We start from the raw sequence: 56,080 nt of genomic DNA, 5'->3' as shown, positions 1-56,080 counted from the left end.
CCTCTCGCCCGCCTCAGTGCGGCCGAAGCCGTCTTCAATGTCCTCCGTTCCGAAATCGAATCCGGCGGGCTCGGCGTCGGTACAAAGCTCAACTCCGAAGCCACGCTCGCCCAGCAGTACGGCGTCAGCCGCTCCGTGGTCCGTGAGGCGTTGCGCTCCTGCACCGCTCTGGGCCTCACTGTCACCAAGACCGGCCGCGGCACCTTCGTTGTCGCCAACCGCGTGGCCAAGGATCTGGTCCTCGGCCAGTACTCCGCGAGGGACCTCACCGAGGCGCGTCCCCACATCGAAGTTCCGGCAGCCGGCCTGGCCGCGGAACGCCGCTCAGCCGAGGAACTGGACACCATGCGAGACATCGTCGCGGCAATGTCCGCCGAGGACGACCCTGAAGTGTGGGTGGGCCTGGACTCCAGCTTCCACGCCTTGATCGCCCGGGCCAGCCGGAACAAGGTGTTCGAAAACGTCGTAGCGGACATCCGCGATGCCTTGGCCCACCAGTCCGAAACACTGAACATGGTGGCGGACCGCCAGCGCGCCTCCGACGAGGAGCACCGGTGCATTCTGGCCGCCATCGAAGCCGGCGACGCGGCGACGGCGCGCATCGCCATGAGCCAGCATCTCCATGCCGTTGGCCTGGCCCTCGACTCGATCCTCAATCCCTGATGGGCGCCTGACGCGCGCATCGCCAGCAGCAGCCGGACCAGCAACCTACCCCACCGCCAAAGGACGCAATGATTTCTCCCGCCCTCGAGCACCTCCCAACGGCACCGGCCCCGGCCAGGCTCCCGCAGCACGTCCCGCTCGCGGTCCAGTCCCGCGACGGCCTGGTGGAGAGCGTGCACTACGGCTCGGCCGTCGCCACCGCTGCGGACGGCCGGACCCTGCTGGCGGCCGGCGAGCCCCACGCCGCGTTCTACCCCCGCTCTTCCCTGAAACCATTGCAGGCCGTGGCCATGGTCCGGGCCGGCCTGGACCTGCCGGAAGACCTCCTGGCCCTTGCGGCCGCCAGCCACTCCGGAGCGGCCACTCACCGGAACGGCGCGCGGCGCATCCTGGAGCTGCACGGATTGACCCCGGCGGACCTGGAGAACAGCACCGACCTCCCCTACGGCACCCGCGAGCGCGAGCAGTGGCTTGGCGAGGGCGGCCAGCCCAGCCAGCTGGCCCAGAACTGCTCGGGTAAGCACGCCGCGATGACCGCCACCTGCGTCATCAACGGCTGGCCGGTCCGCGGTTACCTAGACCCGACGCACCCGTTGCAGCAACTCGTGGCCCGGACCGTGGCGGAATTGACCGGCGAGGAACCGCAGCGCACCAGCACTGATGGCTGCGGCACACCGCTGTTCGCCCTCACACTCCCCGGCATGGCCCGCGCCTTCGGCCGGCTGGCCGCGGCATCCGGCGGCAGCGCGGAAGCCGTCGTCGCGGGTGCCATGCGCCGCCATCCCGGGATGGTTGCGGGCGAGGACCGGGATGTCACCGCGCTGATGCGACTGGTCCCCGGCCTGCTGGCCAAGGACGGCTTCGAAGGCGTCCAGCTGGCGGGCCTCCCGGACGGCCGCGCCGTCGCCGTGAAAATCTCCGACGGCGGAGACCGCGCCCGGATGCCCGCCACCGTGCGGCTCCTGGCCGCGCTCGACGTCGACACCTCGCCCCTGTCGCGCCTCGCCGCGGCGCCTGTGCTGGGCGGCGGCCGGCCCGTCGGTCTGCTGCAGGCAACCGACTTCCTCACCGCACCAGCACCTGCCCAGGCATCCGACACCGCCACCGACGCCCACTAAGGACTTCCATGACCTCCCTCGACGCACGCGCGGACTTCCGCTCCGAACACGACCTCCTCGGCGACCGGGATGTTCCTGCCGACGCCTACTGGGGCGTCCACACCCTCCGGGCCGTGGAGAACTTCCCCATCACCGGCCAGCCGCTGTCTTCCAACATGTACCTGGTCCGCGGACTGGCCGCCGTGAAACTGGCCGCGGCCCGCACCAACCACGAGCTCGGGTTGCTCGACGCCGAGCGCGCCCGGGCCATCGAGGAAGCCTGCGCCGACGTGATGAACGGAAAGCTTAACGAGCAGTTCGTGGTGGACGTCATCCAGGGCGGCGCCGGAACGTCGTCGAACATGAACGCCAATGAGGTCATCGCCAACCGGGCCCTGGAGATCCTCGGGCACCCGTTGGGTGACTACGCGCGGCTGCACCCGAACGACCACGTCAACCTCAGCCAGTCCACCAATGACGTCTACCCCACCGCGGTCAAGCTCGGCACGATCTTCGCCGCCCGGGAACTGCTGGAGGCGCTCACCGAGCTTGAAGACGCCTTCGCGGCCAAAGCCCTCGAATTCCGCACCGTGGTGAAGATGGGCCGCACCCAGCTGCAGGACGCCGTCCCGATGACGCTCGGCCAGGAATTCGGCACCTACGCCGTCACGATCGCTGAAGACCGGTTGCGCCTGGCCGAGGCCGACCTGCTGATCCACGAGATCAACCTCGGCGCCACCGCGATCGGCACCGGCCTGAACGCACCGGCCGGATACGCCGAGGCCGCATGCCGACACCTTGCCGACATCACCGGCCTGCCGCTCGTCACCGCGGTGGACCTGATCGAGGCCACCCAGGACGTCGGTGCCTTCGTGCACCTCTCCGGTGTGCTGAAGCGGGTCGCCGTGAAACTGTCCAAGATCTGCAACGACCTCCGGCTGCTCTCCTCCGGCCCGCGCGCGGGCCTCGGCGAGATCAACCTCCCCGCCGTGCAGTCCGGCTCCTCAATCATGCCCGGCAAGATCAACCCGGTCATCCCGGAGGTAGTCAGCCAGGTGGCCTACGAGGTGATCGGCAATGACGTCACCATCACCATGGCCGCCGAGGCCGGCCAGCTCCAGCTCAACGCCTTCGAACCGATCATTGTCCACAGCCTCCACAAGAGCATCTCCCACCTGGAAGCCGCCTGCCGTACCCTCACGGCGCGCTGTGTCCGGGGTATCACCGCCAACACCGAACGGCTGCGCCTCACCGTGGAACAGTCAATCGGTCTGGTCACTGCCCTCAACCCGCACCTGGGGTACGCCACCGCAACGGCCATCGCCCAGGAAGCCCTCGCCACCGGCAAGGGGGTCGCGGAGCTGGTGCTCGAACACGGGCTGCTCACCGCCGAGCAGCTCACCGAACTCCTCAGCCCGCAGCGCCTGGCCAACCTGAGCAAGTAGACAAAGGATTACCATGACTCATCCCGAAGTGGCCCAACACCAAGCCCAACAGCAGGCCGTCACCGACCACACCGTGCCAGCGCACGCGCATGCCACCGAGGCCGCACTCCACGCCGAGGACCAGGGCTACCACAAGGGCCTCAAACCCCGGCAAGTCCAGATGATCGCGATCGGCGGCGCCATCGGCACCGGCCTGTTCATGGGCGCCGGCGGCCGGCTCGCCGCCGCCGGACCGGCCCTGATCATCAGCTACGCCCTCTGCGGCTTCTTCGCCTTCATGATCCTGCGGGCGCTCGGCGAACTCGTGATGCACAGGCCGTCGTCGGGCTCCTTCGTCTCCTACGCCCGCGAATTCTTCGGCGAGAAGGCCGCATTCGTCACTGGCTGGCTCTACTGGCTGAACTGGGCCATGACGGCGATCGTGGACATCACCGCCGTCGCGCTGTACATGAACTTCTTCAAGAAGTACTGGGCACCCATCGCGGATGTGCCCCAGTGGGCCTGGGCGCTGGCTGCCCTGATCCTGGTGCTGGGCCTGAACCTCATCAGCGTCAAGGTGTTCGGCGAGCTCGAATTCTGGTTCGCGCTGATCAAGGTGGTGGCGCTGGCGTCGTTCCTGATCGTGGGCGTCTACTTCGTCATTTTCGGCACGCCCGTGGCCGGCCACGAGGTCGGCTTCAGCCTGATCGCGGACAACGGTGGCATGTTCCCCAACGGCCTGCTGCCGGCGATCGTGGTGATGCAGGGCGTCGTGTTCGCGTATGCCTCCATCGAGCTGATCGGCACCGCCGCGGGCGAGACCGAAAACCCCGAGAAGATCATGCCACGAGCCATCAACACGGTGATCGTGCGCATCGCGGTGTTCTACGTCGGATCGCTCGTGCTGCTCTCCCTGCTCCTGCCCTACAGCTCCTACAAGGCCGGCGAAAGCCCGTTCGTCACGTTCTTCGGCTCCATCGGGGTGGACGGCGTGGACGCCATCATGAACCTCGTGGTCCTCACCGCGGCCCTGTCCTCGCTCAACGCCGGCCTGTACTCCACCGGCCGGATCATGCGTTCGATGTCCGTGTCAGGATCTGCACCGAAATTCGCCGCCCGGATGAACAAGTCCGGCGTCCCCTACGGCGGCATCGCCCTGACCGCCGGTGTGGCTGTCCTGGGCGTAATCCTGAACGCGGTGGTCCCGGCCGAGGCCTTCGAGATCGTCCTGAACGTCGCCTCGCTGGGCATCATCAGCACCTGGGCGATGATCGTCCTGTGCCAGATGCAGCTCGCTAGGCTTGCGGCCCGCGGCGAACTGCTCCGGCCCTCCTTCCGGATGCCCGGCGCACCCGTCACGGGCTGGATCACCCTGGCCTTCCTCCTCGCCGTACTGGTCCTCATGGCGTTCGACTCGCCGGTAGGAACGTGGACCATCGCGTCGCTCGTCATCATCATTCCGATCCTGATGCTCGGCTGGCGCCTCTGCCGGCACCGCATCCTGGAAATCGCCGCCGTCCGCGACGGCTTCACCGGCCCCTATCCGCTGGTGGCCAACCGGCCCGCAGGGAGGAACACAGCGAGCGCGGACGGCGATTCGGAGTAACACCCGCCCCTCCGCCGCCGCGTAACGGAACAGCACGTCACCGAACAGTCCGTAACGGAACTGTGCGTAACGGAAGGCCGCGCAGCGTCCCTGCCCGGATGGTTCGCATATGCTCAGCAGAGGCGCCTACACTGGCGCCGACCGGCTCAGCGACGAACCATCCGGGAGAGACTTCATGACCAATTGGCGGATCAGGGACTTCCACTCGGCCGATCTCGACGGCATCCTGCACCTCTGGGAGTCCCTCAAGGAATCCAGCGTGGAGCCCGTCTACGCGCTCTCCGAGGTCCTTGCCTCGTGCGAGAAGGATCATGCCGTCGTCGCGGTGCAGGGCGAGCAGGTGGTGGGCGCCGCCGTCGGACGTGCCGCGCACGACCAGGGCTGGATCGTCTTCCTGGCCACGTTGCCCGAGTTTCGGGGCCGCGGCATCGGCACGTCGCTGCTGGCCGCCGTCGAGAACCGGATGGCCCCGCACGGGCTGAACAAACTCTCCGCGCTGATGCCCGAATCCGAAACCCGGGTGGAGGCGTTCCTGGGCCGCGGCTTCGTGCTGAAGAAAAACCTGCGCTACTTCGAACGGAAAATCCCCGTGCAGCGCCAGGAACTGGAACCGCTCAGCCTGCTCGGCGGCCGCATCCTGGCCCGCGACCTGTGGGAGAACGTGGCCGGCATGCGCCGCGAAAAGGAACTGCTGGAACGCCGGCTGGTCCTGCCGCTCGCCGAGGCCGACCTCGCCGACGAATACGGCGTGGTGCCACCGCGCGCCGTCGTCCTCTTCGGCCCGCCCGGCACCGGCAAGACGACGTTTGCCAAGGCGATCGCGTCCCGGCTGGAGTGGCCGTTCGTGGAGGTCTTCCCCTCCCGGCTGGCCGCCGACCCGCAGGGCCTGGCCGGCGCGCTGCGGGAAACGTTCCTGGAGATCGCCGAACTCGAGCACGCCGTGGTCTTCATCGACGAGGTCGAGGAAATCGCCGCCCAGCGCTCGGGCGAACCGCCGTCTCCGCTGCAGGGCGTCACCAACGAGCTCCTCAAGATCATCCCCGCCTTCCGTGAACAGCCCGGCCGGCTCCTGGTTTGCGCCACCAACTTCATCCGCGCCCTGGACTCCGCGTTCCTGCGGCACGGCCGGTTCGACTACGTCATCCCGATCGGCCTGCCGGACCGGCAGGCCCGCGAGGCCATGTGGCAGCGGTTCATCCCCGCCGCTGTGGTGGACGACGTCGACGTCGAACTCCTGGTGGACCGCACCGAGGGCTTCTCCCCCGCGGACATCGAGTTTGCGGCCCGCAGCGCCTCCCAACGGGCGCTGGAAAAGGCCGTATACGACGACGGCGGCGCGGCGTCCGGGGGCGACGCCACCTCCCGCGCGGCAGTCCGCAAGGGCCCCTCCACACAGGACTACGTCGACGCCATCCGCGACACCCGGACGACGGTCAGCGACGAGGTGCACCAGGACTTCCTTGAGGACATCGACGCCCTCGGCCGGGTGTAGGCGAGCCAGTCTGGCCGAAGCAACGTGATCCTTTTTCTGACGGTCGTCAGCGGCGTGGCTTGGACCGCAGTGTACATCGATGCCATCCGGATCGGCTTCCGCGACCGCAGCTACGCCATTCCGGCGGCGGCGCTGGGGCTGAACTTCGCCTGGGAGGTCCTTTACGCTTCCCGCGCCGTCGCCACCGGGATCTCGGTCCAAGGGATCTTCAACATCGTGTGGGGGCTGGCCGACGTCGCCATCGTCTTCACGTTCCTGAGGTTTGGCCGGGCGGAGCTGCCGAGCTGGGTGACGCGCAGGCTCTTCATCGGCTGGGCGCTTCTGCTCGGCCTGACCTCTTTCGTGGTGCAGTGGCTCTTGGTGGTGGAATTCGGCTGGACGCAGGCTCCCCGGTACTCGGCATTCCTGCAGAACCTGCTGATGTCCGGGCTGTTCATCGCCATGTTCGCGGCGCGTGCCGGGCTCCGCGGACAGTCGCTGCTGATCGGCGTGGCCAAATGGATCGGCACTCTGGCCCCCACCATCGCGTTCGGCTGGCTGGGGAACTCGCCGCTGATCCTGGGGCTCGGCGGCCTCTGCAGCATCTTCGATCTGGCCTACCTTGCGCTGCTGTGGCGGGGCCGGGCCTTGTCCCCGCCCCAGGCCCGGCCCGCGCAGGGAGTCCCGACTGGTTACGCCTCCGGGGCGTTGTAGGAGAGGTTCCCGTGGTCGGCGTGCCCGGCCCCGGCGGTCATGGCGTCGAGTTCCTCGAGCAGCCACGGATTGATCCGCGCCAGGATTTTGCGGGTCTCCTCCACGGGAACCGCGGCGTAAAGCACCGGACGGGCCTCGTTGTAACGGGTAACAGGCGGCTTGTCCGGCCACTTCTCCGCCAGCGCCTGGACGCGCTCGGGCAGCGAGTTGTGCGCGTTGTCGGCGATCTTGACCAAAGTGGCGTCGTGGTCTTCCGCGATGTAGCGGATGCCTGCCTGGTAGTCGTCAGGGTTTTCGTGGAAGCGTTTCGTGACGCGCTCAATAATGTCGGCCGCCCGCTCCGACACTCCCATGTCCAGCAGCGCCTGCCGCGTCATCGGGGTGTCCTCGGCGATGTCGTGCAGGTACCCGGCGATCCGGATGTCGTCGTCGAAGTCCGCCAAGGCGTCCCCGACGGCGAGCACATGCTCCCGGTACGGCCGCTTGAGCTTGTCTTTCTGGCGGTTGTGCGCCACCTCCGCCAGGACCTTGGCTGTCTCGACGGTGAAGCGGTGCGGGGCGTCTGCGGACTCGGTCATGAATCCAGCCTACGCGCCGCGGCTGCCCCCGCCTGGCCACACCCATGGCACGCGCGGCAGCGCCGCAGGGTCAAAGTGGGCCAGAGCATTCTCCAACCGGCCGGCCGGAAGCCCGAGGGAAGCCAGGAGCGCGTCCCGCACGTCGTCATTTCCGATGCCTGCCAACGCCAGATCCGCGAGCGTGACCGCGCCATCCCGCTTGGCCAGCCGGACGCCGTCGGCGTTGACCACGAGCGGCACGTGGGCATATTCCGGAAGCGGCATATTCAGGAGCCTGGCGAGATAGGCCTGCCGCGGCGTTGAGGGCAGCAGGTCATCACCGCGGACCACCTGGTCAATCCCCTGCGCGGCGTCGTCCACCACCACGGCCAGGTTGTACGCGGTAACGCCGTCGTTGCGCCGGAGCACGAAATCGTCCACCACCCCCGCGTAGCTCCCATGCAGCAGATCCTGCACCGTGCCCTCCACCACGGCGGCCCGGAGGCGGATGGCCGCCGGCCGGACGGCCCGCTTAAGCTCGCGTTCGGCCTCGGAGAGGTTCCGGCACGTCCCCGGGTAGGCACCCTGCGGGGCGTGCGGCGCGGACGGTGCCTCCTGAATCTCGCGGCGGGTGCAAAAACACTCATACGTCAGGCCTGCCGCCGTCAGTCGAGCAATCGCCCCGGCGTACAAGTGCTCCCGGTCCGTCTGGCGCACGACGCCGCCGTCCCAGGTCACGCCGATCGCCGCAAGATCGCGGAGCTGCACCGCCTCGGCGCCGGCCCGGGCCCGGTCCAGATCCTCCACCCGCATCAGGAACGTCCGGCCGGTGGAGCGGGCAAAAAGCCACGCGAGGATTGCTGTCCGAAGATTGCCCACGTGCAGTTCGCCGGACGGACTGGGGGCGAAGCGGCCGGCTGGGGTCATGACACCAGCCTATGCCGAACAGCACAAGAGCCCCTCAGCTACCGATGACTTCGGTAATCCGACGTCGGTAGCTCAGGGGCTCTTGCCGTGTGGGTGCGGAATGACGATGCGTGAACAAGAGTCAACCGGCGGCGGGTTCCTTGCGGGAGCCTCGTCCGGGGTCCGGGTGGTGTGCCGGGGTGCCCGTAGCCTGCGGGGCTGCGGCGGTGGCCGCGCCCTTTGTTGCCACCATTTGAGCAGAAGCCCTACAGTTGGTGCAACAGACCGGCGTCGAAGTGGACAATCTGACCAACCAGAGCCGGAACAACGAGCAGGAAGTGGTCATTTTGCAGGAACTGGACGAGACCGACCGGAGGATCCTCGCCGGACTGGACGAGGACCCCCGCGTCCCGATCATGGTGCTGGCGCAGAAGCTCGGCCTGGCCCGCGGCACCGTGCAGTCCCGCCTGGAACGGATGTCGGCCTCGGGCGCGCTGCGACCTAACAGCAGCCGCGTCCTGCCGTCGGCGTTGGGCCGCGGCGTGGGGGCCGTGGTGAGCGCCGAACTGGACCAGAGCCACCTCAACGAGGCGATTGCGGCCCTGCGCACCATCCCGGAAGTGCTCGAATGCCACGCCCCGGCCGGCGACACCGATCTCCTGATCCGGGTGGTGGCCAAAAGCCCGGACGACCTCTACCGCGTATCCGAGGAAATCCGGCTCTGCCCCGGCATCGTCCGGACCTCAACGAGCATGTTCCTGCGCGAAGTCATCCCGTACCGGACCACGGGACTGCTGGAGGCCTGAGCCCCGCCGGCGGACCCCACCTATACCGGCGGCCCGGCGTTGGCCTTCAGGTTCTTCATGACCAGCGTGGACGTCAGGCGTTCGACGCCGGGCAGGGAGGTCAGCTCGCTGTCGTAGAAGCGCTGGTAGGACGGAAGGTCCTCCGCAATGACCTTGAGCAGATAGTCCGGCGACCCAAAGAGCCTCTGCGCCTCCACGATGTTGGCATTGTCCGCGACCCGCCGCTCGAAGACCTCCATCGTGGAGCGGTCCACCTGGCGCAGGGTCACGAACACGATCGCTTCGAACCCCAGCCCGACGGCGGCCGGGTCAATGTCGGCGCGGTAACCGCGGATGACCCCGCTGGCCTCCAAATCCCGCAGCCGCCGATGGCATGGCGCCACGGTCAGTCCGACTTTCCCGGCCAGGGCCGTGGCGGTCATTCGCCCGTCCGTTTTGAGGTGGCGCAGAATACTTCTGTCGATGCCGTCAATCACGCAATAATCTTACCCAAACACGGGCCGGACCTAGTAAATACGCGAACACTTCCGGGCGCGAATTATCTAGAGTTTTCCCTGTACCTACACGAGGTGCCGCACTTCTGGAGCCCGCCATGAACCCCCAGCTTTTCCTCGCCTTCCTGGTTGTCGCCGTCGCGCTGGCCTGCACCCCCGGCGTCGACTGGGCGTATTCAATCGCTGCCGGGCTGAGGCAGCGCAGCTTCGCCCCCGCCGTCGCCGGTTTGTGCGGCGGCTACGCCCTCCACACGGCACTTCTCGTGCTGGGCCTGGCGGCGTTGTTGGCCGGGATGCCCGGCGTGCTCGGCTGGCTGACGGCTGCGGGCGCCCTCTACCTGCTGTGGCTGGGCTTCAGCACCCTGCGGTCCTGGCGCGGCGCGAGCTTCGGCGATGGCACGGCAGCCGCGCCAGCGAGCCAATTCCGGATCTTTTTTCAGGGCATGGGCATCAGCGGAATCAATCCCAAGGGTTTGCTGTTCTTCGTGGCGCTGGTGCCGCAGTTCGTCAGCCCTGACGCCGCATTGCCGGTTCCGGTCCAGTCCGGACTGCTCGGGCTCACGTTCGTAGTGCTCGTGGCAGTCATCTACAGCTGCGTGGCACTGCTGGCCAGGAAACTGCTGCAGGCCCGGCCGGGTCTGGCCCGTCGGGTGACGTTGGCCAGCGGGATCATCATGGTGGTCCTGGGCGCCCTGCTGCTCGCCGAACAGATCGTGCCCGCCGTCAGCGCAGCCATGAAGCACGCCTGAGAGGGAAAAGCAGAAGCAGGCTACTTGCGCTGCATGTACCACTCGGTGAAGGACGACGCGCGGCCGTCCGCGGTCAGCTGGATGACCCACAGGTTGTCATAACTGCGGCTGTTGCCGCGGTACGTGGTGAGGCCCTGCACGAACGCCCGGCCCCCGTCGACGCCGAGAAGCTTCCACTCAAACGTCCAGTCATCCGGCTCATCGCGCCCGGCGATCCAGTGCTCCACAATGGCGTCCCGGCCCTCCCAGGGTTCGGGTTCCTGGGGGCTCGTGGCATAGACGGCGTCCTCGGTAAACAGCGCCCGGATGTCCTCGGGATCGTTCGTCGTCCACGCCGTGATGTAGTGCTGCATCCAGCGCTCCACCGCATCTCTCATGCCTTGTTTGTACCTCCCGTTACGGAGCCCCGCAAGGGTAGTTGCTACGCGTATTTGACCCCCGAACGGTGCCGGAGCCGGTCAGTTGTCCTCCGTGCCCCCGTATTCGCAGTCCCAGAGTTCGTGCATTTCCGCGTCCTTGCGGATGGCCTTCACCACGTCCACCTGTGCCGATTTCCGGCGCTGCCAGTCCCGGCCGCCGAGGCTTTTGCGGCCAGCGTCCAGGAGGAGCAGGGCCCGGTCCGTCAGCGCGTCGCTGCGCAGGGCGATGCTCGTCTTCCGGCGCCGCAGTACCTCCTGCAGGTCCGAGCGGGCCGCGCTGTAGGCCCCAATCCTGCGCAGGGACCGGGCCCGCACCAGCAAAAGCGCCGCTGCCAGATCGTCGGCATTCAGCAGCCCCTCCGTGTCAGCCACCACCTCCACGTCGTGCCCCAGTTCGGCAGCGAGGGAGCACCGGGCCAGTGCCAGCGGCAGCGAGGGCGGCAGGCCGGCCAGCGCCGCGAGCGCCGCTTCGGCCTGCCCGGTCTCGCGCAGGGAGTGGGAGAGCGCAAGGAAGACCGCTTCCTCGCTGAAGAGCACGGGAACCTCGATCCGCTCCGCCACCTCCACCCTGGTGACCACGCCGGCGAGGTACACGGCCGCGTAGCGGTTGGCGTCGGCGTCGTTCCGGAGACTGAGGCCGTGCTGCAGGAGCTCGGCGGCGCGCAGGTGGCCGCCGTGGGAGTACTCCAGCAGTCCGGCCATGAGATAGCAGACGCCTGCCCAGCCGGGATAGGTGCGGGCCAGCGTGATGAGCCGGTCCGGATCGGTGCTGCCGAAGACGGCGGAGTGCACGGCCTTCGTTATCCTGCCCGGCATCCGTCCGCCGCCCCGGCCAAGCCGCGGCACCCCGCCCTCGGCGGCCAGCGTTCCGGGGATCCGGCCGGCGACAAGCCCGTTCACGACGCCGCCGACGTCGACGGCCAGGCCGCGGACGGGCGTGCGGACTACGGCTTTGCGGAAGGGCGTCAGGTCACGGGTGTCGGTATACGGCCTGCGCTGCCGCGAAGACCCGCCGAATTGGCCGCTGCCGATGTGCCCGGCGGGTAACTGGCCGGCAGTTAATGGGCCGGCAGTTAATGGGCCAGGAAGGTGCTCAGTTGCGATATAGGAGGCGGAGTCTCCAGGTCCGACGCTCATGCCCTAATGGTAGTTCGGCCGGCAGCGCGCTGCTAGGCGGCCGAGGCAACCCAGAGGCCGATCACCCAGGTGCTGGCGGCGAGGCATGCGAGGCCGAACTCCACGATCATGCCCAGGCCCGTGGCCTTCAGAGCCGCCCAGCTCGAGGCCACCGCGGTACTGACCACCCGCGTGCGCTGCAGCTCGCTGAGCAGGAGCCCTGCCGCGAAGCCCACGAACAGGCCCACGACTGGGATGATGAACACGCCCACCACGCCGAAGACGATTCCCACCATCACGGAACGGCTCGGGATGCTGTGCTGCTTGAGTTTCCGTCCGGTCAGAACCGCGCTGGCCGCCATCCCGGCCAGGACGAATACCAGGCCGACCCCAAAGACAACCCAGCCCGTGGTTCCGGCGCCGCCCCACAGGGCCCAGGCGAGCAGGCTCAACCCAATCAGGATGCTGCCGGGCAGCACGGGGATGACCGTTCCGGCCACGCCGACCAGGATGGCTAGGCCGCAGAGCGCGGTGACGACAGTCTCGGGGTTCATGGCCCCAGTCTAGGCCGCGCCCGCCATCCGACCGGCACCGGGCTAACCTGCTGGCACCAAGCCGCCCCACCGGGGCCGTCAGCGCCGCGGAACGGGAACGGCGGCGCCCCCAAAGGAAGCGCCGCCGTCGTCGTCCGGCCTGTTGGCCGCCAACTGTGCTGAACTACTCGGCTCCGACCGCCGCCGCAACCGCTGCGGAGACTGCAGGGGCCACGCGGGGGTCAAGCGGGCTGGGCACGATGTAGTCGGCCGACAGATCGTCCTCCGCCAGCTCGGCGATGGCCTGAGCCGCGGCGAGCTTCATGGCCGGCGTGATTCGGCGGGCGCCGGCGTCGAGGGCTCCCCGGAAAATGCCGGGGAAGGCCAGGACGTTGTTGATCTGGTTCGGGAAGTCGCTGCGCCCGGTGGCCACCACGGCCGCGTACTTGCTCGCGACGTCCGGGAGGACTTCCGGGTCCGGGTTGGACAGGGCGAAGACGATCGAGCTGTGGTTCATGAGTTTGAGGTGTTCCTCGTCCAACCGGGAGGAGGAGACCCCCACGAACACGTCTGCGCCGAGCAACGCCTCGCCCGGGCCGCCGGTTACGCCCCGCGGGTTGCTGCGGGCGGCGAGTTCGGCTTTCTTGCTGGCCGGGTCGGCGGCGATGTCCGCGCGGTCCTTGCTGATCGCGCCCCGGGAGTCCAGGAGGACGACGTCGCTGATCCCTGCCGTCAGCAGGATTTCGGCGACGGCGATGCCGGCGGCCCCGGCGCCGGAGACCACTACGCGCAGGCTGTCGAGCGTCCGGCCGGTGACCTTGGCGGCATTGGTGAGGGCTGCGAGGACCACGACGGCGGTGCCGTGCTGGTCATCGTGCATGACCGGGCAGTCCAGCGCCTCGATGAGCTTTTCCTCGAGCTCGAAGCAGCGGGGCGCGGCGACGTCCTCAAGGTTGACGGCACCGAAGCTCGGGCGCAGCCGCACGAGCGTCTCGACGATTTCGTCAACGTCGGTGGTGTTGAGGACCAGCGGAATGGAGTCGAGCTCCCCGAAGGCCTTGAAGAGCGCGGACTTGCCCTCCATCACGGGCAGCGAGGCGCTGGCGCCGATGTTGCCCAGGCCCAGGACGGCCGTGCCGTCACTGACAACGACCACGAGGCGCTGGGCCCAGGTGAGCGTCTTGGCGAGCTCCGGGTCGGCGTGGATGGCCCGGCTCACCTGGGCGACGCCGGGCGTGTAGGCAATGGAGAGGTCGCGCTTGCTGGCGAGCGGGACGGTGCTGGAAATCGAAAGCTTGCCGCCCTGGTGGGATGCAAAGATTTCCTCGTCGCCGAGCGCGGCAACGGTCTCTGCCGCGGAAGCGGAATCGGCGGGAATGATCGTTTCAGTGGACACGTCGTTGTCTCCTGGGAATCACCGTGGGCGCACGGCTCGGGGAAGCCCGGACACAGGGGTGCCCGAGTTGGTCTGGCGGGGGCGTCGGTGGCAACCAGAGGTGGCGGTCGCCGGCGGAACCCCCGGAGTTGCTGGCGTCTGCCGTCTCCGGTCCAGTAATGCTAATCAAAGAATTCTGCCGTCTGCGCCAATTGAGAGCCGTCCCTAACGGCCCCGAAGGGTTTTCCCCACGAATCGTGGGCTAGATCACGCCTGCGGGGGCCAATTTTCAGGGAGCTGGTCTAGACCAGTTACGCAGCCTGCCGCGCGCGTTGCAGGAGCGAGCAGGCTTTCTTCAGGTCTTCTTCCGCTTCGAAGAGGGACAGTCGGCGGCAGCGGACGGCCTGGACCAGTCCGGTGACTGTGAGCAACAGGACCCGGGCGATGGCGGCATCGCCGCACGCGGCCGTCACGGCCTTCTCGGCTGTGGCGTCGATGTCCCGCAGCAGCCGCGTGGTGTCATTGTCCTTGACGTACACCGCGCGGTTGAGGCACTGCTCCACGGCAGGCTGCATGAGGCGCATATGGAAGATCTCCATCGTTACGCCCACCAAGTCTGGGGCCGCAACTTTCCCCGCTGCTTTTCCGGCCGTGGGCGAACTCCCCGCGAGCAGATCGTTCAATTGTTTGCGATATAGGGCCAGCACCAATTGGGTGGCCGAAGGAAAGTAGCGGTACAGAGTCCCCAGCGGAACATCCGCCTTGGCCGCCACCTCAGAAAGGACCACGGAGTCCAGGCCCTTGCGCGCAAACCCGGCGGCAACGTCCAGGATCCGCAAGTAGCGGAGCCGTTGCCGGGGCAGAGTGGGCGGAGGGGCCATCGGTGGAAGTTCTGAGTGAAAGTCAGGCATCAGCACCGTTCCGGGTGTCGTTTTTCTCGGCAGCCGGGAGGTATTCCCCACAGCGCTGCCGCGGCAATTGCCGTCCACTATACGCCACCGAACCGGGCGCACGGCTGGCCGGCAGGGGCTTCAGGACCTGCCGGGACGGGCGCGCCGACCTCAGTCCACGCCCTTGATCTTCACCACGAACACGGCGCCGAGAAGACCGATCACTGCTGCCGCCACGTACAAGCCGACATACCCGCCCCAGTGGGCCACGAAGGGAAACGCGATGAGCGGGGCGAGCACTTGCGGCAGCGAGTTGGCGATGTTGATGACGCCGAGGTCCTTGCCCCGGTTCAGCGCCGTCGGAAGCACTTCCGTGATGAGGGCGAAGTCCACCGCCAGATAGCAGCCGAAGCCGATGCCCAGCACCGACGCGCCAAGCAGCGCACCGGCCCAGGTCGGGGCGAACGCGAGGATCAGGGCGGCCGCGGCGATCACGGCGGACGAGAGGATGACCAGCGGTTTCCGCCGGCCCATGCGGTCGCTCAGTCGCCCGCCGATCACGCTGGTGATGATCACCATGACCGCGTACAGCCCGGTCAGGACCAAGACGCCAGCCGCGGGCTCGATCCCCTCGGTTTCACGGATCCGAACGGCGTCGTCGAGGAAGAACAGCAGGTAGAGGGTGACCATGTGGTTGCCGATGTTCACCAGCAGGCGCGTCAGCCAGGCCCACGCAAAATCCGGGTGGCGGACCGGGGAAATCCAGAAGCCACGCAAAAAGGCGGCCAGGCTGAACGGCGGCCTGGCCTGCGCCGGCAGCGGGACGTCGTCGTTCTTGAAGAAATAGAGCACGACGCCGGCGAGCAGTGCCGCCGCGCAGACGACATATCCCGCCGCGAAGTTTCCGGTGACGGCGGCGGCGATTACTGCTCCTGCCAGGATCCCGACCGTCTGCCCCATCGCGGCCAGGCCGCCCACCGTGCCGCGCTGCGGGACGGGCACCCGGTCCGGGATCGCGGCCGTGATGGCCGCATAGGCGCCGTTGCAGCCGGCCTGCACGAGGCACCAGAGCAACATCATGACGACGACATTTGGCGCACCTGCCAGTCCGATCAGCGCGGCGGCGCCCAGGACCGCACCGAAGATCACCCACGGCACCCGGCGGCCCCGGCGGGAGGTGGTGCGGTCGCTGACCGCGCCAAAGAGCGGGTTGGCGACGAGCGAGACGACTGCGCCCGCACCCGTCACCAGGGCGAGGATGGCTTCCTTGCCCGGCTCGCTGAACGCTGCCGCCTGCTGGCCAAGGAGTACCTGAAGCGGGCCGAAGAACGCCGCGTTGATGCCGACGTTGACCAGCACGACGCCGGCGGTCCAGACGGGCCGCACGCGGCGTTCGGGTTCCGCGAGCGCCGGCGCGGTGGTATCGGACATGCTCATGGCTCCCCCTGGAACTGATGACCGGCCATATGTAGGCATATGTGTCACTGCGGAGCCAGACTATCGCGGGGAGGGCTTTCTGGCGGGAAATGTGCGATTCTCGGGGATGAAACCCGCTATCATCCGCTTTGAGCAACCAGGAGAATCCGTGAACGCTTCCGCCGTCAATACCGCCGACCTCTACGACGAGCGCGGCGCGGAACTCGACTCCGTGTCCCTGCAGTTCCAGTCCCTGGGCGGCCGCACGCATTTCAGCGGGCCGGTCCGGACCATCCGGTGCTTCGAGGACAACGCCCTGGTCAAGTCCGTGCTGGCCACTCCCGGCAATGGCTCCGTTCTCGTGGTGGACGGAGCGGGCTCGCTCCGCACGGCCCTGATGGGGGACCTCATCGCGGCGAGCGCCGTGGCGAACGGCTGGGCCGGCGTCGTAATCAACGGCGCCATCCGGGACCGGGTGGCGATCTCCGAGCTGCCGCTTGGAGTGAAGGCGCTGGGCAGCAACCCGCGCAAGAGTGCCAAGGCCGGCGCCGGGGAAATCGACGTGCCGCTGGAGCTTGACGGCGTGGCCATCCGCCCCGGCGCCCTGATCTGGTGCGACCCGGACGGAATCCTGCTCGAGCGCTGAGGTCTTTCTTCTCCCGGTGGTAGCAGCGGGAACATTTGTGCCCGTAACATAGTTACTGAAAGCAACTATCCGCTTAATCCCCACACTTCCCTTGGAGCAGTCATGTCCAAAACCACCCCCGTGCGCGCCGCGGGAGAGGTCCTGACCCACCGTCAGACCGTCACCGTCATGGTTGGACTCATGCTCGGCATGTTCCTGTCGTCGCTGGACCAGACGATTGTGTCCACCTCGATCTACACGATCGCGAACGACCTCGACGGCCTGTCGCTGCAGGCCTGGGCCACCACCGCCTACCTCATCACGTCCACGGTGAGCACCCCGCTCTACGGCAAGCTCAGCGATATCTTCGGACGCCGCCCGCTGTACCTCATTGCCATCCTGATCTTCCTGGCCGGCTCGCTGTACGCCGGCTCAGTCCACTCGATGACCGAACTCGCCATTGCCCGGGGCATCCAGGGCATGGGCGCCGGCGGCCTCCTGGCCCTCGCCCTGACCATCATCGGCGACATCGTGGCGCTCAAGGACCGCGCCAAGTACCAGGGCTACTTCATGTCGGTCTTCGGCATCTCCTCGGTCCTGGGCCCGGTGATCGGCGGTGCCTTCGCAGGCACCGAAACCATTCTGGGGATCGACGGGTGGCGCTGGGTGTTCCTCATCAACATCCCGATCGGCCTCGCTGCCCTCACGGTGGTATTCATGTACCTCCACCTCCCCGCCAAGCACGTCAAGCAGAAGATCGACTACTGGGGTGCCGCCGCCATCACCTTGGCGATCGTCCCGCTCCTCCTCGTCGCCGAACAGGGCCGCAGCTGGGGCTGGAGCTCGGCCAACTCCTACCTCTGCTACGGACTGGGTGTTGCAGGCATCATCGCGTTCCTGCTGGCCGAAAAACGTGCCGGCGACTACGCGCTGATTCCGCTGCGGCTGTTCCAGAACACCACTTTCGGCCTGTCGTCGCTGCTGAACTTCATCATCGGCATCGGCATGTTCGGCGCCATCGCGATGCTTCCCATGTACCTGCAGCTGGTCAAGGGGCTGACCCCCACCGAGGCCGGCCTCATGATGATCACCTTCACGGTGGGCATCCTGACCGGTTCCATCACGGCCGGCCGGACCATCTCCTCCTCCGGCACCTACCGGATCTTCCCGATCCTGGGCACCGCGGTCCTGACCGCTGCCGCCGTAGTGATGGGCCTTTCCCTCGGCGTTGACACGCCGCTGTGGGTCCCGGGCGCCATCGCCGTGTTGTTCGGCCTTGGCCTGGGCTTCTGCATGCAGCCGCTGACGCTGGCCATGCAGGTCTCCGTTCCGTCGAAGGACATGGGCGTGGGAACATCCTCCGCCGCGTTCTTCCGCTCCATGGGCGGCGCGGTCGGGACGGCCGTGTTCATCTCCATGCTCTTCAGCCTCGCCGCGGACAAGATCGCCACCGGCATGAAGGACGCCGCGCAGAACGCGGACTATCTCAAGGTGCTCAAGGATCCGGCAGTGGCCGCCGACCCGGCCAACGCCAAGCTCTACGAGTTCTTCAAAAACGGCGCCAGCAACGACTCGCTGAATGACACCAGCTGGCTGCACACCGCCAACTCGACGCTGACCCGTCCCATCACCGAGGGCTTCGCGCAGTCGATCGACGCCGTCATGCTCACCGCCGCAGTGCTCACCGGCATCGCCTTCCTGATCACGTTCGCCCTGCCGAACAAGAAACTCACGGACCCGAAGACGGCCGCCAGGGAGGGTGCCGCGGCCGCCGCCCACTAGGTTCCGACGGCTTGATCACGTCACGGCAGGCAGTCTTTTGGACTGCCTGCCGTTGTCGTCTGCCGCAATGCCGGGCGCCGGGAAGAGGTCCGACGTCGAAAGCCTGCTCTGCGTGACACCTTCAGCTCCCGGCCAAGCAGGCACGGCCGACGACAGGCGCCAAGTGTATGTTTCGTCTCATTTTCCGGCGGTTGTGACAGGCGGCACTCCGGTCGGATGCAAGACTGGGTAGCTGCGGCGCAGGCCGTGGACCGCGAGTTGCCGAGGGAGCGCCATGACCATCACCCAGGACCAGACCACCGCCAAGATCCCCAAACGGGTCATTTGGCTGGCCGTTGCGGGCGCCGTCGGAGGCTTCCTCTTCGGCTTTGACTCGTCAGTGGTCAACGGCGCCGTCGACGCCATCAAAGAGGAGTTCGCGCTCAGCGAGGCCGTGACGGGCTTCGCCGTAGCCGTCGCCCTCCTGGGCTGCGCGCTGGGAGCCTACCTCGCAGGCAAGGTAGCCGACCGCTACGGCCGGATCCCGGCCATGAAGCTGGGCGCCGTGCTGTTCCTGGCCAGCGCCATCGGCACCGGCTTCTGCTTCGGCGTCTGGGACCTGATCTTCTGGCGGCTCATCGGAGGCCTGGGCATCGGCCTGGCCTCGGTCATCGCGCCCGCCTACATCTCGGAGATCTCCCCCCGCCACGTCCGCGGACGCCTGGCCTCGCTCCAGCAGCTCGCCATCACCACAGGCATCTTTGCCGCCCTGCTCTCGGATGCCGTCTTCGCCAACGCCGCCGGCGGCGCAGACCAGAGCCTGTGGCTCGGCATCGAGGCCTGGCGCTGGATGTTCCTGGCCGGAGCCGTCCCCGCCGTCGTCTACGGCTGGATCGCGTTCACCCTGCCGGAATCCCCGCGCTTCCTGGTCTTCAAGGGCAAGGACGACGACGCCCTGAAAGTCTTCAAGTCGATCGCCCCGGACGAGGACTCCGACCGCCACCTGCGCGAGATCAAGGCGGCCATCGAGGAGGACAGGCTCGCGGGCCAGAAGGGGTCCTTGCGCGGCAACGCCCTGGGCCTGAAGCCGGTGGTCTGGATCGGCATCATTCTCTCAGTGCTGCAGCAGTTTGTCGGCATCAACGTGATCTTCTACTACTCCACCACCCTGTGGAAGGCCGTGGGCTTCCAGGAAAAGGATTCGCTCACGATCTCCGTGGCCACCTCCGTCACGAACATCCTGGTGACGCTGGTGGCGATCGCACTCGTGGACCGGATCGGACGCCGCCCCATCCTGCTCACGGGTTCCATCGGCATGGCCCTCTCTCTGGGCACCATGGCCCTGGCCTTCGGCTCGGCCACCGGCTCCGGTGACGCCATCACACTGCCCGGCGCCTGGGGGCCCGCGGCGCTGGTCGCGGCCAACGTCTTCGTCATCAGCTTTGGCGCCTCCTGGGGCCCGCTGGTGTGGGTGCTGCTGGGCGAGATCTTCCCGTCCCGGATCCGGGCCCGGGCCCTGGGCCTGGCCGCGGCCGCTCAGTGGGTGGCCAACTTCGCCATCACCCTGAGCTTCCCTGTCATGGCCGCGGCCTCGCTGCCCCTGACGTACGCCATGTACGCGCTGTTTGCGGCGGCGTCGTTCTTCTTCGTGATGTTCAAGGTGCCCGAGACCAACGGCATGTCCCTTGAGCAGGCCGAGACGCTGTTCGTGCCCAAGGGTTCGGCCAAGGCCTGAGCCCGTCCCATCACCTGCACCGGCGACATGCAGGGGGATGACAGAAACGCCCATGTTCCGCGGAACATGGGCGTTTCTTTTTGACCCGGCTGCTAGACCACGTGCGGTTCGTGCGCCGCGAGGTAGCGGCGTCCGCCGAAGACCATGGCCATCGAGATCACCATGGCCAGTGCCCCGGCGTAGAACGGCACCTGCGGGCCGAAGTGCTCGCCCAGCTGCGCGGCGGCAAAGGGCGCAAGGGCGCCGCCCATCCAGCGCACAAAGTTATACCCCGCCGACGCCACCGGCCGCGGCGAGTCAGAAACGCCCATGGCCAGTTCCGTGTAGAGGGTGTTGTTGATGCCCAGGAGGGCTCCGGAAATAACGACGAGGGCGACGACGGCGGGCACCGAGCGTCCGGCGGCCAGGCCCAGTCCCACGAGGTCCAGCATCAGCAGGGCCAGGGTGCCGCTGAGGACCCTGACGGCACCGAAGCGGTTCTGCAGCACGGGGGCAACAAACACCGAGAAGACGGCGACGGCGACGCCCCAGCCGAAGAACACCCCGCCGATCCCGTAGGCGTCCATGCCCAGGATGAAGGGCGTGAAGGCGAGGACGGTGAAGAAGCCGTAGTTGTAGAACAGGCCGCTCGCCGCCGTCGTCCGCAGCCCCTTGTGGCCCAGCGCCAGCAGCGGATCCCGGAGCCGGACCTTCCGCTCGGGCAGCGGGGTCTTGGGCAGCAGGGCAATGAGCGCGATGAACGCGGAGGCCATCAGCACGGCGGTGCCGAAGAAGGGCGCGCGCCACTGCCAGCCGCCGAGCACTGCACCCAGGAGCGGCCCAAGGGAAATGCCCAGGCCCAGGGCGGCCTCGTACAGGATGATCGCGGTGCCGGCGCCGCCGCTTGCGACGCCGACAATCACGGCCAGCGCCGTGGCCACGAACAGGGCGTTGCCCAGCCCCCAGCCGGCCCGGAAGCCGATCAACTCAGCCACGCTGCCCGAGGTGCCGGACAGCGAGGCGAACACGACGATGACGGCCAGCCCGATCAGCAGCGTCCGTTTCCCTCCGATCCGGGACGAGATATAGCCGGTGATCAGCATCGCGACGGCGGTGACCAGGAAGTAGCTCGTAAAGAGCAGCGACACTTGGCTGGGCGTGGCGTCCAGGTTCTTGGCGATCGCGGGCAGGATGGGGTCCACCAGGCCGATGCCCATGAAGGCGAACACCGCGGCGAGAGCCGTGGCCCACACCGCCTTGGGCTGTTTGAGCAGTGAGGCTTTCTCGGCCTCGAGGGTAACTTCGGCGGCCGGCAGGGTGTCGGCGGACTGGCCGTGCATGGGGAGCACTCCTAAATGACGGGGATTTTTTAGAGGATGGGGATTTTTGGTTGAGGCTTAGGCCTGGAGCGTCGCGTTGATCTTGCCGATCACCGGCAGCGCGGCAGCGAGGGCGGCGCGGTCCTCGTCCGACAGGGACGAGAGGATGCCGGCCATGACGGCGTTGCGGCGTTCGTTGGCGGATTCGACGGCGGTGCGGCCCGCCCCGGTCAGGGTCACCCGGACGGCGCGGGAGTCGCTGGGGTCCGGTTCCCGGCGGGCGAGGCCGGCGCGCTCGAGCTTGATGATCTGTTCGGTGGCGCTGGGAACTTTAACGCCAAGGTTCCGGGCTATTTCCCCCACCCGCACGCCGCCGCCGTCGGAAGCGGGTCCGGCATCCATGAGCATCTTCAGGGTGCTGAGCTGGGCGGCGCTAAGTTCGCCGTCGGCATCCAGGCGGCGGACCAGGTAGATGCTGTGGCGGAGGGCCTCGCGGAAGTCCTGGGCGAGAACGAGGAGACGAGGATCGGCCGGCTCAATCGCATTCATAGTTAGGTAGCCTAACAGTTAGGTCGCCTAACGGTCAAGGACCATGCGTTGCCCTATCATTTATGGCGGCTAAACCCGGGGCAAAGGCGCCATAAGTGATAGCGCAACGGGGGGTGGGGGCGGGAACACGCCGACGCCGCAGCCCAGGTGAGCTGCGGCGTCGGCGTTTAGTGCTCGGCGTTTCGGCTAGGGCTAGACCACTGCCTTGGCTTCCTCGATAAGGGAGGAGACGGCGGCGAACAGCGGGTGGTCGGCGGGCAGGCCCGTGATCTTCTCCGTGGCCTCGTCCGGCGTGGATGCGGACAGGATTTTCGCGAGCTCCACGGCCTCGGCGTCGGCCGGGTCGTTGAAGCGCAAGGCCGCGGCGATTGCCCCCAGCAGCGCTTCCGGGACGATGCCGCGTTCGGCCAGCTCGGCGGCGGGGCCGATGAAGCGTTCGTTCCGGCTGAGTTTGCGCAGCGGGGCACGGCCCACCCGGTTGACGGTATCCGGCAGGTGCGGGTTGGCGAAGCGGCCCAGAATTTTCTGCACGTAGGCCTCCTGTTCCACCCTGTTGAAGCCGTGCTTGGCCACCAGGAGCTCCTTGGTCTCGTCCAGGACAGCGCGCACGTCGGCCGCGACGTCCTGATCGGCCATCGCCTCGGCGATCTTGCCGAGGCCGGCCTCGAAACCGAAGTAGGCTGCCGCCGCGTGTCCCGTGTTCACCGTGAACAGCTTGCGCTCGATGTACGGTGCGAGGTCGTCCACGAAGGTCGCTCCCGGGATCGCCGGCTCCTTCCCGGCGAACGGAGTGCGGTCGATCACCCACTCATGGAACGTCTCCACCGTGACATCCAGACCCTGCCCGGCCTCCTGGTTGGGCACGATCCGGTCCACCGCCGTGTTGGCGAACACGGCGGCAGCGTCCAGGGAGCCGGCGGCCGGATCCCACTGGGCAGCGACTTCGGCCTTCAGGATGTCGGTCGCGTTGATAGCGTTCTCGCACGCCATCACCTGCAGCGGTTCCAGCCCGGCGGCGCGGGCCGCGATCCCCCGGGCGACCAGCGGCGCCACGAACTTCAGGATGTGCGGCCCCACGGCGGTGGTGACGATGTCCGCCGTCGCAATCTCCGCGACGACGGCGGCTTCCTGGGTGCCGGAGTTCAGCGCCCGGAAGTTCTCGACCGTGAGGACGGCAGGGTTGTCCCCCACCTCGTGGACCTGGTAGCGGTCTGCGGCGGCCAGTTGGCTGATGAGGGCGTCCGCGACGTCCGCGAACACCACCTCATACCCCGCCCCGTGCAGCAGCAGGCCCACGAACCCGCGCCCGATGTTCCCGGCTCCGAAATGAACAGCCTTCACTAGGAATTGACCTTTCCGAACAGGGCCAGCACTTCGTCGACCGTCGTGGCCGCCTCCAGCTGCGCCACCTGGGCCTTGTTGGTGAAGACCTTGGCGATCGAGGCCAGGATCTGCAGGTGCTCGTTGTTGACGCCGGCCACGCCGACCACGAACTTCACTTCTTTGCCGTTCCAGTCGATGCCGTTCGGGTAGCGGATCACCGAGACCGCGGACTTCATGATGTGGTCCTTCGCGGCATTGGTGCCGTGCGGGATGGCAAGGTAGCTGCCCATGTAGGTGGAGACGGATTCCTCGCGCTCGTGCATGGCGTCCACGTAGCCGGAGTCGACGGCGCCGCGGGCCAGCAGGAGCTGCCCGGCCTCGTCGATCGCGGCGTCGCGGGTGGTCGCCGTGCCCGTGAGGACAACGCTGTCGGCCACGAGGATGTCCGCGGGGCCAGCCGCGGCTTCCGCGGGAGTCTCGGCGGCAGCAGGGGCAGCAGCAGTGGCACCGGCGGCGTCTTCCTCGTCCGTGTTGCTGGCCTTGACCAGCTCCACGATCTCGTCGTAGCGCGGGCTGTTCATGAAGTTGTCCACGGACACGTGCACGGCGCTGGCGGTGGCGGGTTTGGCCCGCTCGGTCAGGTCCTGGTGCGTGATCACGACGTCGTACGTGTCGCTGAGGTTCGCGATGGCCGAGTTGGTGACCTTGACCTCCGGGAACCCGGCGGCCTTGATCTTGTTGCGAAGCACGGAGGCGCCCATCGCACTAGAGCCCATGCCGGCGTCGCACGCAAAGACGATGTTCTTGATCGGAGTGGCGAGGACGGCGACGCCGCTGGCACCCACACCCTCACCGATCAGGGCGGCGGAAACCGAGCTCTTCTTGCCCTTCAGGGCCTCCATCCGGTGCGTGGCCTGGTCGAGGTCGTCTTCCGCGGGCGCCTTGCTGGCCTTCAGGATCACCGAGCCGATGAGGAAGGACACCGTGGTGGCGAACAGCACGGAGAGCGTCACGCCGACGTAGCTGTCGCGTGCTGTTGAGGCGTAGACCGCGATGATGCTGCCCGGGGCTGCGGGGGACCGGAGTCCGGCGCCGGTGACCACGAGCGTGAAGATGCCGGTCATGCCGCCACCGATTGCGGCGAAGATCATCATCGGCTTCATCAGGACGTACGGGAAGTAGATCTCATGGATGCCGCCGACGAACTGGATGACCGCCGCACCCGGCGCGGACGCCTTGGCCAGCCCCTTGCCGAAGAAGGAGTAGGCGAGCAGGATGCCGAAGCCGGGACCGGGGTTGGCTTCGAGCAGGAACAGGATGGACTTGCCTTGCTCGAGCGCCTGCTGCGTGCCCAGCGGGGTGAGGATGCCGTGGTTGACGGCGTTGTTCAGGAACAGGACCTTGGCGGGCTCGATGAAGATGCTGGTGAAGGGCAGCAGGCCGTTGAGGACGAGGAACTGGACCACGGCGCTGGCGCCGTCGCTGAAGGCCTTCACGATGGGGCCGACCACCAGCATGCCGACGACCGCCATGATGGCGGCCAGGATGCCGGCGGAGAAGTTGTCGATCAGCATTTCGAAGCCGGGCTTGACGCGGCCTTCCCAGATCTTGTCCGCCTTCATCATCAGCCACGCGGTGAGCGGGCCGAGGATCATGGCGCCGATGAACATGGGGATGTCCGTGCCGACGATCACGCCCATGGTGGCCACCGCACCCACGACGCCGCCGCGCACGCCGTAGACCATCCGGCCGCCGGTGTAGCCGATCAGGAGCGGGAGCAGGTATGTGATCATCGGACCGACCAGCTTGCCGAGCTCCTCGTTGGGGAAGAAGCCCGCCGGGATGAAGAGCGCCGTGATGAAGCCCCAGGCGATGAATGCGCCGATGTTGGGCATGATCATTCCGGACAGGAACGTCCCGAATTTCTGGACGTGTACCCGCACGCTGGTCTTTGGTTTCGCAACTGTCTCTGTTGCCATGTGAGTTCCTAACCGTCGTTCCCGCTGCCTTGCAGGATGGTTCGATAATTTCGCGAAAGCTAGCTGGTGGAGCTGTTGGAGATCCGGTGGAGCCATTCGAGGAAGAGCTTCAGCTCCGAACTGGAGAGCTGGTCGGAGTGGGACGCCTGGAGAGCCGCGTTCAGCGCGATAGCCGCCACAACCACGGAGGATTCCCCACTGTCAACGGATCCGTTGTTCCGGGCCTGTTCCGTGGAAACCGCAAAGACCATGGCGTCGCGGGTCATGGCGGAGAGCTCGAGATTGCGCTCGGGCGCCTTTTCCGCGATCAGCATCAGGGTCACACCCACGTTGGCCGCCAGGATGGACCTGGCCGCCTCCCTGGGCGGGACGTTGAGCTGGCCGGAGACTGCCGCCTTGTTCAGCATCTCCTCCATGAGTGCTTCGGCATCGGCGACGATCGCCGGCCGGCTCTCAGGGCGAATGTTGCCGAACATGACGAGGTACAGTTCCGGCTGCTTCAGCCCAAACTGCACGTGGTTGTCCCACATCCTCCGGATGTCCTCCAGCGGTTGGCCAGAGGGCGCAAAGTCGCGTTCGCCCGCGACATATTCGTCAAAACCTGCTGCGACGACGGCGTCGAACAGCCCTTCCTTGTCGCCGAAGTGGTGGTACAGGGTCGGTGCCGTAACACCGGCCAACTGCGTGATCTGGCGGGTCGACACTGCAGATCCGCCTGAGTTGGCCAGCAGCTCGGCGGCCGCGCGCAGCAGCCGGGCTTTAGGTGGTAGCTGGCCATCGATACTCATAACCGCTACCCTAGCACCTATAGCAACGCTATATGAACTACATCACATACAATTTTTTCAGGTGCCCGATCAGCCGCTGACGTAGTCAGCCGCAGGCAGGATAAGCAGGATCAACGGCGGCACCTGGTTTATCGGCTGAGCGGCCACTGGCCTACGACAGAGAATGAGGACCTTCAGTGCAGAACTTCCCAGGAGTAGGCGTAAGCCCAGGCCGCATCATCGGCACCGTCCGGCAGATGCCCAAACCGATCAGCGAACCGCCCGCCGGTGAGCAGCTGGCCGCCGGCGTCACGGCGGAGGAGGCGACGGCGGCGCTAAAGGCCGCGGCGAAGGCGGTGCACGACGAGCTCAAGGCCCGCTCCGAGACGGTCTCCGGCGACGGCAAGGCCGTCCTCGAGGCCACGGCCCTCATGGCCACCGACACCATGCTGCTCAAATCGGCCACCAAGCTGATTGGCCGCGGGACTTCCGGGCAGCGGGCCATCTGGGAAGCGGGCGCCTCCGTCTCGGAAATGCTGCACAACCTGGGCGGCTATATGGCCGAGCGCGCCACCGACGTCCTGGACGTCCGCTCCCGGATCGTGGCTGAACTGCGCGGGGTTCCCGCCCCGGGCATTCCCGTGTCCGCCACCCCGTTCATCCTCATCGCTGAGGATCTGGCCCCGGCCGACACCGCCACCTTGGATCCGGAAAAGATCCTGGCCCTGGTCACAGCCGGCGGCGGCCCGCAGTCCCACACCGCCATCATCGCCCGTTCCCTCGGCCTGCCCGCCGTTGTCGCCGCCGCCGGGGTCGATGAGCTTCCCGACGGCACCGAGGTGTACGTCGACGGCGCTGCCGGGCTCATCACCGCGGAGCCCGGGGAAGCTGAACGCGCCGCCGCAGCCCACTGGGCCGCCACCGCGTCGCTGCTGTCCGCCTTTGACGGGACGGGCACGACGGCGGACGGGCACCTCGTTCCGCTCCTGGCCAACGTCGGGGGCGCCAAGGATGCCGTGGCCGCGGCCGGCCTCAACGCCCAGGGTGTGGGCCTGTTCCGGACCGAGTTCTGCTTCCTGGAGCGGGACACCGAACCGACCGTGGAGGAACAGGCCGCAGCCTACAAGGGCGTCTTCGATGCCTTCCCGGGCAAGAAAGTGGTTCTGCGCACGCTCGATGCCGGCGCGGACAAGCCTCTGCCGTTCCTGACCGACGCTACCGAACCCAACCCGGCCCTGGGCGTCCGCGGCTACCGGACCGACTTCACCACGCCGGGCGTCCTGGAGCGCCAGCTGCAGGCGATCGCCCTGGCCGAGCAGGCGTCCGAGGCCGACGTCTGGGTGATGGCCCCGATGATTTCCACCGCGGAGGAGGCCGCCCGCTTTGCCTCGCTGTGCGCCGCGGCAGGCATTAAGACCCCCGGCGTGATGGTGGAGGTGCCGTCGGCCGCCCTGACAGCCGAGAGCATCCTGCGGGAGGTGGGCTTCGCGAGCCTGGGCACCAACGACCTCACCCAGTACGCCATGGCCGCCGACCGGCAGCTCGGCCCGCTCGCGGCCCTGAACACCCCTTGGCAGCCGGCCGTGCTGCGGCTCGTGGGCCTGACGGTGGAGGGTTCGGCGGCCGAGGGCCACAACAAGCCCGTGGGCGTGTGTGGCGAGGCGGCGGCGGACCCGGCCCTCGCCGTCGTCCTCACGGGCCTGGGCGTCACTACGCTGTCCATGACAGCGCGCTCCATAGCGGCCGTTGCTGCCGTGCTGAAAACGGTCACCCTGGCCGAAACGCAGGAGCTTGCCAAGCTGGCCCTGTCCGCGCCGAGCGCCACGGAGGCCCGGGCCTGGGTCCGGGCGAAGTTGCCGGTCTTGGAGGACCTGGGGCTGTGACCGGGGCGCCGTCGGCGGATGCGCCGACGGCACCACCCGCTGATCCACCCTTTGGGAAGTAGCCGCTAGGATGCACACATGGCACTGATAGCTCCCCGGGTGACGGCCGGTCTGCCGGCCGAGGACGCGCAAAAACTCAAGTACGCCCTCGACGGCAGCCATGACATCACCGTGTTCGTCGACGGCACTGTCCACCGCCTGCCGGACGGGGCGAGGGACGCCGTCGTCGACTTGCTGGGCCGCTTCAGCCGCGGCGAGGCCGTGACGGTCAGCAGCGTCGAGGAGATGCTGACGACGTCCCGGGCGGCGGAACTGGCGGGCATCTCGCACACGTATCTGCGGAACATGACCGACCGCGGCGAAATTCCGGTGGAGTACCGCGGAACGCACCGGCGGATCCGGCTGGCCGACATCATGGCCTGGCTCGAGACGCAGAAAAAGACGCGGAGCGCAGAGGAAAGCGCGGACGAAGACGCCGACGAAGGATAGTACGGTCACGGCGGCGCCGGTCAGCCAGCATGACGGCGGCCCGCGTGCTTCATGAAGCGGTGATAAGGATCAAGCAACGATCGCGCTCCGGCGCGGAGACACGGATAGGCAGCGGGTTAAACTTGCATCGTGGGTAAATTCAGAGGATGGCACATCGTGGCGGGTCTCGCCGCCATGCTGCTTGCCGGCATCATCGGAACCGCGATGGGCCTGAATAATACCGGCACTTTCATGGCCAGCGGGGTGGCATTCGTTGCGGTGTCGCTCTGGGTGGACAGCCGGATCTCCCGCCGCCGGAGCGCCGCCCGCAAACCCGCAGCGGCCGCCGGCAAGGACACGGCGGCCGCAGGCAACGACCCAGGACTGGCACTGGACGCCGACGTTTCCAAGCGCGAGGGCTAAATCCGGGGCCGGCCCGCCCAGCGCCTCGCCTTCAGCGCGGCATGAAGTTCCAGCCGCACCATTCCCTTCAGCGGGTCCACGCCCAGCAACTGGCGGATCCGGCCGAGCCGGTTATAGATACTGCTCCGGTGCAGGTGCAGCTTGGTTGCGACTTCCTGGACGGAGCCGTCATTGTCGTAGAACAGCTCCAGCACAGGCAGCAGCTCGTGGTTGCGGTCATGGTCCTCGAGGAGCCGGAAAAACAGCGATCCCGCGTCCGCCCAGGCCCCGGCCCCGCCGCCGGCGGACGCCAGCAGCTGGTAGACGCCGGTTGCCCGGCAGTCCACGAGTTCGCCCAGCTGCGGATCCACTGCCGCGGCCTGGGCCGCCTGCCGTGACTGCCGGTAGGCCTCGGCGAGTTCGCGCGGCTTGGCGAACCCCTCGCTAGTGCCAAGAATGATGCGCCGGACCGGACGTCCGGAGCGTTTGGCGAGCTCCAGCTGGTAGTGCACCAGCACCTGGGCGTGGTCCGCACGTCCTGTGGATTCCTTGAACAGCACCACGGAGTGGGTTTCGGTGCCCGCACTAAAGAGTGCCGCGTCCACGCCGATGGTGGCCTGCAGGGCCGCGGAGCGGTGGATGAGGGTATCGGCGATCGGGTCCGAGCCGCCGGCCCACCCGTCGGCGTCAAGGACGGTCACCAGCTGCCACGGACCCTTGCCCTGGACCTCTTTCCAGCCGGCCACGGCCGCGACGGCGTTGGTCTCACCGGCGCAGGCTGCCAGGAATTCCTGTTCCCGTTTGCGGCGGAACTCGGACTCTGCCGTATTGGAGTCCAGCAGCAGGGAAGACAACTGCTCCAGCTCCCTCGCCACGTCCGGCAACTGGGCGAGGACGGACGCGGCGCTTGGTTCCTCGGCGTCGAGCTGGACCCACAGGTACCCCACCCTGAAGCCGCGCACCAGCAGCGGCACGCACACCCGGCCCAGCATGCCGAGGTCGGCGTTGGCCGGCACCACGACCGGCCGGACCGCCGTCGCAATTCCGTGGGAGAGCTGCCAGGCAATGACGTCCACCGGGACCCGCTTGCTGAGCAGGAAGTTCACCCGAACGCGGTCGGCGTGGGACTGGTTCGAGCTGTACGCAAGGAGCAGCCCGTCGAGGTCCTCGAGGGAGAGGCCGCGGCCCAGCCGCTGTGCCACCTGCTCCACGAGCTGCTCCACGTCCTGCTGCTGCATGCTGCAACACTACTGCCCCCGGCGGCCGCTCTGCGAATGCGGCGGCGACGGACACGAGCCGACACCTGACGCCCCCGCCCTCGACAGCTGTCTACCTGCAGATTTGAAAAACCGCGCAATCACGCGGATCGCACCGCACGACCGGCCGCGGCCCGTGTCGCCTGCCTCACAGCCGGATTTATTCTGGAAGTACGAATTCCCCGCTAATCCCGGCCCACGAGGCCGCCAGGACTGGAGCCAGCAAATGATCATCGGTGTACCCAAAGAGATCAAGAACAACGAGTTCCGCGTCGCCATCACGGCGGCCGGCGTCCACGAATTCCGCACCCACGGCCACGCGGTCCTCGTTGAGCGCGGCGCAGGCCTGGGCTCGGGCATCACGGACGAGGAATACGCCATCGCCGGCGCCGAGATCGTCGCCGAGGCAGACGACGTCTGGGCCCGCGCCGACATGGTCATGAAGGTCAAGGAGCCGGTCAAAGCCGAATACCACCGCTTCCGCAAGGGCCTGATCCTCTTCACCTACCTGCACCTGGCCGCCGAGCCCGAACTGACCCAGGAGCTGATCAACTCCGGCGTCACCGCGATCGCCTACGAGACCGTCCAGGAGGGCCGTACCCTGCCCCTGCTGGCCCCGATGTCCGAAGTTGCCGGCCGCCTCTCCGTCCAGGTCGGCGCCACCTCCCTGATGGCCCCGGCCGGCGGCAAGGGTGTGCTGCTCGGCGGCGTCCCCGGCGTCCGCCCGGCCAAGGTCGTTGTCCTGGGCGCCGGCGTCGCCGGCACCAACGCAGCCGCCATGGCCCTGGGCCTCGGCGCCGACGTCACCATCCTGGACATCAACATCAACCGCCTGCGCGAGCTCGACGCCCAGTACCAGGGCCGCCTGAAGACGGTCGCGTCCAACTCCTACGAAATCGAAAAGTCAGTCGTCGACGCCGATCTCGTCATCGGCTCGGTCCTGATCCCCGGCGCCAAGGCCCCGAAGCTCGTCACCAACGAGCTCGTGTCCCGGATGAAGCCCGGCTCCGTGCTGGTCGACATCGCCGTCGACCAGGGCGGCTGCTTCGAAGACACCCACCCCACCACGCACCAAGAACCGACGTACAAGGTCCACAACACGATCTTCTACTGCGTGGCCAACATGCCCGGCGCCGTCCCCAACACGTCCACCTACGCCCTGACCAACGTCACCCTGCGCTACGGCGTCGCCCTGGCGAACCTGGGCGTCAAGGCCGCCTTCGAGCGCGACGCGGCCCTCGCCGCCGGCCTCAACATCGCCGGCGGCAAGGTGGCACACCGCTCGGTCTCCGAGGCGCACAACCTGCCCCTCGTCGCCGACTGGCACCAGCTGGTCTCCGCGTAAGTTCCCCCACGGTCGGCTAGGTTCCACACTGTCGGCTGCGTTACACACCGTCGCCTGCTCCGTAACAGCCCTTTTGGACCCCCAAAAGGGCAGTTTGGGCCCACGCCGGCAGGGTACCCTGGCCGAGCTTCCGAGGCGAGGGGGCCGGTGGGGAGCAGGCGATGGGTGTTAAGGCGATGGCTGGTTAGAGCGACCGGGCCTGTTCGATAAGACGCAGCACTTCGACCGGCCCCGCCGGGTCGACCGGCACCGGCAGTGACGAGGTTGTTCCGCCGTCGGCGATCTTGGCCGCCAGGATCCGGTAAAACTCTGGGTAGGCGCCGCGTTCGGTGGGCAACCGGTCCAGGTGCCCGTCGCGCCCCAGCAAGCCCGCCCAGTCCGGATCCTCGAGGCCGTAATCTTCGTCCAGCGGCCCGCCGCCGGCCACGATATACGGTTCCTGCGGATCCACGCCGTGCTTGGTGAAGCCGCCCCCACTGCCCAGGATGCGGTAGCGCGGCCCCTGCTGGGCGCAGAGCATGTTCATCCAGAGGTGGCTGGTCACCCCGGCATTGTGCCGCAAGGCCACGAAGACGTCGTCGTCGGCTTTCTCCCCCGCCCTCCGGACCGCCAGTTCCGCGTGCGTCACCGTGGCCGGACCGAAGAGCTGCAGCGCCTGGTCCAGCAGGTGGGTGCCGAGGTCAAAGAGCACGCCACCGCCCTCGTCGGCCGTCGCGCCCGCCTTCCAGGTTTTGGCGACTTCGGGCGACCAACGCTCGAAGCGCGACTCGAAACGGGTCACGGCACCGAGCGCTCCCGTCTCCACAAGGGATTTCACCGTGAGAAAGTCACCGTCCCAGCGCCGGTTCTGGAACACGGTAAGCACCCGGCCCAGGCTCGCGGCGAGATCGATGAGCTCCTGCCCCTCGGCGCTGCGCACGGCGAAGGGTTTGTCCACGACGACGTCGAGGCCGGCTTCCAGCGCCGCCTTCGCCAGCGGGTAGTGGGTAGCCGGCGGCGTGCCGAGCACCACCAAGTCCAGCTCGCCGGCGAGCGCCAGGATGTCGGCCGGAGTGTCGACGATCCGGGCCGCCGGGTAACTGCCGGCCGCGGCGGACCTTCGGGCGGCGTCGGACGTGGAGATGGCATCCAGCGAAAAGGCCGGGTTTGCGGCGATGAACGGGGCGTGGAAGACGCTGCCCGAGAGGCCGAAACCGGCGACAGCGGTGCGGATGGGCCGGGCTGAATCGTTGGTCATTTGCCTAGGCTACCGCCCGTGCAGCCGGGCCGCCCCGGCTATCCCCCGCCTACCATCCGCGTGACGAGTTCCCGCCACGTCTGGGCGAGGCGGTCAGGGGAAATTCCGTGCACCTGGACCGAATGCAGCAGCAGTTCGGGCTCCAGCGCCGCGCCGAGGAACGACGCCAGCAGCCACGGGTCCGCCGTCACGCCCGCTTCACGCAGCAGCATCTCGAGGTGGCGGTGCCAAAGAACGGCCGGCGGGACATCGAAACGGTTGTAGACCGAAGCATCGGCGGCCCGGGCCAGCTCCCCGAATTCCAAGACCCAGGAAATACGAGCCGCACCGACGGCCACCAGGCGATCCAGGGGCGGCGCCCCGGGACCCACCGGGGGCGGCCCGAACATGAACCGGCCCTGGAACTCGGCCTCGGCGCCGCTGAGCAGTGCCATCATCAACCCGGCACGGCTGCCGAAGCGCCGGAAGACGGTCCCCTTTCCCACCCCGGCGCGCTGTGCCAGCCGGTCCATGGTGAGCGCGTCGGCACCGGATTCCTCCACGATTTCCCGGGCGGCGCAGAGCAGGAGCTCACGGTTGCGCGCGGCGTCGCGGCGCTCGGACTCGGCTGCCGGCCCGGCACCGTGCTCCGCGGCACGGCCTCCACCGGACTGGGCACCGCGTCGGATCGGAATGAGGCTCACACCGCTGATTCTAGCCCCCCGGAATATAACCGGACCGCAGTCCGTTTAGTCTGGATGAAGGCCCCCAAAGCCTCCACGACAGCCAGCCGGGGAACCCTCCCCGGCGCGATGCATAGGAGTCCACATGTCCAAGAAGACCGTCCTCACCCTCGTCGGCAGCCTGCGCTCCGGCTCCACCAACCAGAAGCTGGCCGAGGCCATCCAGCTCAACGCGCCGGAGCAGGTCGACGTGATCATTCACGAGAGCCTTGGCAACATCCCGTTCTACAACGAGGACATCGACGTCGAAGGCCAGGTGCCCGCAGCGGCCGCCGCCTTGCGCTCCGCAGCCAACGACGCCGACACCATCCTGCTGGTCACCCCGGAACACAACGGCACCGTCCCGGCCTCCCTGAAGAACGCCATCGACTGGCTCTCCCGCCCGTTCGGCGCCGGGGCCCTGTCCGGCAAGCCCACCGCCGTCGTCGGCACCGCCTTTGGCCAGTTCGGCGGCGTTTGGGCCCAGGACGAGGCCCGCAAAGCTGTCGGCATCGCCGGCGCGCAGGTCCTAGAGAACGTCAAGCTGGCAGTTCCCGGCTCGATGGTCCGCTTCGCCGAAGTCCACCCGAAGGACGACGCCGAGGTCGTTGAGCAGATCAAGGGCGTCTTCGACGCGCTGGCCGAAGCCCCGGCCGCCGAAGCGGCATAGGCCACGGCACCCCGCAGTTCCCTCGGGCCCCCGGCAGCAGCGGCTGCCGGGGGCCTTGCGCGTTACGGTCCGGCCCGCTTAATGCCCCAGGCTCCGGGCAAATCGGGCGATTGCCTCCTCCGCGGTGGGGACCGGTCCGAACACTTCGGCCTGGCGGGAGGTATCGGCAACGTACTTGCCCGTCTCAAACCAGTCGAACATGGCACTCATGTCCCGGAGCATCGGATCGAACCGCCCGAGCGTGGCACCAAGGGCGCGGATCAGCCTTGTTGGAACCGCCCGGACGCGGACCTGCGCCCCCACGAAGCGCGAGGCAATGTCGGCGACGTCCTGCATGCTGACCGGGCGGTCCCAGCCGATGTCGATGCGTTCGCCGTCGACGACGTCCGCGTCGACCGCGGCCGCGAGGTAGCCCGCGAGGTCGGAGGTGAGGACGAAGGTCAGCGGAACTGTCTTGGTTCCGAACCACATGAGCCGCTTCTTCTCGAACGGGTCGCCGCCCGTCCGGGTGACCTGGTCGAGGAATGCGCCGGGGCGAAGCGCGACAAACGGGACCCCTAGCTCCTCCAGCTTGTCTTCCGCCACCTTCTTGTGCCAGAAATGCGGGACGCTCGGAGTCTGGTCGGACGTAAGGATGCTGGTCAGGATGAAGCGCCGCACGCTGGTCCGGCTTGCCGCTTGGGCGAGATTGGCGTTGCCGGCCGTGTCGATCTCCAGCGCCTGCTTGTCGCGCCGCGTGTAGCCGGCGGCAGTGGTGATCACGGCGTCGACGCCGGTCATGGCAGCGACGAGGGAGTCAAGGGCGAGCATGTCGCCCCGGGCAATCCCGACGTTCTTGGCTTCGAGCTTGCTGGCATCCGATCCGGGGCGGACCAAGGCCCGGACCTTCTTGCCCCGGCCCCTCAGCTCATCGATGACCTGGCCGCCGAGGTGTCCCGTGCCGCCGACGACGAGGACCGGTTTGGGATCAGTCATGTGGTGCTCCCGCTAGCCTGCTTCGCCGGGCCCGCGACCGCTATTTGAGGAGTTTGGCGGGGAAGGTCGTCCAGCTGTCGTAAAAGTCCGTCTCTGTTTCGGCGGCTAGGTTTTGTTCGAGGGCGTGGAGTCGCCCGTACGAAAAGGCGTTTTCGCCCTGCAGAAAGGCCTCGCCGGCCAGGCGGCGCAGCACCTCGCGGGCAACGACGCTGTCCTGGTGCCGGCCGAGGACCTTCTGGATGCTGTGCGCTGCCTGTTCCAGCTGGCCGGCCTGCTTGGCGTCGACTGCGGCGGCGGCTTCGGCCGCGTAACGGAGCCGTTTGGCGGCTTTGCGGGCCTCGTGAAGGGACTCATCGCCGTGAGGGGTTCCGCGGTTGGACCGGGCGGCCTTCACGGCTTTGCGCAGGCGCTTCCCGTCCTTCCCGATGGCCGCGGACGCCGACTTGGGCTTTTTGTCGGCCTTGGCCGTCAGCGGCGGATCCTTCCGGAACTCGTCGAGGGAATCCAGGAGCCGGAAGTACCGCTCCTGATCCATCGTCTCGAGCAGGGTGCGGTAATGGTCACTGTAAGCCGCCGAGAGCTCCTCATTGATGCGGCGGGCTACCGGACCCATCACAAGCTCCGGCGGTTCGGTGGCCAACAACTCAAGGAGGCGCTCCTGCATGACCTCGGTGTCCCTCACCTCGCCAAGGACTCCGGCGAGCCATCTCAGTTCCGCGCGCAGGGCGGCCGCTGGCTCCGGCTCGAGCAGGCGCCGTTGCGTGGCCAGCGCCGAGCGCAGCCGCCGGGTGGCCACCCGCATCTGGTGCACGGCATCGGGGACGCGGTCGCGGACCTGCGGATCCTGCTCCTGCAGCGCCTGGACCTGTTCGTTCACGTAGGCCCTCAGCATTCGCCCGGCAGTCCCGGAGCCGGTCCGGTCCGGCGGCGTTGCCGGTTCAGGATGCAAACTTCCTAACGCGCGGGCGAGTTTGGAGGCGTGGCCTGCCCGGTGCACTCCAGCGGCGGCGAACTTGTCTTGGACCGCATCGAGGAGATCAGGGCCACCGGCCACCAGTTCAACTTCCCACTCCCGCCAGTCATGCCCTGCCCGGCCAGGCAGGAGCGGTTCGGCGTGCACGTGGTCATCGGCGATTTCGGCCAATACCTTGTCGTCGGCGCCCCGAAGCCGGTGCACGACGCGGCGGGTGCTCAACCTGACCACCGGGACGAGCTTTCTCCCGCGCAGGTGCACCCTGATCTGCCGCACGAGGGCCTCGGGTGGGCTGTCCCCGGTGCCGAGGGGCTCCTGCAGCTCCCGGCGGGAGTCGGCGTCGTCCAGCGGAAGTTTCAAGTGCCATCCGTCGTCTTCGCCGCCTGAGCGCCGACGCAGTGTGATGCGGTGCCTGGCCAGCGTCAGGTCGGATGAGTCGAAGTACTGTGCCTCGAGCAAGTGCTCCACCGGCTCATCAACGCGGTTCACGCCACGCAGGTTTTGCAGGGGCGGGGATAGCTCTGGCCGGGCGACATCGAATTTGCGTTCAGTCTCCACACTCTGGGCGGCGTCCATACTGAATTATAGGGCTGCAGGTAACGAATGGACTGGGCCACTAGGCCCGGGCGACCGGGCCGACAGCAGGAGGAACACCATGACCATCAAGCTCAACAAGACGGCGCTCAACCAGGCCCGTCAGCTCATCAAAGACTCCAGATTCGCGCGGGACACCCGCGATGACTGGAGCGAGCACGCTCCCGACAGCGATCGGGAAAACGGCTACATCGACAAGCACGGCTACGCCGCATACGGGAGCTGGCATTTGGGCGAAGACAGCGAGAAAACGCAAGAGACCAAGGGGCGCTACAGCTTCCCGTTCGGCGATTTCCAGCGCCTGCACCGCTGTGCAATCCTTGCCATCGAAAGCCGCGCCGCCCAGAACAACTACGACGACATCGCCGAGGCAGCCAAATCCCTGCTGGCAGAACTTGACAAGGATTAATCTCGACAGGGATTAAGTTGGGGAAGGACTGAGGCGGGCACTGGCGCTATTCGTCGTGCCCCTGATCCCGGCTCATCTGGTCCTCGGCCGGGGGCGTCTCTCCCGGAGGCACTCCCCCGCCGGGCTCCAGTCCGGTGATCTTCCCGCTGAGCGGATCCGGGTTGGCCGAACCGGCAGGATCGGTGGTCTCTTCACCGTTGCGGTCCCGGTCGGACTGTTCCGCGGCGTTCTCCGCCGCCCGCCGATCAGGGTTGGCCGGGTCATTTTCGGGGTGGTAGCTGCTCATGGGTGTGCCTTCCGTGTCGTGCCGACTATGGACTATTTGTAAGCATGCTGATAATTCTGGAACCGTCAAGGCCGAGCAAAGGAGCAAACTGATGGGAATTGGCGACGGCATCAAAAAAACGGCAGAAAACGCCATGGAGGACCTGGCCGGGATCTCCCGGCCCACCGATGACGGGCATGTGCCCGAGCCCGGGAACCCGGACGAGGAAATCCGGGTCCATTCATCCATCAGCGAGGGCTCCAACGCCGCGGACGACGACGAGGTGCCAGGCACGGGCCAACGCCAGCAGACGAGTACCCCAGCCGAAGCGGATGGCCTCGAAAACGCTCGCCGCGACGACGGCCGCCCCGACAACGCACCTCACAGCGGAGGCCCGGATGCCGGGACGGAAGAGCCCGCGGAGGCCGGGGACGTTCCGCGGGACGTGCCAGGACCGGCAGGGCTGCCCAGCCCCGACCCGGACGCGCTCCGCGCCGACCCGTCCGAGGGCGGCCAGGACCCGTCCACCGGCATGGGACGCGGCTGACCCGAGCTTGGAGCATAGGCCCCCGGGCCCCGAAGGTAGAGGAGCGACGTGGTCGACCGGATAGCAAACATTTGGGGGTCCCGGACCCCGTATGCCCGCGACGGCCTGTGGCCGGTCCGCGTGGACCAAGTCCTCGACGACGGCGTCGCGGAAGCCGACGTCGACCGGTGGGTGCAGTCCGCCTGCGTGCTGTGCAGCAACGGCTGCGCCTGCGACATCGCCGTCAAGGACGGCGCGATGGTCGGCATCCGCGGCCGGGCCCAAGACTTGGTCAACCACGGGCGGCTGGGACCGAAGGGGCTCTTCGCCAGCCGGCAAGGCGTGTCCAACAAGGACCGCCTGATCAGTCCCTTGGTCCGGGACAACGGGCAGCTGGTCGAATGTGACTGGGACACGGCGATGCGTCGGATCGTGGACCGGAGTCGAAGCCTGCTGGCTGAGCGCGGCCCGCTCAGCCACGGCTTCTATACCAGCGGGCAGCTTTTCCTGGAGGAGTACTACGCCCTGGCCGTCGTTGGAAAGGGAGGGATTGGCACCCCGCACATGGACGGAAACACCCGGCTGTGCACCGCGACGGCGGCAGCGGCCATGAAGGAGTCGTTCGGCGCCGACGGCCAGCCAGGATCCTATACCGACGTCGACAGCTGCGACGCGCTGTTCCTCTACGGCCACAACATGGCCGAGACGCAAACCGTGCTCTGGTCCCGCGTCCTGGACCGAATCGCGGGCCCGGACCGGCCCAAAATCGTGTGCGTGGATCCGCGCGACACGGAAGTTGCACGCCACGCCGACGTCCACCTGGCCATCCGGCCCGGCACCAACCTGGCCCTTATGCACGCCCTGGTCCGCGAAATCCTCGCCCGGGGCTGGGAGGATACCGGCTACATCCGTGACCACACCCGGGGCCTGGACGATCTCCGGAAGGCAGTCGAACCGTGGACGGCAGAGGCGGCGGCCGCCACGTGCGGCGTCCCGGCGGCGGACATCCGGGAGGCAGCCCGGATCTTCGGCACCTCGGACCGGATCGTTTCCACGGTGCTGCAGGGTTTCTACCAGTCCTCCCAGGCCACGGCCGCGTCCTGCCAGGTCAACAATCTGCACCTGCTGCGCGGAATGCTGGGCCGGCCAGGGTGCGGGGTCCTGCAGATGAACGGCCAACCCACCGCCCAAAACAACAGGGAATGCGGCGCCGACGGCGACCTGCCGGGTTTCCGCAACTGGGAAAATCCCGATCACATCAAGGAACTGGCCAGACTCTGGGACGTGGATCCGATGACCATCCCGGACTGGGCGCCGCCCACCCACGCCATGCAGATCTTCCGATACGCCGAACAAGGATCCATCAATTTCCTGTGGATCTCCGCTACGAACCCGGCCGTCTCCATGCCCCAACTTCCCCGGATCCGGGACATTCTGACCAAACCGGATCTCTTCCTCGTCGTCCAGGACCTCTACCTCACCGAAACCGCACAATACGCGGACGTGGTGCTGCCGGCAGCGGCCTGGGGCGAAAAAACCGGAACGTTCACCAACGTCAACCGCGTCGTGCACCTCTCCGACAAGGCCGTCGACCCGCCAGGTGAGGCCCGCAGCGACCTGGACATCTTCCTCGACTACTCCCGCAGAATGGAATTCACCACTCTGGCAGGTGCGCCGCTGCTGGACTGGACAGGTCCCGAGGACGCATTCGAGGCCTGGAAAAACTGCTCCCGCGGACGGCCGTGCGACTACACCGGCATCACCTACGACCGGTTGCGGGGCGGCAGCGGCATCCCGTGGCCGTGCAACGAAGATCACCCGGACGGAACAGACCGGCTGTACGGCGACGGCGTTTTCCCCACAGATCCAGACTACTGTGAAAGCTACGGCCACGACCTCCTGACCGGCGCAACGGTGGGGGCCCAGGCCTTCCGCGCGCAGGGGCCCGGCGGTCGGGCCCAGTTCAAGACCGCCCCGTTTCATCCTCCGCACGAGGAGCCTGACGAGGACCACCCGCTCCGGTATACGACCGGCCGCACGGCGTACCACTTCCATACCCGCACCAAAACGGGCCGCTCCCGGCCCCTCACCAATGCGGCACCGCGGGCCTGGGTGGAACTGGCGCGGGAGGACGCAGACCGGTTCGGAATCTCCGAAGGCGATCTGGTCCGGGTGACCTCCCGCCGGGGCAGGATCGAGGTGCCCGCACGGGTCAGCGGCATCGCCCCCGGGACAGTGTTCGCCCCGTTCCATTACGGCTACTGGGAAACAGGCGGCAGCCCGGGTCCGCACCCTACTGCTGCGAACGAACTGACCCTCACCGAATGGGACCCGGTATCCAAACAGCCGATGTTCAAGAACGCGGCGGTGGCGGTGGAGAAGATCGGCGATGCCACCGGACCGGCGCCTGCCCCGACCACGACGGCGTCCCGGCCCGCCATGGCCCCCGGCGCGACTCCGGTCCCGGCCACGACCGGTGGCGACGCTGCCCAGGCCACGGAAACGCCGGGCGCGGAACCGGCGCCCCGGTTCCCTGACGCGATCAATGCCCGGGAGGGGAGCCAGCGATGAACCTGAAAATCTATCTGGGTATGCTCCACCAGGCGGAACAGACCCTCGCCGAATCGTTCCGTCAGGTTGCCGAGGGCCACGGCGCCGAGCCGGACGTCCACTTCCTCTGCCGCACCCTGGCGGGGCAGTGTGACCGTCATGGGGAACTCCTGCATCCCGTCCTGCAGCGCTACGGCGAAAGCCGCGAGGACAACGAGCCGGAGCGACTCCATGCCGAGGGCCTGTCCACGACCCGCGAGGGCCCCGTGGGGCTCCTGCGCGACCTGCAGGACCTATACCTGCTGGCGAGCCTCGTGGACATCACATGGACGATGGTCAAACAGGCTGGCTCAGCACTGCGCGATAAGGAATTGCTCGAGGTCGTGGCGAAATGCGACGCCGAAACCGCCATCCAACTGCGCTGGCTGCAAACCCGGATGAAACAGGCCGCACCCCAGGCCCTCGTCGCGGCGCGCTGAGAACCGCGGCCCGCTGAGAACCGCGGCGCGCTGGGGGCTTCGGCTCACTGAGGCCCCCAGCGCTGGAATCGCACGTACCGGAATCTCACATGCCGGAATCTCACGTGCCGGTGTCTTACGTGCCGGTGTCCGCGAACCGGTCCGCCGTGGTTTCCAGGAGCAGGTTCTCGAGTTCGCGCAGCTGTTCCGTTGCCTGGTCCAGCAGATGGGCGACCTTGTCCTGTTGGATGCGCGGGTCGGTGCGGGACAGGATGACGAGCGTCTTCCAGAGCAGGGACTTGCCGGTGACGGCAGTAATGAGGGCCTCGAGCTCAAGATGTCCGGCGGCCCCGCTCCTGCCGTGCAGCGGATTGAGCGGGCCAAGGGACGCCAGATGCGCCCCGATCCAGGCAAACGGCTTTTTATAGGTGGGGATGGCCAACCCAAGCTCATCGGCAATGCCGTAAAGGGCGGCCTTGTCTGCGCCCACTTCTCCCGTGAGCCGGGTGAGGGTGTCGCCGTGCGGTGTGTCCTTCCAGGCCTTGGCCGCCTGCTCGAAGAGACGCTCCCCGGCTGCCGCGGCTATCAAGTGACTGTGCAGGTATGCGCCCAACGAACGCTCGCCGGAGGCGTCGTTCCCGTGCTGTTCCGCGTTCATGGTCATGCCCTTTCGTAACGGTGATGTCTGCTGCGGAGCGGGCGCCTTAGTCGCCGGGTGCCGTATCAGTGGTCAAGCCCCGTGAGTCCGGGGTTTCACTGTCCTGCTCCTCAGCCGGGCCGGTGGCCTTGGTCGAATCGTCCGTGCTGTCGCTGGGACCGGAGGGTGCGCCCGCCGTCGTTCCTTCATCGTCCGGTGCTTCCTTGGGTACGGGACGGGCTCCGTCCCGTACGCCGTCGTGTACGTCTTCTCCGGTCCTGTCTTCTCCAGTCCCGTTCTGTTCAGTGCTCATGTTCTGTTCAGTGCTCATGACTTCTCCAGATTCTTTGGCAGGCAACGTTCCCCCCACGCTAACAATGCATTGCCGGAAAGGTAAGGAGCGCGGCGATAACTGGCCGCCTGCCGTGCACCGCCGACGAACGATGGCGACAAAAGACTCAAGCGTCGGTTTCCTCCGGATTCACTCCGTCCCGATTCTCTGCGTCCGAATTTTTTGGGTCCGAATTTTTTGGGTCCGGCTGCGCTTCGCTTCCGGCCGCGCGGTCCTTGGCCGCGTCATCCTTGGGCGCCTCCCCCCGGACGTAGTCCGGATCCAACACCGGCGAGAAGGCATCGGCGTCGATGCCGGGGCCGTCGTTATCGTCAGCCGGTGCGGGCGCGTCATCTGCCGGTACGTCACTCATGGCTCCACGGTAGGCGGACCCGCAATGTGTGTCGAGGCCGCGTGTGGACTGGGTGCCGAGCCATCGTGCCGAGGTAGCTTGCCCTGAACGGATCAAGGTGTTGCTATGGTCACGGACCGTGTTCCTGACGGTTCCCAACGAAGCGGAGGACTTACTGATGAGCCACCCGGACCACGCGCCAGCCGGCGAAATGCGCAGCCCTGCCGACGGGGGTCCCCGGCAGGAGGAGCCGGCGCTCGACGACGGATTGGCCCTGGTGGACCGCTGGTGGCGGGCCGCCAACTACCTGTCCGTGGGGCAGATCTACCTAAGGTCCAACCCGCTCCTGCGCAGGCCCCTTCAGGCTGACGACACGAAGTCACGCCTGCTGGGGCACTGGGGAACAACCCCGGGCCTGAACTTCGTCTACGCCCATCTCAACCGCGTCATCCGCCGGGACCGGCAGGAGATGCTGTTCATCGCGGGCCCCGGCCACGGGGGCCCCGCTGTGGTGGCCAACGGCTGGCTGGAGGGCACGTATTCGGAGACCTACGGTCATGTCGGCGACGACGAGCGGGGCCTGGCCGAGCTCTTCCGGCAGTTCTCCTACCCGGGCGGCGTGCCCAGCCACGCGGCCCCCGAGACGCCCGGGTCCATCAGTGAAGGCGGAGAGCTGGGATACTCGCTCGCGCACGCCTACGGTTCCGTCTTCGACAACCCGCAGCTGATTACCGCCGTCGTGATCGGTGACGGCGAAGCCGAAACCGGACCACTGGCGGCCAGCTGGCACTCGCACAATTTTCTGGATCCCGTGGCCGACGGCGCCGTGCTGCCCATCCTGCACCTCAACGGCTACAAAATCGCCAACCCCACGATCCTGGCCCGCATGCCGGAACGGCAGCTCGAGCAGTTGCTCCGCGGCTATGGCCACGAGCCACATTTTGTGTCCGTGGACGATCCGGACGATACCCCCAAGGCGCACCGCGACTTCGCCGCTGCTCTGGACGATTGCCTCACCGAAATCCGTGCCATCCAGGCCGCCCACCGCACAGCACCAACCAACGCGACGTCAAACAACGCCTCGAACGATGCCGGTGGCGCGGATGGGCGGTGGCCGATGATCGTGCTGCGTTCGCCCAAGGGTTGGACCGGTCCCCGCACGGTGGATGGCCTGCAGGTCGAGGGCACGTGGCGGAGCCATCAAGTGCCTTTGTCCGAGGTCCGCACCAACCCTGAGCACCTTGCCCAGCTGGAAAGCTGGCTGACGTCCTACTGTCCGGATGAACTCTTTGACGAACACGGCAGGCTTCGGCCGGACGTCAGGGCGAACGCTCCCTCCGGCGGCCTGCGGATGAGCGCGACGGCGCACGCCAACGGCGGCGTGCTGCTGCGCTCCCTGGCCTTACCGGACTACGCCCAGCACGCCGTCGAGGTCGGCACGCCGGGGGCTGAACAGGTCAGCCCCATGGTCACCCTGGGTGGCTGGCTCCGGGACGTCATTGCGGACAACCCGGACAATTTCCTGCTGTTCGGCCCGGATGAGACGGCATCGAACCGGCTGCAAGCCGTGTTTGATGTGTCGGACAAGGTGTGGGAGTCCCGGATCGAGGACGTTGACGAGCATCTGGCCCGGGCCGGCAGGGTGCGGGAGGTGCTCAGCGAACACCTGTGCCAGGGGTGGCTCGAGGGGTATCTGCTGACCGGCCGGCACGGCGTCTTCAATTGCTACGAGGCGTTCATCCACATCGTCGATTCGATGTTCAACCAGCACGCCAAGTGGCTCAAAGTCCACCGGGAATTGCCGTGGCGGCGGCCTGTAGCGTCGCTGAATTACCTGCTCTCCTCGCACGTATGGCAGCAGGACCACAACGGGTTTTCGCATCAGGACCCCGGTTTCATTGACCATGCTGTCAACAAGAAAGCCGAGGTCATCCGCGTGTACCTGCCTCCGGATGCCAACACTCTCCTGGCCGTCATGGACCACTGCCTGCGGTCCCGGGACTACGTCAACATCGTGGTCAGCGGCAAACAACCATCGCCTACCTGGCTCACCCCGGTTGAAGCAGAGCACCACACCCGGCGGGGGCTGGGCATCTGGGACTTTGCCGGCACGGAAGTCCCCGGTGCGGAGCCCGACGTCGTTCTGGCCTGTGCGGGCGACGTTCCCACCATCGAAACAGTCGCGGCGGCACGCCTGCTCGCGGAAGGCGTCCCGGACCTGCTGATCAGGGTGGTCAATGTGGTGGACCTGATGCGGCTCCAGGCAGACAGCGAGCATCCGCACGGCCTCGCCGCACGAGACTTCGACGGAATCTTCACGGCCGACAAGCCGATCATCTTCGCGTACCACGGCTATCCGGCGCTGATCCACCGGCTCACGTACAGGCACGGCAGCCAGGAGCGGCTGCACGTGCGCGGGTACACGGAGGAGGGCACCACCACGACGCCTTTCGACATGGCCATGCTCAACGGCATTGACCGCTTCCAACTGGCCATCGACGTCATCGACCGGGTGGAGGGATTGCGCGAGCGGCACTCGCTGCTGCGCCAGTCACTGCAGGACCGCCGGATGCAGGCACGGGACCACACCCGCGAGCACGGGGAGGACCCGGAGGAAATCCGGAACTGGACGCTGACCTGAGCGTACCGCCGCCAGCCTCGCCCGGCGGCGGCGTCGCCGACCCGGGGTCGGGTGGAAACAATCGTTGCCTCGCGGACAACACGGGTAGTACTCTAGGCTGTGTGACCCACGAAACACTCGATGCCGCCGCAGCAGTCCTACCGGCCGAGGCAATTGACGCAATCGAACGCGCGGCTACGTCCGCCCACCGCCACGAGATCCTGTTCTCGGAGCGCGCAGCCAACATCAAGCAGTCGGCAGTCCGGGACGTCTTCGACATTTCGATGCGCCCCGGCCTCGTTTCCCTCGCCGGCGGGAGCCCCTACTTGCAGTCCCTGCCGCTGGAACGCCTCGGCCAGACCGCCGCGCAAATTATCGCCGAACAGGGGATGACCGCCTTGCAGTACGGCGGCGGCCAGGGCACCGAGGAACTCCGTACCCAGATCTGCGAAGTCATGGCGGCGGAAGGGATCCTCGACGCCGACCCCGCGAACGTTGTAATAACCGCCGGTTCGCAGTCCGCGCAGGATGTGGCCACCAAGGTCTTCTGCAACCCGGGTGACGTTGTCCTCGTGGAGGACCCGACGTACGTCGGCGCCCTCAACACCTTCGAGGCCTACCAGGTGGGCGTCGAGACCGTGCCGATGGACGGGGACGGCATCATCCCGGACCTCCTGGAGGCCAAAATCGCCGCCCTTCAGACCGCCGGGAAGAGCATCAAGTTCCTCTACACCATCCCCAGCTTTAATAACCCGTCGGGGATCACCCTGTCGCCGGAACGCCGGCAGTCAGTGGTTGATATATGCCGCCGGGCGAATATCTTGGTGCTCGAGGACAATCCCTACGGCCTTCTGCGCTTCGACGGCAAGCCGCTGACCCCCTTGCGGGCAGCCAACCCGGACGACGTAATCTACATGGGGTCGTTCTCGAAGATCTTCGCCCCCGGCCTGCGGATCGGCTGGGCCCTTGTCCCGGCCCACCTGCAGCGCCGCTACTACCTGGCGTCGGAGGCCGTCACCTTGTGCCCGCCGACGCTCAACCAAATGCTCGTCTCCGCCTACCTGCGCGACTACGACTGGCGGGGCCAGATCGAGACGTACCGAGGGCTGTACCAGGAACGCTGCGAGGCCATGCTTGCGGCCCTGGCGGAATACATGCCCGACGGACTGAGCTGGACGCGCCCCGACGGCGGCTTTTTCGTCTGGGTCACGCTGCCCGACGGCGTGGACACCTACCCACTGCTGAAGAAGGCGATCGACGCCGGCGTGGTCTTCATTCCGGGAGCAGCATTCACCCATTCCGATGACCCCTCCAACAAGATCCGGCTGGCCTTCAGCGCCGTGCCGCCCGACGCGATCCGCGAAGGCGTACGGCGGCTCGCCCCTGTCCTGCACGAAGCGATCGCCGCCCGGTAGCCCGGACGCCGGGTACCCATCGAACACCTGTACTTACCGAAAAGCAGCGTTATAGAGCAGAGGAGCGGTCCATGACCGGAATTATCGTTGTCGGCGTCGACGGCAGTGAGACGGCGCTGCGGGCGGCGCACACCGCGCGTGACCTCGCGGCTTCCATGGGGGCCACGCTTCATGTGGTCAGCGCCTTCGACAGCGACAGGACCGAGGTCTTCGGCAGCGGCAGTGACCAGTGGATCGTTTCCGACGCCGGGAACGCGGAGAAAGTCGCGCGGACGGTAGCAGACGGCCTGCGCCGCCCCGACACCAATGTCACTTACGCCGCTGCCCGGGGCAAGCCCGCCGAGGCACTGATCCGGGAAGCCGAACGGACCGGTGCCCGGATGATCGTGGTGGGCAACCGGCGCATGCAGGGGATCGGCCGTGTCTTGGGGAGCGTTGCGAACAGCGTGGCCCACGGCGCCCCCTGCGACGTCTACATCGCCAAGACGGACGTCGACTAGGCCGGCTCTGCGGCCTTCAGCTTCCGACGCAGGATTTTTCCTGAGGAGGACTTCGGCACGGCCTCGATGAACTCCACGTGGCGGACCTTCTTGAACGGCGCCACCTTGGCGGCCACAAAGGCTGTGACGGCGGCCTCGTCCAAGGCGTCGCCCTCCGGTCCGGGCTGGCGGACGACGAACGCCAACGGGACTTCCTGGCCATCGTCGTCGAGGGATCCGATCACCGCGGCGTCGGCAATGCCGGGGTGGGTCAGGAGCAGTGCCTCAAGCTCTGCCGGGGCGATCTGGTAGCCCTTGTACTTGATCAGTTCCTTGAGCCGGTCCACGATTGTCACGACGCCGTCGGCCCGCACCGTGGCGATGTCGCCGGTGCGCAGGAAGCCCTGGGCGTCCAGGGCGTCCGCGGTTTCCCGCGGCTGGTTCAGATACCCCAGCATCACGTTCGGCCCGCGGCACAGCAGGTGCCCCGGCGCGCTGGTTCCTTCCGCGGGCACCGCGATGTCCTCGCCTGTGGCCGGATCCACGAGGCGGCACTGCATATTGGGTACCGTGTACCCCACCGAGCTGACCGGAAGGTCCCCTGCGTTGCACGGGATCAGGTGCGACACCGGGCTCATCTCGGTCATACCGTAGCCCTGCAGGACCCGGCACCCGAGGCGCTCGGCCAGGCGGTCGCCCAGCTCCCCGTCCAACGGCGCTGCACCGGAGAGGGCGGTGTGCACCGAGCTGAGGTCGTGCTCGGCGACCAGCGGGTGTTTGGTCAGCGCCACTGCCACCGGCGGGGCGATGAACAGGTAACTGCACCGGTGCTCCTGGATGATCCGCAGGAACTCGGGGAGCTCGAACCGGGGCATGGTCACGAGCCTGGCCCGCTGGCGCAGCGCCAGGTTCAGCAGCACCGTCAGGCCGTAAATGTGGAAGAACGGGAGCAGCGCCAGCAACCGGTCGTCGGGTCCGACGTCGAGCAGTCCCCGGGACTGTTCCACGTTGGCGACCAGGTTCCGGTGGCTGAGCATGACCCCCTTGGGCCGGCCGGTGGTGCCGGACGAGTATGGCAGCACGGCCACATGGGTGGCGGGATCGAAGGAGATTCGAGGTGCCGGCGCACCGGCGGAGAGCAAGTCGCCCAGCGAGGGGTGGCCGTCGGCGCCGTCGAGCACCACGAGCCGGTCCGCGGGGATCCCGGTCCGTTCGGCAGCCTCCCGCGCGGCGGGCAGCAGAGCCGAGACGGTGAACAGCCAGGCCGCGCCGGCGTCGGTAAGCTGACCGGCGATCTCGTCCGCCGTGTACAGCGAGTTGATGGTGGTCACTGTCGCGCCCGCGCGCAGCAGCCCGTGGAAGACCGTGGCGAAGGCAGGGATGTTGGGACACAGGATGGCTGCCACGCCGTGCACGCCGAGGCCCTGGGCCGCGACGGCACCTGCGAGAGCATCGATTTGGCCGCGCAGCGAACGATACGTGGTTTCCGCGCCGCTGGCGCCGTCCACGATGGCGACGCGGTCTAGGTCTTCCTCCCCCAGTCCGCCGAAGAGGTAGTCGTAGATGCCGAGATTGGGGACTTCGACGTCGGGGTAGGGACTTGTGAACACGCAACATCTCCTTTGATCCGCGACCGCCGGGCTGGACGGCTGGTGCCACTCTAGTGCCGCGGTGAGTCTCCGGGACAGGACGGCACGGGCTTGACCGTGATCGGATTTGACCAGGATCACCCCCTTCCGTGGGCAGCCTCACCGCCGGACGACGGTCCCGGACAGGACCGGCTCGGTAAAATGGGAAGTGCCCTGCGATGGTGCGGACATCCAAGAATCCACCTACCAAGGGGAACCTCATGATCACTCTTCAGCGCCGCCAAATGGTCGGCCACGACATCCTGCTCGCCCGCCACGGCAACCACATCAGCACCATGCGGGTGGACCGCAGCGCCGGCCGCGTTGTCGCTTTCCTGGACGACGGATCAACCGACAGCGCCCCCAACCTGATTGCCCCGGGCCTGCGCATGCCGGACACCTTCCGGAGTGTCCTTCGCGAGGACTGGAAGTTCCTCACCGGGGTCAGTGCTCTCGGCGTGGCCCTCAGCGGCCTGATTCTTGCCGCCTCCACCGCCCTCGCCGGACTTAGCAGCGATCCCGCCATGGCCCAGCTGCTGGTGACTTACTCGGGAAGCTAGTCCGCCCGGGAGCTATAGCCTGATAACTGCCGGAACCCCGCCGCTGAACGCTTCAGCGGCGGGGTTCCGTCGTTTCGCTCTTGGCCGCCGCCCGGGTCCAACGCTCCGTCCCAGTTGCCGGCCGCGGGACGTCGCTGCGGCCGGGGAACCCGCGGTATCCCGCCGGTGCAGGCTGCGGGAGCCGAAGTAACTGGGAAGGAACGCTGCGGGCTGCGGGCTGCAGGCTGCGGTCCGTGGCCCGTGTCAGTCCAGGAGCAGGGCCGGCTCTTCCAGGATGGCTGCGACGTCGGCCATGAAGCGGGCCGAAAGGTCCCCGTCCACCACCCGGTGGTCGAAGGATCCGCCGAGGGTGGTGATCCAGCGCGGAATGACTTCGCCGTCCAGGACCCATGGCTTTTGCTTGATGGTGCCGAACGCCACGATCGCGACCTCACCGGGATTGATGATCGGCGTGCCGGTGTCGATCCCGAGGGCGCCGATGTTGGTCACCGTGAGCGTGCCGCCCTGCATCTGCGCCGGCTGCGTCTTGCCGGCCCGCGCGGTGGTGGCGAGCTCGTTCAAGGCCACAGCCAGCTGCTTGAGCGAGAGGTCCTGCGCGTTCTTGATGTTCGGCACCATCAGTCCGCGCGGCGTGGCGGCTGCGATGCCCAAGTTCATGAAGTGCTTGACGTGAATCTCCGCCGAATCGCTGCCGTCCGGGTTGTCCACCCAGGTGGCGTTGACGCTGGGGTTGCGCGCCGCCGCCCAAATGACGGCCTTGGCGAGGATGAGCAGCGGGGAGATCTTGATGCCCTCGAAATCGCGGGAGGCCTTCAGGCGCTTGACGAATTCCATGGTGCGGCTGGCGTCGACGTCGACGAAAATGCTCACATGCGGCGCCGCGAAGGCGGATTCGACCATGGCCTTGGCGGTGGCCTTGCGGACCCCCTTGACTGGTACCCGCTCGATGCGCTGGTCCTGCGGGCGGCCGGACTTGCCCCAGAACGAGTCCGCCTTGTCCAGCTCGGCGTCGCGCTGGGCCTGGTAACTCACCAGGTCCTCACGGGTCACCTCACCGCGGGCGCCGGTAGGCACAACGTCGGCCAGATTGATCCCTAGGTCACGGGCGATCTTTCGGACCGGCGGCTTGGCCAGGACCTTGCCGACCAGGCCGCTGATGGCACCGCCGAACGTGGGGCGCGTGTCGATGGCATCGGCGGGGACCGCTGCCGCCTCGGCAGGGCGGCCGGCCACCGTGCCGGCGGCAGCCGGGAGCGCTGCCGGGACGGGTGCAATTGGCGCGGTGGGGACGGGAGCTGCTGCCGGGATGCGGGCGGCCGGGGTCTGCTGACCTGCGGCTGCCGGGGCGGAAATCCGGCGTCGGCGTTTGACGGCATCGGCCTTCGGACCGGAACCGACCAGCGGCCCACCGGCCGGGCGCCCGGCTTGTTCGCCGGCGTCGGAAGAGTCGGACGGCAGCTTTCCGTACATGGGCGCAGCGGGCGCCTCGACAGCGGGCGCCCCGGCGGCGGGTGCCCCAACGCCGGGTGCCGGCGCAGCGACGGCGTCACTGACGCTGATGATCGGTGTGCCGACCTCCACCGTGACCCCCTCGGGAACCAGCAGTTCGGCGACGGTCCCTGCGAACGGCGAGGGCAGTTCGACGAGGGACTTGGCCGTCTCGATCTCGCACAAGACATCGTTGATGGCGACAGTATCGCCCTGCTTGACCTTCCAAGAGACGATTTCGGCCTCCGTCAGCCCTTCGCCGACGTCGGGGAGGTTGAACTTGTTGAGCGTCATGGGTCCTCGTTAGTACGCGAGGGCGCGGTCCAGCGCCTCAAGGATGCGGTCGATGTCGGGCAGGTAGTCTTCCTCGACCTTGGCCACGGGGTACGGCATGTGGAACCCGCCGACACGGATGACGGGGGCCTCGAGCGAGTGGAAGGCCCTTTCGCTGATTCGGGCAGCAATTTCGCCGCCGATCCCGCCGAAAGTTGGTGCCTCGTGGGCCACGATCAGCCGGCCGGTCTTGTGGACCGAGGCGGTGATGGTGTCGAAGTCGATCGGTGAGATGGAACGGAGATCGATCACTTCTACGCTGTGGCCGTCTTCGGCCGCGGCTTCGGCCGCGGCCAGGGCCACGGGCACGAGCGGGCCGTACACGGCGACGGTGGCGTCGGTTCCCTCCCGGAGCACATGCGCTTTGAAGGGGTCTGCGGATGCGCCGGGGCTGTCCGTGTCCACCTCGCCCTTGAGCCAGTACCGGCGCTTAGGCTCGAAAACGATCACCGGATCCTGGCAGTCGACGGCCTGCTGGATCATCCAGTAGGCGTCGTGCGGATTGGACGGCGTGATGATGCGCAGGCCGGCCGTATGGGCGAAAAGAGCTTCCGGCGATTCCGAGTGATGCTCGATCGAACCGATGCCGCCGCCGTACGGGATCCGGACAACAACCGGTACGGTCAGGTTGCCATTGCTGCGCGAGTGCATTTTGGCGAGCTGGGTGGTGATCTGGTTGAAACCGGGAAACACGAAGCCGTCGAACTGGATTTCACAAACAGGTTGGTAGCCGCGCAGGGAGAGCCCGATCGCGGTGCCAATAATGCCGGATTCTGCCAGTGGGGTATCGACGACGCGGTCGGCGCCGAACTCGCCGACTAGTCCGTCGGTGACCCGGTAAACGCCGCCCAGGGCGCCGATGTCCTCGCCCATCAGCAGCGAGCGGGGATTGTTGTTCAGCGTGGCCCGCAGGCCCTCATTGATGGCTTTCGCAATGGTCATGGTGGTCATCAGCGGGCCGCCCTGTCTGTCTCGGCTGTTTCTGCCTGGGAGCCGGGGTCCTTGGGGTCCTCGTCGGCGAACCCGGCGCTGTAGGACTCGAACCAGGCCAGTTCTTCGGCCACCAGCGGATGGGCCTCCACGTAGGTATTGGCGAACGCTGTCCGGATATCCGGGGTTTCGAGGTCGTGGGTGGTCTTGCGCACGTAGGCGGCGAGGTCGTCGCCGTCTGCCCGGACCTGCTCGAAGAAGGAATCGTCCGCGAGGCCCTCAGCCCGGAGGTACTTCTCGAGCCGCTCCAGCGGATCCTTGGCACGCCAGAGGCCTTCTTCGTCGGATCCGCGGTACTTGGTGGGATCGTCGGCCGTGGTGTGCGCCCCGACGCGGTAGGTGAACGCCTCGATCAACACTGGCCCGTGGCCCTCGCGGGCCTGCTCCAGCGCCCACTCGGTGACGGCGTGGACGGCGATCACGTCATTGCCGTCTACCCGAATGCCAGGGAAGCCGTAGCCCTTGGCCCTGTTGGCGAGCGGGATGCGGGTCTGCACGGAGCTCGGTACGGAGATGGCCCAGTGGTTGTTCTGGCAGAAGAAGACCACCGGCGCCCGATAGGACGAGGCGAACACCATCGATTCGTGGACGTCGCCTTCGGAGCTGGCGCCGTCACCGAAGTACACCATGACGGCGGCCTTGGGCTCCGCGGCCTGGCCCGATTCGGCGCTGGCGGCAGCGTTGGCCGCCGCCAGTTTCTGGTCCCGCTGGATGCCCATGGCGTAACCGACGGCGTGCGGAGTCTGGGCGGCCAGGACCAGCGTGTAGAGGTGGAAGTTCGTGTCCTTGGGATTCCAGCCGCCGTTGGAGACGCCACGGAACTGGCGCAGCAGTTCGGCCAGGTCCACGTTGCGCGTCAGGGCGACCCCGTGCTCGCGGTAGGTCGGGAAGATATAGTCCTGCGGCTGGCTCGCCCGGCCGGAGCCGATCTGCGCCGCCTCCTGCCCCGTGAGCGGAACCCAGAGGGCCAACTGGCCCTGCCGCTGGAGGGCGGTGGCTTCCACATCGAAGCGGCGGATCTTCGCCATGTCGGCATAGAAGCCGCGCAAGGTGTCGGGGTCGAGCTTTTCGGCGTACTTCGAGAAAACCGGGTCTGAGCCCAGGGAGCCGTCGGGGCCCAGCAGCTGCACCATCGGTTCGGCCGGAGCACCCAATCGGGCCTCGGCTTCCGCCTCGAGCTGGTCGTCTATGCCGGTTCCGTCGAACTCGGTAGAGGGCAGATGTGTGGCGCCCATACCGTCTCCTTGCTTGCCGCATCCGAATGCGCCGCAATCGCTGGGATATATGCCGGACACGGCATGCATTCCGCGCCCGGCATATATTTTGGCTTACTGGTCCTTACTTTATCCGCACGGGGCGGCCTGCACGGGTCATGTTAACCGCTAGGAACGCCGTGGCGGTTTTGTATAGGTTGCACACAGCTCCAGGAAACGGGTGTTGGCTTCCGGTTCGCCGATGCTGACCCGCACCCCCTCGTTGCCGAAGGCGCGCACAGAGAGTGCCCGCTCCCCCGCCAGCGCGGCGAATTCCGTGCTGTTTTCCCCCAGGTTGAGCCACACAAAGTTGCCCTGCGCCTCCGGAACGAACCACCCGAGCTCCCGCAGTCCGGCCGTGACGCGGTCCCGCTCATCGACCAGGCTTTGTACCCTTTCTACAACGTCAGTGAAATGCTCCAGTGACGTGACGGCGGCGGTTTCCGCGATCTGGGACACCGCGAAGGGTGTGGCGGCGACCCGCAGGTGCTGGGTCAGGTCCGGCCGGGAGACGCTGTAACCCACCCGTAGCCCGGCGAGGCCGTGCGCCTTAGAGAACGTCCGCAGGACCACGACGTTGGGGTACTTGCGGTACATGGCGATGCCATCCACCGCGTCCCCGGCGCGCACGAATTCCTGATAGGCCTCATCGATAACCACCACGACATCCGCGGGGACAGCCTTGATGAAGCGCTCCGTTTCCTCGGTGGTCAGGATAGGCCCGGTCGGGTTGTTGGGCGTGCACAGCAGGATCATCCGGGTCCGCGCGGTGACCGCCGCGGCCATGGCGTCAAGGTCATGGCGCCCGTCCGCCGTCAGCGGGATGCGCACGCTCTCGGCGCCGGCCAGTCCGACGCAGATCGGGTAAGCCTCGAACGAGCGCCAGGCGTAGACGACTTCGTCGGCCTTGCCGTCATCATTTTGCCCGGCGAACGTGGCCAGCAGTTGGTTTAAGGCGCCCAGGCTGCCGGCGCCTGTAACGATGTCCTCTGCGGGGACATCCAGGAACCGGGCCAGCGATTCACGCAGCTTGCTGCTGAGCGGATCGGGGTAGCGGTTGAAGTCGGCCTGTGCCGCGATGGCCTGCTGCACTGCAGGGATCGGGGGCAGCGGGTTCTCGTTTGATGAAAGCTTGTAGCTGACCAGGCCCTCGACGGGGACCGGCGGTTTTCCGGCCGCGTAGCGGGGGAGAAGGTCAACCACCGGACGGGGCTTGATGCCCCCGGCCGTGTTCTCTGATGAAGTCATGCCATCTAGCCTACTTCGGGTCGCTGTCCTGCTTCGGGCGCCTGCAATGGAGGGATGTGGCCCGCCGCCGGGGGGAATATGGTCCCTGCCGCTGCGGCGGAGCATATGACAGCATGAGGCCATGCGCTCATTTATCGTGCGAGTCATCATCAACGGACTGGCCCTGGCCATTGCCTGCTGGATTCTCACCGGGCTGGACATTTCAACCGCCAGCGATGGCACCCTCAGCATCATCTTGGGCTACTTGTTCATCGGCTTGATCTTTGGCCTTGTCAACGCCTTCGTCAAGCCCATCGTCAGCATCCTGTCGTTGCCGATCACCATCCTCACCCTGGGTCTCTTCACCGTGGTCATTAACGCGGCGATGCTCTACCTGACCTCTTGGATCAGCAGCTACACAACGGTGCACTTCACCATCGACTCGTTCTTTTGGACTGCAGTGTTCGCCGCCATCATCATCAGCCTGGTGTCTCTCGTGGCGAGCTTCCTTCCCGCAATCGACCGCTAGAAGCTCCCGGGCCCGGCCGGGTTCGCGGCAGCGCTGGTACGCCCCGCGGCGACGGCCGCGCCTCACGCCGGAGCGAGAATCTGGTCACTGTCGCAGCCCCGCCCGTTCCCACCACGGCGGCCAGGGCCGCCGTCGAATCCCGGAGCGTGGTGTCCTGGCTTGCCGAGATGAGCGTGGCGCCGTCCGCGTAATTTTCCAGCCGGTGCCCCGGCCCCAGGCCGAAATCCGCCGGCGGCGGCACCGTTAGCGGGTTCGTCAGCGTCACGGTCACCCTGCCCCTGGTATCAGGATTCACCAGTCCGTCGGCCCCCGGCACCCAGTCCTGCTCGTGTTCCAGGTGCAGGCTGGCCACGTCCGGCCCCGGGCTGATGCCGCCCACCGGTGAGCCCGCTGTCAGCACGAACTTGAGATCGTATTCGGCCAGGAGGGCAGCGTCCTTACTGAGGTTCATCGCGTGGATCCCGCCCTGGCTGTAGCCCACGGCCACGAGTTGTTCACCGGGCCGGGCCCCTGCCTGCTCCAAGGACTGCCGGATCGCTGCAGCAGTCGAGGCCGAGTCGTAGCCCAATGCCTCGGCGATTCCGGCGGGGTCAAAGGGGTTGGTCCCGTCCGGCGGACCGCCCAGCTGGGTCCCGGGAATGATCACCACCCATGAGCGCCGGTCGGCGCCGTCGACTTCGATGACCTCGATCCGGCCCCCCGGCTCCCCCATCGCTCCGGCCCGCCGCAAAAGCCCTGCCGGTGAGAGGTCGACAGTGGCCGTGAATGTCTCCCTGCCCGCGATGTTGACGGGCCGGGGATTAAGAAACGCGAGCCCCGGCGCCCCCGAGGCGTCGCGGACCAGTCGTCGGACGTCAGTGGGCCCTTGCAGGGCTCCGACCACCGCCGCCAGGGGCGCGGGCAGGCCCAGCAGCGCGGCGAGATTCCCGGGCATCATGGCGATCCATCCCTCGACCGTGTCGCGCACGCCGGGGAGGGCGAAAGGTTCCGGGGCCGCGCCGTACCCGGGCCCGTGGAGTCCCAAACGCAGCAGCAGGGAATTGCGGGCCTCCGCGTATTCGTACTCCCGGTGGCTTGCCCGGACGTCCTCACCCATGCGCTGAAGCTGAGACCGGACACGGCCAACGTCCCTGCCGGCCTCTCCCACCGCAATGATGGCGTTGCTGCCGCTGGCATAAGAGTCGGCCTGGTACGGGAAAAGTGCGCGCCGGACAGCGTCGGCCTCCACTTGGACCGACTGCAGCCGCCGGACC

General features: G+C 67.4%; 54 protein-coding genes (2 of these 54 running past the window's edge). 25 read left to right on the top strand and 29 right to left on the bottom strand.

Going from position 1 to position 56,080, the window contains the following annotated elements:
• From BM372_RS10980 to BM372_RS10955, 6 genes are all read left to right on the top strand, one after another.
• A protein-coding gene (locus BM372_RS10980; protein ID WP_090955070.1) for a FadR/GntR family transcriptional regulator crosses the window boundary here: on the top strand, positions 1–663 show its 3' portion. Its footprint begins 33 nt before the window's first position; the window shows 663 of its 696 coding nt (coding positions 34–696); its start codon lies off the left edge, out of view; the stop codon is at positions 661–663.
• A 68-nt stretch (positions 664–731) separates the two neighbouring features.
• On the top strand, positions 732–1,781 hold the full coding sequence (locus BM372_RS10975; protein WP_090955067.1) for an asparaginase: 1,050 nt from the start codon (positions 732–734) through the stop codon (positions 1,779–1,781).
• Between the two features lie 8 nt (positions 1,782–1,789).
• Positions 1,790–3,205, top strand: coding sequence for an aspartate ammonia-lyase (locus BM372_RS10970; protein WP_090955065.1), 1,416 nt, complete (start codon positions 1,790–1,792; stop codon positions 3,203–3,205).
• 13 nt (positions 3,206–3,218) lie between these two features.
• Positions 3,219–4,790: an amino acid permease gene (locus tag BM372_RS10965; RefSeq protein WP_177235963.1), complete on the top strand. Its 1,572-nt coding sequence runs from the start codon at positions 3,219–3,221 to the stop codon at positions 4,788–4,790.
• 175 nt (positions 4,791–4,965) lie between these two features.
• Positions 4,966–6,282 (top strand): ATP-binding protein, encoded by a 1,317-nt coding sequence (locus tag BM372_RS10960; RefSeq protein ID WP_090955134.1) that lies wholly within the window; start codon positions 4,966–4,968, stop codon positions 6,280–6,282.
• Between the two features lie 24 nt (positions 6,283–6,306).
• Entirely contained in the window at positions 6,307–6,975 is a 669-nt protein-coding gene (locus BM372_RS10955) for a transmembrane-type terpene cyclase (RefSeq protein ID WP_218160866.1), read from the top strand.
• Here BM372_RS10955 and BM372_RS10950 read toward each other — a convergent pair.
• Positions 6,954–7,553 (bottom strand): HD domain-containing protein, encoded by a 600-nt coding sequence (locus BM372_RS10950; RefSeq protein WP_090955063.1) that lies wholly within the window; start codon positions 7,551–7,553, stop codon positions 6,954–6,956. The two genes, BM372_RS10955 and BM372_RS10950, sit on opposite strands and share 22 nt — an antisense overlap.
• Positions 7,554–7,562: 9 nt before the next feature.
• The gene (gene gluQRS / locus BM372_RS10945) at positions 7,563–8,459 is read right to left on the bottom strand and encodes a tRNA glutamyl-Q(34) synthetase GluQRS (RefSeq protein ID WP_090955061.1); all 897 of its coding nucleotides are present in this window, start codon (positions 8,457–8,459) and stop codon (positions 7,563–7,565) included.
• A 326-nt stretch (positions 8,460–8,785) separates the two neighbouring features.
• Between gluQRS and BM372_RS10940 the strand changes: the two genes are divergently transcribed.
• A complete protein-coding gene (locus tag BM372_RS10940; RefSeq protein WP_177235965.1) occupies positions 8,786–9,244 on the top strand; it encodes an Lrp/AsnC family transcriptional regulator in 459 nt (152 codons plus the stop codon).
• Between the two features lie 20 nt (positions 9,245–9,264).
• Here BM372_RS10940 and BM372_RS10935 read toward each other — a convergent pair whose 3' ends face one another.
• Positions 9,265–9,720 carry an Lrp/AsnC family transcriptional regulator gene (locus BM372_RS10935; protein ID WP_090955059.1) on the bottom strand — a complete coding sequence of 152 codons (456 nt, stop codon included), beginning with the start codon at positions 9,718–9,720 and terminating at the stop codon, positions 9,265–9,267.
• A 116-nt stretch (positions 9,721–9,836) separates the two neighbouring features.
• Here BM372_RS10935 and BM372_RS10930 point away from each other — a divergent pair, with 116 nt between their 5' ends.
• Positions 9,837–10,487, top strand: coding sequence for a LysE family translocator (locus BM372_RS10930; protein ID WP_090955057.1), 651 nt, complete (start codon positions 9,837–9,839; stop codon positions 10,485–10,487).
• Positions 10,488–10,507: 20 nt separating this feature from the next.
• Here the strand turns inward: BM372_RS10930 and BM372_RS10925 are convergent, their stop codons facing one another.
• From BM372_RS10925 to BM372_RS10900, 6 genes are all read right to left on the bottom strand, one after another.
• Positions 10,508–10,864 carry a nuclear transport factor 2 family protein gene (locus BM372_RS10925; protein WP_090955055.1) on the bottom strand — a complete coding sequence of 119 codons (357 nt, stop codon included), beginning with the start codon at positions 10,862–10,864 and terminating at the stop codon, positions 10,508–10,510.
• An 81-nt stretch (positions 10,865–10,945) separates the two neighbouring features.
• Entirely contained in the window at positions 10,946–12,043 is a 1,098-nt protein-coding gene (locus tag BM372_RS10920) for a hypothetical protein (protein ID WP_256214195.1), read from the bottom strand.
• A 32-nt stretch (positions 12,044–12,075) separates the two neighbouring features.
• Complete coding sequence (locus BM372_RS10915; protein ID WP_090955053.1) at positions 12,076–12,576, bottom strand: DUF456 domain-containing protein; 501 nt, start codon at positions 12,574–12,576, stop codon at positions 12,076–12,078.
• Between the two features lie 163 nt (positions 12,577–12,739).
• A complete protein-coding gene (locus BM372_RS10910; RefSeq protein ID WP_371261727.1) occupies positions 12,740–13,951 on the bottom strand; it encodes an NAD(P)-dependent malic enzyme in 1,212 nt (403 codons plus the stop codon).
• A gap of 290 nt (positions 13,952–14,241) precedes the next feature.
• Positions 14,242–14,811, bottom strand: a complete 570-nt coding sequence (locus BM372_RS10905) for a helix-turn-helix domain-containing protein (RefSeq protein ID WP_371261726.1) — start codon at positions 14,809–14,811, stop codon at positions 14,242–14,244.
• Positions 14,812–14,991: 180 nt separating this feature from the next.
• Positions 14,992–16,257, bottom strand: a complete 1,266-nt coding sequence (locus tag BM372_RS10900) for an MFS transporter (RefSeq protein WP_090955048.1) — start codon at positions 16,255–16,257, stop codon at positions 14,992–14,994.
• 148 nt (positions 16,258–16,405) lie between these two features.
• Between BM372_RS10900 and rraA the strand changes: the two genes are divergently transcribed.
• From rraA to BM372_RS10885, 3 genes are all read left to right on the top strand, one after another.
• Positions 16,406–16,882 carry a ribonuclease E activity regulator RraA gene (gene rraA, locus BM372_RS10895; RefSeq protein ID WP_256214194.1) on the top strand — a complete coding sequence of 159 codons (477 nt, stop codon included), beginning with the start codon at positions 16,406–16,408 and terminating at the stop codon, positions 16,880–16,882.
• A gap of 102 nt (positions 16,883–16,984) precedes the next feature.
• Complete coding sequence (locus tag BM372_RS10890; protein ID WP_090955044.1) at positions 16,985–18,643, top strand: MDR family MFS transporter; 1,659 nt, start codon at positions 16,985–16,987, stop codon at positions 18,641–18,643.
• Positions 18,644–18,917: 274 nt separating this feature from the next.
• Positions 18,918–20,357, top strand: a complete 1,440-nt coding sequence (locus tag BM372_RS10885) for a sugar porter family MFS transporter (RefSeq protein ID WP_090955042.1) — start codon at positions 18,918–18,920, stop codon at positions 20,355–20,357.
• A gap of 92 nt (positions 20,358–20,449) precedes the next feature.
• Here BM372_RS10885 and BM372_RS10880 read toward each other — a convergent pair whose 3' ends face one another.
• From BM372_RS10880 to BM372_RS10860, 5 genes are all read right to left on the bottom strand, one after another.
• A complete protein-coding gene (locus tag BM372_RS10880; protein ID WP_090955040.1) occupies positions 20,450–21,676 on the bottom strand; it encodes an MFS transporter in 1,227 nt (408 codons plus the stop codon).
• Positions 21,677–21,733: 57 nt separating this feature from the next.
• A complete protein-coding gene (locus tag BM372_RS10875; RefSeq protein WP_177235962.1) occupies positions 21,734–22,204 on the bottom strand; it encodes a MarR family winged helix-turn-helix transcriptional regulator in 471 nt (156 codons plus the stop codon).
• 192 nt (positions 22,205–22,396) lie between these two features.
• Entirely contained in the window at positions 22,397–23,545 is a 1,149-nt protein-coding gene (locus tag BM372_RS10870) for a mannitol-1-phosphate 5-dehydrogenase (protein ID WP_090955038.1), read from the bottom strand.
• Positions 23,545–25,506, bottom strand: a complete 1,962-nt coding sequence (locus tag BM372_RS10865; protein WP_090955036.1) for a PTS mannitol transporter subunit IICBA — start codon at positions 25,504–25,506, stop codon at positions 23,545–23,547. Before BM372_RS10865 ends, BM372_RS10870 begins: the two co-directional genes overlap by 1 nt.
• Before the next feature lie 59 nt (positions 25,507–25,565).
• On the bottom strand, positions 25,566–26,294 hold the full coding sequence (locus BM372_RS10860) for a TetR/AcrR family transcriptional regulator (RefSeq protein ID WP_090955034.1): 729 nt from the start codon (positions 26,292–26,294) through the stop codon (positions 25,566–25,568).
• Positions 26,295–26,470: 176 nt separating this feature from the next.
• Between BM372_RS10860 and ptsP the strand changes: the two genes are divergently transcribed.
• The 3 genes from ptsP to BM372_RS10845 all read left to right on the top strand — a co-directional run bounded on the left by ptsP (position 26,471) and on the right by BM372_RS10845 (position 29,047).
• Complete coding sequence (gene ptsP, locus BM372_RS10855) at positions 26,471–28,156, top strand: phosphoenolpyruvate--protein phosphotransferase (RefSeq protein WP_090955032.1); 1,686 nt, start codon at positions 26,471–26,473, stop codon at positions 28,154–28,156.
• Between the two features lie 78 nt (positions 28,157–28,234).
• The gene (locus BM372_RS10850) at positions 28,235–28,645 is read left to right on the top strand and encodes a helix-turn-helix domain-containing protein (protein ID WP_090955030.1); all 411 of its coding nucleotides are present in this window, start codon (positions 28,235–28,237) and stop codon (positions 28,643–28,645) included.
• 129 nt (positions 28,646–28,774) lie between these two features.
• Positions 28,775–29,047, top strand: a complete 273-nt coding sequence (locus BM372_RS10845) for a hypothetical protein (protein ID WP_090955028.1) — start codon at positions 28,775–28,777, stop codon at positions 29,045–29,047.
• Here BM372_RS10845 and BM372_RS10840 read toward each other — a convergent pair.
• Complete coding sequence (locus BM372_RS10840) at positions 29,044–30,264, bottom strand: PucR family transcriptional regulator (RefSeq protein WP_090955026.1); 1,221 nt, start codon at positions 30,262–30,264, stop codon at positions 29,044–29,046. The two genes, BM372_RS10845 and BM372_RS10840, sit on opposite strands and share 4 nt — an antisense overlap.
• 244 nt (positions 30,265–30,508) lie before the next feature.
• Between BM372_RS10840 and ald the strand changes: the two genes are divergently transcribed.
• Positions 30,509–31,627, top strand: a complete 1,119-nt coding sequence (ald, locus tag BM372_RS10835; protein WP_090955023.1) for an alanine dehydrogenase — start codon at positions 30,509–30,511, stop codon at positions 31,625–31,627.
• A 184-nt stretch (positions 31,628–31,811) separates the two neighbouring features.
• Here the strand turns inward: ald and BM372_RS10830 are convergent, their stop codons facing one another.
• Both BM372_RS10830 and BM372_RS10825 read right to left on the bottom strand, forming a co-directional pair.
• Entirely contained in the window at positions 31,812–32,864 is a 1,053-nt protein-coding gene (locus tag BM372_RS10830; protein WP_090955020.1) for a Gfo/Idh/MocA family protein, read from the bottom strand.
• Between the two features lie 38 nt (positions 32,865–32,902).
• Positions 32,903–33,547, bottom strand: coding sequence for a TetR/AcrR family transcriptional regulator (locus BM372_RS10825; protein WP_090955018.1), 645 nt, complete (start codon positions 33,545–33,547; stop codon positions 32,903–32,905).
• A gap of 124 nt (positions 33,548–33,671) precedes the next feature.
• On the opposite strand from BM372_RS10825, the gene BM372_RS10820 reads away from it, so the two are divergent.
• Complete coding sequence (locus BM372_RS10820; RefSeq protein WP_090955016.1) at positions 33,672–34,235, top strand: NAD(P)H-dependent oxidoreductase; 564 nt, start codon at positions 33,672–33,674, stop codon at positions 34,233–34,235.
• 78 nt (positions 34,236–34,313) lie between these two features.
• Here the strand turns inward: BM372_RS10820 and BM372_RS10815 are convergent, their stop codons facing one another.
• On the bottom strand, positions 34,314–35,210 hold the full coding sequence (locus BM372_RS10815) for an SDR family oxidoreductase (RefSeq protein ID WP_090955013.1): 897 nt from the start codon (positions 35,208–35,210) through the stop codon (positions 34,314–34,316).
• Positions 35,211–35,250: 40 nt separating this feature from the next.
• Positions 35,251–36,759: a CYTH and CHAD domain-containing protein gene (locus BM372_RS10810; RefSeq protein WP_090955011.1), complete on the bottom strand. Its 1,509-nt coding sequence runs from the start codon at positions 36,757–36,759 to the stop codon at positions 35,251–35,253.
• Positions 36,760–36,838: 79 nt separating this feature from the next.
• Here BM372_RS10810 and BM372_RS10805 point away from each other — a divergent pair, with 79 nt between their 5' ends.
• Positions 36,839–37,186, top strand: a complete 348-nt coding sequence (locus tag BM372_RS10805) for a hypothetical protein (RefSeq protein ID WP_090955009.1) — start codon at positions 36,839–36,841, stop codon at positions 37,184–37,186.
• 46 nt (positions 37,187–37,232) lie between these two features.
• Here BM372_RS10805 and BM372_RS10800 read toward each other — a convergent pair whose 3' ends face one another.
• Complete coding sequence (locus BM372_RS10800) at positions 37,233–37,472, bottom strand: DUF6480 family protein (RefSeq protein WP_090955006.1); 240 nt, start codon at positions 37,470–37,472, stop codon at positions 37,233–37,235.
• 91 nt (positions 37,473–37,563) lie between these two features.
• Between BM372_RS10800 and BM372_RS10795 the strand changes: the two genes are divergently transcribed.
• From BM372_RS10795 to BM372_RS10785, 3 genes are read left to right on the top strand one after another with little or no spacing between them, the layout of a single operon-like run.
• Positions 37,564–37,998, top strand: a complete 435-nt coding sequence (locus tag BM372_RS10795; protein WP_090955004.1) for a hypothetical protein — start codon at positions 37,564–37,566, stop codon at positions 37,996–37,998.
• 48 nt (positions 37,999–38,046) lie between these two features.
• On the top strand, positions 38,047–40,548 hold the full coding sequence (locus tag BM372_RS10790; RefSeq protein WP_090955002.1) for a molybdopterin oxidoreductase family protein: 2,502 nt from the start codon (positions 38,047–38,049) through the stop codon (positions 40,546–40,548).
• Complete coding sequence (locus BM372_RS10785) at positions 40,545–41,006, top strand: hypothetical protein (protein WP_090955000.1); 462 nt, start codon at positions 40,545–40,547, stop codon at positions 41,004–41,006. Before BM372_RS10790 ends, BM372_RS10785 begins: the two co-directional genes overlap by 4 nt.
• A gap of 115 nt (positions 41,007–41,121) precedes the next feature.
• Here BM372_RS10785 and BM372_RS10780 read toward each other — a convergent pair whose 3' ends face one another.
• The 3 genes from BM372_RS10780 to BM372_RS10770 form a co-directional block, all read right to left on the bottom strand.
• Complete coding sequence (locus BM372_RS10780) at positions 41,122–41,649, bottom strand: hypothetical protein (protein WP_090954998.1); 528 nt, start codon at positions 41,647–41,649, stop codon at positions 41,122–41,124.
• Between the two features lie 40 nt (positions 41,650–41,689).
• Entirely contained in the window at positions 41,690–41,953 is a 264-nt protein-coding gene (locus BM372_RS10775) for a hypothetical protein (protein WP_090954996.1), read from the bottom strand.
• Between the two features lie 127 nt (positions 41,954–42,080).
• Positions 42,081–42,326 carry a hypothetical protein gene (locus BM372_RS10770; protein WP_090954994.1) on the bottom strand — a complete coding sequence of 82 codons (246 nt, stop codon included), beginning with the start codon at positions 42,324–42,326 and terminating at the stop codon, positions 42,081–42,083.
• Positions 42,327–42,516: 190 nt separating this feature from the next.
• Here BM372_RS10770 and BM372_RS10765 point away from each other — a divergent pair, with 190 nt between their 5' ends.
• The 3 genes from BM372_RS10765 to BM372_RS10755 all read left to right on the top strand — a co-directional run bounded on the left by BM372_RS10765 (position 42,517) and on the right by BM372_RS10755 (position 46,840).
• The gene (locus BM372_RS10765) at positions 42,517–44,946 is read left to right on the top strand and encodes a phosphoketolase family protein (protein ID WP_090955124.1); all 2,430 of its coding nucleotides are present in this window, start codon (positions 42,517–42,519) and stop codon (positions 44,944–44,946) included.
• Positions 44,947–45,047: 101 nt separating this feature from the next.
• Positions 45,048–46,340, top strand: a complete 1,293-nt coding sequence (locus BM372_RS10760) for an aminotransferase-like domain-containing protein (RefSeq protein WP_090954992.1) — start codon at positions 45,048–45,050, stop codon at positions 46,338–46,340.
• Positions 46,341–46,411: 71 nt separating this feature from the next.
• Positions 46,412–46,840, top strand: coding sequence for a universal stress protein (locus tag BM372_RS10755; RefSeq protein ID WP_090954990.1), 429 nt, complete (start codon positions 46,412–46,414; stop codon positions 46,838–46,840).
• On the opposite strand, the gene BM372_RS10750 is transcribed toward BM372_RS10755, so the two are convergent.
• Positions 46,837–48,429 carry an AMP-binding protein gene (locus BM372_RS10750; RefSeq protein WP_090954988.1) on the bottom strand — a complete coding sequence of 531 codons (1,593 nt, stop codon included), beginning with the start codon at positions 48,427–48,429 and terminating at the stop codon, positions 46,837–46,839. The two genes, BM372_RS10755 and BM372_RS10750, sit on opposite strands and share 4 nt — an antisense overlap.
• A 239-nt stretch (positions 48,430–48,668) precedes the next feature.
• On the opposite strand from BM372_RS10750, the gene BM372_RS10745 reads away from it, so the two are divergent.
• Positions 48,669–49,007 (top strand): hypothetical protein, encoded by a 339-nt coding sequence (locus BM372_RS10745; protein ID WP_090954986.1) that lies wholly within the window; start codon positions 48,669–48,671, stop codon positions 49,005–49,007.
• 243 nt (positions 49,008–49,250) lie between these two features.
• On the opposite strand, the gene BM372_RS10740 is transcribed toward BM372_RS10745, so the two are convergent.
• The 4 genes from BM372_RS10740 to BM372_RS10725 all read right to left on the bottom strand — a co-directional run bounded on the left by BM372_RS10740 (position 49,251) and on the right by BM372_RS10725 (position 54,319).
• Positions 49,251–50,789, bottom strand: a complete 1,539-nt coding sequence (locus tag BM372_RS10740; protein WP_090954984.1) for a dihydrolipoamide acetyltransferase family protein — start codon at positions 50,787–50,789, stop codon at positions 49,251–49,253.
• 9 nt (positions 50,790–50,798) lie between these two features.
• Complete coding sequence (locus tag BM372_RS10735; protein WP_090954982.1) at positions 50,799–51,779, bottom strand: alpha-ketoacid dehydrogenase subunit beta; 981 nt, start codon at positions 51,777–51,779, stop codon at positions 50,799–50,801.
• Positions 51,779–53,053 (bottom strand): thiamine pyrophosphate-dependent dehydrogenase E1 component subunit alpha, encoded by a 1,275-nt coding sequence (locus BM372_RS10730; RefSeq protein ID WP_090954980.1) that lies wholly within the window; start codon positions 53,051–53,053, stop codon positions 51,779–51,781. Before BM372_RS10730 ends, BM372_RS10735 begins: the two co-directional genes overlap by 1 nt.
• 147 nt (positions 53,054–53,200) lie before the next feature.
• Positions 53,201–54,319, bottom strand: coding sequence for a histidinol-phosphate transaminase (locus BM372_RS10725; RefSeq protein WP_177235961.1), 1,119 nt, complete (start codon positions 54,317–54,319; stop codon positions 53,201–53,203).
• Positions 54,320–54,440: 121 nt separating this feature from the next.
• On the opposite strand from BM372_RS10725, the gene BM372_RS10720 reads away from it, so the two are divergent.
• The gene (locus BM372_RS10720) at positions 54,441–54,827 is read left to right on the top strand and encodes a phage holin family protein (protein ID WP_090954978.1); all 387 of its coding nucleotides are present in this window, start codon (positions 54,441–54,443) and stop codon (positions 54,825–54,827) included.
• On the opposite strand, the gene BM372_RS10715 is transcribed toward BM372_RS10720, so the two are convergent.
• Positions 54,778–56,080, bottom strand: partial view of a hypothetical protein gene (locus BM372_RS10715; protein WP_177235960.1) — the 3' portion only. Its footprint extends 149 nt past the window's final position; only the last 1,303 of its 1,452 coding nucleotides appear in the window; its start codon lies off the right edge, out of view — the gene reads right to left on this strand; the stop codon is at positions 54,778–54,780. The two genes, BM372_RS10720 and BM372_RS10715, sit on opposite strands and share 50 nt — an antisense overlap.

The sequence above is a fragment of the Arthrobacter sp. ov118 genome (assembly GCF_900116495.1).
In the GTDB taxonomy this organism is placed as follows: Bacteria; Actinomycetota; Actinomycetes; order Actinomycetales; family Micrococcaceae; genus Arthrobacter.
This window is presented reverse-complemented; position numbering and strand designations above follow the sequence as displayed.

What these genes read in the sequence shown, in the direction of transcription:
- BM372_RS10975 (WP_090955067.1), top strand. Translation starts at nt 732, where the DNA reads ATGATTTCTCCCGCCCTCGAGCACCTCCCAACGGCACCGGCCCCGGCC.
- BM372_RS10970 (WP_090955065.1), top strand. Translation starts at nt 1,790, where the DNA reads ATGACCTCCCTCGACGCACGCGCGGACTTCCGCTCCGAACACGACCTC.
- BM372_RS10965 (WP_177235963.1), top strand. Translation starts at nt 3,219, where the DNA reads ATGACTCATCCCGAAGTGGCCCAACACCAAGCCCAACAGCAGGCCGTC.
- BM372_RS10960 (WP_090955134.1), top strand. Translation starts at nt 4,966, where the DNA reads ATGACCAATTGGCGGATCAGGGACTTCCACTCGGCCGATCTCGACGGC.
- BM372_RS10950 (WP_090955063.1), bottom strand. Translation starts at nt 7,553, where the DNA reads ATGACCGAGTCCGCAGACGCCCCGCACCGCTTCACCGTCGAGACAGCC.
- gluQRS (WP_090955061.1), bottom strand. Translation starts at nt 8,459, where the DNA reads ATGACCCCAGCCGGCCGCTTCGCCCCCAGTCCGTCCGGCGAACTGCAC.
- BM372_RS10930 (WP_090955057.1), top strand. Translation starts at nt 9,837, where the DNA reads ATGAACCCCCAGCTTTTCCTCGCCTTCCTGGTTGTCGCCGTCGCGCTG.
- BM372_RS10925 (WP_090955055.1), bottom strand. Translation starts at nt 10,864, where the DNA reads ATGAGAGATGCGGTGGAGCGCTGGATGCAGCACTACATCACGGCGTGG.
- BM372_RS10920 (WP_256214195.1), bottom strand. Translation starts at nt 12,043, where the DNA reads ATGAGCGTCGGACCTGGAGACTCCGCCTCCTATATCGCAACTGAGCAC.
- BM372_RS10915 (WP_090955053.1), bottom strand. Translation starts at nt 12,576, where the DNA reads ATGAACCCCGAGACTGTCGTCACCGCGCTCTGCGGCCTAGCCATCCTG.
- BM372_RS10905 (WP_371261726.1), bottom strand. Translation starts at nt 14,811, where the DNA reads ATGGCCCCTCCGCCCACTCTGCCCCGGCAACGGCTCCGCTACTTGCGG.
- BM372_RS10900 (WP_090955048.1), bottom strand. Translation starts at nt 16,257, where the DNA reads ATGAGCATGTCCGATACCACCGCGCCGGCGCTCGCGGAACCCGAACGC.
- BM372_RS10890 (WP_090955044.1), top strand. Translation starts at nt 16,985, where the DNA reads ATGTCCAAAACCACCCCCGTGCGCGCCGCGGGAGAGGTCCTGACCCAC.
- BM372_RS10885 (WP_090955042.1), top strand. Translation starts at nt 18,918, where the DNA reads ATGACCATCACCCAGGACCAGACCACCGCCAAGATCCCCAAACGGGTC.
- BM372_RS10880 (WP_090955040.1), bottom strand. Translation starts at nt 21,676, where the DNA reads ATGCACGGCCAGTCCGCCGACACCCTGCCGGCCGCCGAAGTTACCCTC.
- BM372_RS10875 (WP_177235962.1), bottom strand. Translation starts at nt 22,204, where the DNA reads ATGAATGCGATTGAGCCGGCCGATCCTCGTCTCCTCGTTCTCGCCCAG.
- BM372_RS10865 (WP_090955036.1), bottom strand. Translation starts at nt 25,506, where the DNA reads ATGGCAACAGAGACAGTTGCGAAACCAAAGACCAGCGTGCGGGTACAC.
- BM372_RS10860 (WP_090955034.1), bottom strand. Translation starts at nt 26,294, where the DNA reads ATGAGTATCGATGGCCAGCTACCACCTAAAGCCCGGCTGCTGCGCGCG.
- BM372_RS10850 (WP_090955030.1), top strand. Translation starts at nt 28,235, where the DNA reads ATGGCACTGATAGCTCCCCGGGTGACGGCCGGTCTGCCGGCCGAGGAC.
- BM372_RS10840 (WP_090955026.1), bottom strand. Translation starts at nt 30,264, where the DNA reads ATGCAGCAGCAGGACGTGGAGCAGCTCGTGGAGCAGGTGGCACAGCGG.
- ald (WP_090955023.1), top strand. Translation starts at nt 30,509, where the DNA reads ATGATCATCGGTGTACCCAAAGAGATCAAGAACAACGAGTTCCGCGTC.
- BM372_RS10830 (WP_090955020.1), bottom strand. Translation starts at nt 32,864, where the DNA reads ATGACCAACGATTCAGCCCGGCCCATCCGCACCGCTGTCGCCGGTTTC.
- BM372_RS10820 (WP_090955016.1), top strand. Translation starts at nt 33,672, where the DNA reads ATGTCCAAGAAGACCGTCCTCACCCTCGTCGGCAGCCTGCGCTCCGGC.
- BM372_RS10815 (WP_090955013.1), bottom strand. Translation starts at nt 35,210, where the DNA reads ATGACTGATCCCAAACCGGTCCTCGTCGTCGGCGGCACGGGACACCTC.
- BM372_RS10810 (WP_090955011.1), bottom strand. Translation starts at nt 36,759, where the DNA reads ATGGACGCCGCCCAGAGTGTGGAGACTGAACGCAAATTCGATGTCGCC.
- BM372_RS10805 (WP_090955009.1), top strand. Translation starts at nt 36,839, where the DNA reads ATGACCATCAAGCTCAACAAGACGGCGCTCAACCAGGCCCGTCAGCTC.
- BM372_RS10800 (WP_090955006.1), bottom strand. Translation starts at nt 37,472, where the DNA reads ATGAGCAGCTACCACCCCGAAAATGACCCGGCCAACCCTGATCGGCGG.
- BM372_RS10795 (WP_090955004.1), top strand. Translation starts at nt 37,564, where the DNA reads ATGGGAATTGGCGACGGCATCAAAAAAACGGCAGAAAACGCCATGGAG.
- BM372_RS10785 (WP_090955000.1), top strand. Translation starts at nt 40,545, where the DNA reads ATGAACCTGAAAATCTATCTGGGTATGCTCCACCAGGCGGAACAGACC.
- BM372_RS10780 (WP_090954998.1), bottom strand. Translation starts at nt 41,649, where the DNA reads ATGACCATGAACGCGGAACAGCACGGGAACGACGCCTCCGGCGAGCGT.
- BM372_RS10775 (WP_090954996.1), bottom strand. Translation starts at nt 41,953, where the DNA reads ATGAGCACTGAACAGAACATGAGCACTGAACAGAACGGGACTGGAGAA.
- BM372_RS10770 (WP_090954994.1), bottom strand. Translation starts at nt 42,326, where the DNA reads ATGAGTGACGTACCGGCAGATGACGCGCCCGCACCGGCTGACGATAAC.
- BM372_RS10765 (WP_090955124.1), top strand. Translation starts at nt 42,517, where the DNA reads ATGCGCAGCCCTGCCGACGGGGGTCCCCGGCAGGAGGAGCCGGCGCTC.
- BM372_RS10755 (WP_090954990.1), top strand. Translation starts at nt 46,412, where the DNA reads ATGACCGGAATTATCGTTGTCGGCGTCGACGGCAGTGAGACGGCGCTG.
- BM372_RS10745 (WP_090954986.1), top strand. Translation starts at nt 48,669, where the DNA reads ATGATCACTCTTCAGCGCCGCCAAATGGTCGGCCACGACATCCTGCTC.
- BM372_RS10740 (WP_090954984.1), bottom strand. Translation starts at nt 50,789, where the DNA reads ATGACGCTCAACAAGTTCAACCTCCCCGACGTCGGCGAAGGGCTGACG.
- BM372_RS10735 (WP_090954982.1), bottom strand. Translation starts at nt 51,779, where the DNA reads ATGACCACCATGACCATTGCGAAAGCCATCAATGAGGGCCTGCGGGCC.
- BM372_RS10730 (WP_090954980.1), bottom strand. Translation starts at nt 53,053, where the DNA reads ATGGGCGCCACACATCTGCCCTCTACCGAGTTCGACGGAACCGGCATA.
- BM372_RS10725 (WP_177235961.1), bottom strand. Translation starts at nt 54,319, where the DNA reads ATGACTTCATCAGAGAACACGGCCGGGGGCATCAAGCCCCGTCCGGTG.
- BM372_RS10720 (WP_090954978.1), top strand. Translation starts at nt 54,441, where the DNA reads ATGCGCTCATTTATCGTGCGAGTCATCATCAACGGACTGGCCCTGGCC.